A 57,543-nucleotide genomic window follows, 5' to 3' on the forward strand; every position below is an offset into this window, starting at 1 on the left:
TTCACCCACATCCCCAAAGACCAAGCCACCGTCGGCGCCCTACGCCAAGCCGCCCAAGGACACGACGTCTCCATCCACGCGCTGTCGAAACGAGAGCACAACGCCGGTGCTTCGGATTGGCAGGCTCAGATGAGCAAAGCCACGATCAATGTCAGCGGAGGAAAGTAACTTCGGCCGGAGGTCGGCTCAACCCGCGTTGACCAAGCGGTTCGCCAACATCCTGGGTCGTCCGTGCGAGCGGGCGTCCAGGGTGTTGCGTTCCACCTTGCCGTTCGCGTTGAGCGGTAGCGGCTGATCCCACAGCACCAATTCCTCGGGCAGCTTGTATTTTGGCAGACCTGCGTTCGACAGGGCCTCGGTAACATCCTCAAGCGACAACGTCACCTCTGGCTCGAGAACCATCGCTACGGCCAGCCTCTCTCCCGTCACCGCGTCGGCGACCGAATAGGCAGCGCACTCTTTCACACCGCTTATTCGGGCGATGGCCTCATCGACTTCCGCCGTAGCGATCTTGAGCCCATTACGGATCACAATGTCCTTGATACGACCCACGATTCGTACCCGACCGCCGGCCAGTTCAGCTACGTCGCCGGTGCGAAACCAGTCACCGTCGAACGCTGCACTGTCACCTTCGCCGCCGGTGTAGCCCAGATAGGTGTGCGGTCCTCTGATGCAGCACTCCGCGGGCTCCTGGGCCGAACCCACCTTGATCTCCACGTCCTGCAACGGAACTCCGTCATCGGCGTGACGGAGTTCCTTAGGCTCGAATCGTAGTCCGGACGTGCTGACGGGAACTTCGGACGACCCATAGGCCCGCATCACGATGATCCCGAAATCGTTCTCGATGCGTTCGACAATGCGTCGATCCAGCATGGTGCCGCCCAGATACACCGCTCGCAAAGGAAGCGCAACATCCCGCTGGGTTGATTCGTCGAGAAGTCTGTCCAACAACCGATCTGGGCCGCCGTACCACGTCGCACCAGAGGCGACGAGCAAGTCGCAGGTGGCCGCCGGATCCCACCGGTCCTCCAGCGTCACAGGTACCGCAAGCATCGGACTGATGAACGCCGCCTGCAGCACTCCGGTCACCGAAGCGAGCGGGCTGATCAGAAAGATACCGTCGTCTTCGGTGAGGCCGGCCGCCGCCACATAGTTCGACGAGGCCTTGAGCAATGTACTCAGTGAATGCACGACCCCTTTGGGCGCCGACGTCGTACCGGAGGTGAAGAGGACCAATGCAGGCTCGTCGGCGGCGCGTGCCGGCCGATGGCGGCCGGGCGAGCCGCCCCGACTCGGCGCCCCGATCTTGACCCACTGCAATGATCCGGACAGCTCGGATCCTCCTGCCTCCGGCCAATTCGGCGCCACTGCGAACTCGGCACCCGTACGGTGGACGATGTCGGCAACTTGTCGAGCACCGCTGCTTCGGGGCACTACGAGGGCGAGGGCATCGACTCGCAGTGCGGCGTGGATCGCGACGAGTGAATCCACATCGTTGCCGACCACTATCACGACCCGAGCGGACGGGCCGACGCCTGCGTCGCTCATCGCCTCGGCCGCCGCGTCGATCCTTCGGTCGAGCTCGACGAAGGTCAGATCGCCTTGGCGATCGCTCACCGCCCGCCGAGCGGGACTTCGTGCGGCAGCTGACCGAACCACATCTACCGGCTCCGACGACCAGAATCCCGCGGCTCGATAGCGACCTCGCAGGGCTTCGGCCCGAAGGCTCGCCTGCCCCAGCAGCTCCGACGAGCTGGTCATGATCGTCCTCCGATGCAAATGGTTGTTCTCGTTTGCAGTAAATGTAACCTCTCACCCATGTCTTCTTCGCACAGCACTTCATTCCATCAACCGTCGATGACCTTTGACGGCCAGGTGGCCATCGTCACCGGCGCGGGGGGCGGACTCGGGCGCTGTCATGCGCTCGAGCTGGCTCGACGAGGCGCGCGGGTCGTCGTCAACGATCTCGGCAGCGCAGTTGACGGCAGCGGTGCCTCGACATCGGCAGCACAGGCAGTTGTCGACGAGATCACCGCCGCGGGCGGGTCGGCGATCGCAAACGGTGACTCCGTAGCCACCGAGGCGGGCGGGGCTGCGATCGTGGAAGCGGCCAAAGACGCCTTCGGCCGGGTGGACATCCTCGTCAACAATGCGGGAATCCTGCGTGACGCTGCCTTCAAGAACATGACCGCCGACCAGGTCGACGCCGTGGTCGCTGTCCACCTGACTGGAGCGTTCAATGTGACCAGGGCCGTTTGGCCGACCATGCGCGAGCAAAATTACGGACGCATCATTCAAACTACCTCCGGTACAGGTCTTTTCGGGAACTTCGGGCAGGCCAACTACGGCGCCGCCAAGATGGGTCTCGTCGGCATGATGCATGTACTCGCGATCGAGGGCGCCCGCAACGGCATCACCATCAATGCGATCGCACCCATCGCCCGAACCCGGATGACCGAAGACATCATGGGCGAGGCCGGCAAGGCTATGGATCCCGAACTCGTCACCCCCGTGGTGGTCTACCTCGCCCACCGCGACTGCGACCGCACCGCACACATCTACTCCGTTGGCGCGGGCAAGGTGTCCCGGGTATTCATCGGCGTCACCAAGGGCGTGGAGAACACCGAGCTGACGGCGGAGGCCGTTGCCGCGGCGATCGACGAGATCGACGATCCCCGCACGTTCACCATCCGCGGCGGACCCGTGGCCGGCTGACGTCAGCGCCCCTGGAAATCAGGTGTACGCCGTTCTGTGAAGGCACGCAATCCTTCCCTCAGGTCGGAGGTGTGCGAGATCAGCTCGGCGGCCCACGCTTCCTGTTCGAACGCCCGCGCCCGGCTGGATTCCGAGGACACCGCCAGGAGCCGCTTGGTGTGGGAAAGCATCACTGTCGGCCCCGCGGCCAGTCGGCCTGCCAGCTCCTCCGCGGTCGCCATCACCGCCTCTGGCGCCGCCACCCTGTTGACGAGCCCGAGGCGCTCGCACGTCGAGGCATCCACCGCCTCACCGAGCATCAGCAACTCGGCGGCCTTGCGTAGACCGACAATTCGGGTGAGCAGAAAGATCGCGCCGGAATCCGGAAGGATCCCGCGGTGGACAAAGGCCTCGATCAGCTTGGCCTCCGATGACATCACCACCAGATCGCAAGCCAATACCAGACTCGCGCCCGCACCCACGGCGACACCGTTGACCGCTGCAACGACGGGCTTGCCGCAATCCAGCACTGCCGCCACCAACCGTTGCCAGCCGTGTGCCAGCATCCGGGCGATGTCACCGGGGCGTTTCTCTGCAATCGCCTGCGTCACCGAGTCGTCGGTCTTGGACGGCAGCCCAGCCCCGGCGCAGAAGTGACGCGACCCCGCCGCACCCAGCAGCACCGCCCGCACCGACGGGTTGGAATGAGCATCCTCCAGTGCCACGCTGAGAGCATCACGAGCATTGGGCGACAACGAGTTTCCAACATCTGCGCGATTGATGGTGATGTGCAGGACGCCGTTGTCACCCTGTTCTACGTCAATACCGGTCGGCTCGCTCATCTTCTGCTCCACCCTCCGTTAACGGCGTTTCCGTTTTTCGGGTATCTTAATTTCCGCAACGGTGCCGGCGATAGTGCGGGCCATGACGAGGAGGCGCTAGATGACTCAAACCTCCTCTCGCGCCGACTCTCCTCAGGCCGGACAGATCACTGACGAAGGACTGGCTCGGCTGCGTGCCACGATCGGCATCGCAGTACCCCATACTCAGCCACCGCACTACTTCCGTCCCAACGAGGACAGCTTCCGCCACGTCGCCGAAAGCTACGGAGACGCCAACCCTCTGTGGTCGGATCCCGAGTACGCGGCGAAGACCGTTTGGGGCGAGCCGGTGGCGCCGCCCGCCCTCGTCGGTGGCGACACCCTCATCGGCGAAGACGAAGTCACCGTGCTGTCCGACGAGGATCGCGCTCTCACCAAAGGGGACCCCCTGCGCGGGGTCCACGCGTTCTACGCATCGTCGTCACGCGAGTGGTGGGCACCGTTGCGCGCCAACCACCGCGTCTTTCGCCGCAACGCGCTGGTGGCAGCGCTCGACAAGAGCAGCGAGTTCGCCGGCCGCGCCATCCACGAGTGGTCGGCGCAGGTCTTTCGGGACGACGAGGGCCTGATCCTGGGCGGCCAGTACCGCAACATGATCCGTACCGAACGGGGCAAGGCACGAGGTCAGAAGAAATACCAGGCCGTCGAACTGAAGACCTGGACCGAGGATGAAATTGCCGACATCGACGCGCGGTATGCGAGCGAGGTCCCGCGCGGTGCGGAGCCCCGGTGGTGGGAGGACGTCAACGAGGGCGACGCGCTCGGTCCGCTGACCAAAGGTCCGCTCACGGTTACCGACATGGTGTGCTGGCACGTCGGCATGGGCACCGGAATGTATGGCGTGCGTCCGCTGGGTCTCGCCTGGCGTAATCGCCAGCGAATCCCGCGCTTCTATACACCGAACGAACAGGGTGTGCCCGACGTGCAACAGCGGGTGCACTGGGAGCCCGACGCCGCACGCAATGCGGGCAACCCCACGACATTCGACTACGGCCGTATGCGCGAAACATGGTTGATACACCTCTGCACGGACTGGATGGGCGATGACGCCTGGCTGTGGAAGCTCGACTGCGAGTTCCGCCTCTTCAACTACGTCGGCGACCTACACACCATCACCGGAACGGTGGAGCGCAAGTACCTGGCCGACGGTGACCGTCCAGCGGTCGACATCGAACTGGCCGCAACCAACCACCGGGACCAGGTGACCGCCCCGGGACGCGCGACGATCCTGCTTCCCAGTCGCAAGCATGGCCCGGTACGGCTCCCCGACCCGCCGGGCGGGGCCACCGACCTGGCGGAGCTGCTGACCGCGGTGTCCGAACAGTTCGCCGAGCGCTGACGCCGATGGCTTACCCGAGTGTTCCAGGACTTCGCGCACAGCACGAAGGCCCTGTGTTGACCCTGACATTCGATCGCGCGGATCGACGCAATGCCGTCAACGACGAGATGCTCGACGCGATGATCGACCACATTGCCGCGGCCGGTATCGACGAGTCCGTCCGGGTGATCCGCCTCGACGCCGAAGGGCCGGATTTCTGCGCAGGATCCGACTTGGTCGCCAACAATGCCCACTCGGAGCGCAAGCCTCGCGTCGGCAGTACACAGCGCCGGCTGCCCAACAAGGCCAACCGACTGATACCGCTGCTACTCGAAACACAGGTTCCGATCGTCGCGGTGGTTCGCGGCTGGGCCGCAGGACTTGGTTTTCATATCGCGATGGCTTCCGACTTCTGTGTTGCCGCTGACGACGCCCGATTCTGGGAGCCGTTCATGGCCCGCGGCTTCAGTCCGGACAGCGGCGCGGCATGGCTACTCCCCCGCCTCATCGGGATGGTCCGCACCCGCCAGCTCTTGATGCTCGGAGAAGAACTCTCCGGCACCATGGCCGCCGAGTGGGGCGTCATCCACGGCGCCCATCCAGGCGCCGCACTGGAGTCGGCAGCCGACGCACTCGTCGCACGGCTGGCGGCCGCGCCCACTGTGGCGCTCGGTCTGACCAAATGGCTACTGCAGTCTGGAAACGGTCTCGATCTGGACCGGCACCTGCACAACGAAGCACTCGCGCTCGAACTATCCAGCCGCAGCGAGGATTTCAAGGAAGGTTTACGCGCCTTTCGCGATAAGCGCGACGCAGAGTTCACCGGGCGTTAGTGGGGACCATGAAACGACTGCCGATCACCGACACCACCACCGCAGCTGACGCCGTCACCATTGTCGAACAATGGGTCGCTGACAACGTACCTGCCGCATGGTGCGGGGCTGCGGTGCAGGGACCCAAGGCGCTACGTGCTGTACGCAGCCGAGACGAGTACAGCCAGTGGTACCCGGTGTTCGCCGAATCGGGCCTGGTCGTGCCGACGTGGCGTCCAGAGCACGGCGGGCTTGGTGTCGGCAACGACATCGCTCGCGCCATCGAGGGGGTGCTGGCTCCGCTGCGGCTGAATCGGCTGAACCCTCTCGGACTCAACAATGCGGCGGCTGCGCTGTTCAGTCACGGGACAGACGAGCAGCAGCTGCGCTTCCTGCCGCCGATCGTTCGCAACGAAGAGAAATGGTGCCAGCTGTTCAGTGAGCCCGGGGCGGGATCCGACCTGGCCTCGCTGGCCACCAAGGCTGTGCGAGACGGCGACGAGTGGGTGGTATCCGGCCAGAAGGTCTGGACGACCTGGGCGGACGAGGCGGACTTCGGAATCCTGCTGGCACGAACCGATCCCGATCAGCCAAAACACAAAGGCATCACCTACTTCCTGCTGAACATGCACCAGCCTGGCGTCGAGGTCCGTCCGCTGCGGCAGATCACCGGCGAACGGGAATTCAACGAGGTGTTCCTCGACGGTGCCCGCGTGCCAGATGCACATCGAGTCGGCGAGCTCAATGACGGGTGGCGGGTGAGCGCGTCGACCCTGTCCAGCGAGCGCCAGATGGTCTCGGGATCGGGATCGGGGGGAATGGGTCGGCTCGGCGGCTCAAGCGCGCAGCGCCTCATCACAGTGGCTCAAGAGACCGGAAAGTGGTCCGATCCAGTCGTCCGCGGAAAGGTGATGCGGTTGTGGGCTCAGGAACAGATTCGTGGATGGACCAATGCCCGTGTGCGCGCGGCGCTCTCCGCCGGCCAGTCACCCGGTGCGGCCTCCTCGATCGGCAAAGTGCACCAAGCCACCCTCAACCAGCAGATCCAGGACCTGATGGTCGATCTGCTCGGCACCGAGGCCCTCGCCTGGCCCACCGGCGACGACCAGGACGCGTTGCCGCGGGAGGTTCAGGGTTGGATGCGCAGCCTCGCCAACAGCACCGAGGGCGGTACCACTGATATCAACAAGAACATTCTGGGCGAACGGGTTCTCGGCCTTCCTCGGGAACCTGATCCGTGGAAAGGCAAGCCCTGGAGGGATATTCCCCGCTCGTGAGTGCCTACGCGCGGCTCAACGTCGCGAAGTCCGACGGTATCGGTTGGCTGATTCTGAATCGGCCCGACGCCGGGAACGCGTTCGACTCCGTGATGCTCGACGAACTCGAGACAGCTTGGACCGATCTGGACGCTGATCCGCAGGTCCGCGTCATCGTCAACACCGCCGTTGGCAAGTCCTTCTGCACCGGTATGGATGTCGTTCAGGTGGCCCGCGATAAAGACGCCATGCGTAAGCACTCCCGACGGACCCGCGATGCGGCGCTGAAGATCTCGTCGTGGCACTGCGATGTCTGGAAGCCCGTCATCGCTGCCGTCAACGGGGTGTGCGCCGGGGGCGGATTGCACCTGGTCGCCGACGCCGACATCGTCATCGCCGCCGACACGGCGTCCTTCGTCGACCCGCACGTCTCAGTCGGCCAGGCCGTGGCCTACGAGGCCATCACCCTGATTCGCAAGTCGCCGATGGAAGCCATCACCCGTATGGCGTTGAGCGGCAGAAGTGAACGTATCTCAGCGCGACGGGCCTACGAACTCGGCATCGTGTCGCAGGTCGTTCCCGGCGACACCTTGCGCACCGCTGCTACCGAACTCGCAACCGCGATTGCCGCGAACTCCCCGACCGCGCTGCGCGCCAGTAAGAAGGCGTTGTGGCGGTCTCTGGAGGTGGGACTGAGCATCGCCCGCGAGGAGGCCGCTGCAGAGATCGACCGCCTCGCCGGCCACCCCGATCAGTACGAGGGTGCACGGGCGTGGCTGGAGAAGCGGCAGCCCAACTGGCAACCGATCGCAACAGCGGAGGCACGGTGACATCCGAACAACAGACGACCTACCGACGGCTGATCGTCGAGCGGCGCGGCCCCGTGGGCTGGATCATCAACAACCGCCCCGAACGTCTCAACGCCTACGACGCCGTGATGCGCGAGGAGTTCCCCAGGGCGTGGGCCGAACTCGACAGTGACCCCGAGGTCCGCGTCATCGCTCATACCGGCAACGGGCGTGCCTTCCAGGTCGGTGCCGATGTGGAAGAGCTCGATGGCGATGCGGTACAGCAGTTTCAGGAGACCATGCGCACCCTGGACCTGAAGCTGACCGGGTGGCACTGCAACGTCAGCAAGCCCGTCATCACCGCGGTCAACGGGGTCTGCGCGGGCGGGGGCCTGCACTGGGTGGCCGATGCGGACATCGTGATCGCCGCCTCCGATGCGACGTTCGTCGACCCGCACGTCTCTATCGGTCAGGTCAGCGCACTCGAAACCATTGCGCTGATGAGAAAGATGCCCGCCGAGGCGGTACTGCGAATGGCACTTGTGGGCAGCCACGAAAGGCTAACCGCCCAAAGGGCGTATGAACTCGGGATGATCAGCCAGATTGTCGATCCGCCGGAATCGCTGCGAGAGGTCACTCAGGAGCTCGGAGAGAAGATCGCGAAGAACTCCCCCGTGGCGATGCGCGCCACCAAGCGCGCTCTGTGGGCGGCCTTAGAGCACGGGCTCAGCGACGCCTGCCGAGAAGGGGCACGACACCTGACGTCGGTGTGGGGTCACCCTGACCAGGATGAGGGACCGCGAGCCTTCGCCGACAAACGAGCCCCCAATTGGCTTCCCCTGGATGGTGACCGGTGAGCCTGGCCCAACTCCTCGACGGTCTTCCCGCCGTCGCCGTGCACACCCTGGACACCGACGTCTCCACCGAACAGCTGGTGGCCGATGCCGACCGCGTCAGCGAATTTCTCGCGCGGACCGGCCTGCAGACGGGCCAGGTGGTGGCCGCGATGTTGCCGAACGACTCGATCACGCTCGCGGCGCTGTTCGGCACGTGGCGTGCTGGCGGTGTCTACACGCCACTGAACCCCCGCGCTGCCGATGCCGAGGTGGCCAGTCAGCTCGCAACGCTGCGTCCGGTCGCGGTGATCACGACACCCGAACTCGCACATCGGTTTTCGGAGTACGACCTGTCCGTCATCACCGGCACGGGCGGACTGTGGGAGCTCGCAGCGACGGGCTGCGCACCGGTCGATGCCCTTCCGTACGACGAAGACGTGGCGCTGTTGCAATTCACCTCGGGCACCACCGGCGCTCCCAAACCCGTTCCGCTGCGCCACGTTACAGTGCTCGACCTGATCGACCGCCTTCTCCTCAAACTGCGTGGCGCCAAGCGCGACAAGGGCGCGCCCGCGCGCGCACCCATGCCGAACCTGGTGCCGCTGTCGCTGTCGCTGTGGGCCGGGATCTATCAGGTGCTCTTCGCCTTCCGCGCCGGTTCCGGTGTGGTCCTGATGGAGCGGTTCTCCCCCACTGATTTCGCCATTCTGGTCAAACGACACCAGTTGCGCTCGACGGTGCTGCCACCGGCGGCACTGACGATGGTCCTGCACGACGAAGAGGTCACCGACCTCTTGCCGCTGAAGATCGTCCGCTCCATCACCGCGCCACTGTCGCCGGTGCAGGCGGCCCGCTTCCGGGACAAGTTCGGTGTGCTGGTACTCAACTCGTACGGTCAGACAGAATTGGGCGGTGAAGTCGTCGGGTGGTCGGCCGCCGATGCCCGCGAGTGGGGTGAAACCAAGCTCGGATCCGTGGGGCGGCCGTTGCCCGGTATCGACGTCACCATCGCTGACGACGAAGTGATGGTGCGCACGCCCACCACCGCGGCACGCAAGATCGATCCGGCTTTTTTGAACCGCCTGACCGACGACGGTTGGTTCCACACCGGTGACCTCGGCTGGTTCGACGACGACGGCTTCCTGTGGCTCGACGGCCGGGTGTCGGACATGATCAACCGCGGCGGGCTGAAGGTCTTCCCAGGAGCAGTGGAAGACGTTCTGATGTCCGCCGACGGCGTTCGCGAAGCCGCTGTGGTGGGCGTTCCTGATGAGCGCGTCGGCGAAGTGCCGTGGGCCTTCGTGGTCCGCGCCGACCATTCGGTGTCCGAAGAGGCATTGGTGGCATGGTGCCGGGAAAGGCTGACCCCATACCGAGTTCCGGCCCGCATCGTGTTCGTGGATCGGCTGCCGCGCAACGATGTCGGCAAGGTCGTCAAGCGCGACCTGGCGGCGATGGCGCGCGCGTGACCTCCGCGTCGCTCGGAAACGTCGCAGTCGTCGGCGCCGGCGACGTCGTCTCGTCCACCCTCGCCCGTCGCCTCGACACCTCGGTGCTGGATGCCGCAGCGACCCTCCCGGCGGTCCTTGACGGGATTGTTGTCGTCACGGGTGCCGACGCAGCTCCGACATCCCTTCAATCCAGCGGTTCCGGCGAGTGGCAGCGGCTCGCACGGGAGCCGTTGTGGCAAACCATCTGCATCTTTCAACACGCATGGATGTCGATGCAGAACCACGGCGGCCGCATCGTGCTTGTGGTCCCGACCATCGGCATGGCCGGTTCACCCCAACTCGTGCCGCTCACCACAATGGTTGAAGGTGCGCGTGCGCTGGCGAAATCCGCTGCGCGCCAATGGGCTGGCAGCGGCGTCATCGTGAACATCGTGGGCGTGCCCCTCACGTTGCTGGCCCCACAGCTGGCAGACAAAGCCCAACACCTCACCGCGCCCGCAATCGCCGACCACTCGACGCTCCTCGATGACATCGCCACGACCATCGCACACCTTCTGCGCCGCGACATCGGACACCTGATCGGCCAGACGATTGTCGTCGACGGAGGATCGGTGATGGTGCCGTGATGCTCGATGACCACACAGTTCTGGTCACCGGCGCGGGAGGGGGCGTGGGTCTCGGCGTCGCGCGCGAACTCGCCGCCGACGGGGCGCACGTCGTGCTGGCGACGCGGAACGAGAACGGCGCCAGGGCGGCCGAGGCGATCCGCGCTTTGGGCCACGCAGCGACCTGGGTGCGCTGCGATGTCACCGACGAGGCATCGGTCCGGGCCGCAGTGGCCGCGACCGTCGACACGACTGGAAGGCTCGACGCCGTCGTGCACAACGCGACGAGCAATGTTTCCAGTCAGCCACACCGGCTCGCCGATGTCGACGAAGCCTTGTTCGAACAGCACTTTTCGGTGTCGCTGCTCGGCGCCTATCATTGTGCCACTGCAGCCTTCGACGCGTTGCGCACACGCGGCGGAACCCTCGTCGTGATGACGTCACCCGCTGGCATCGAAGGCAGTGCGACCCTGCCGCTCTACGCGACGATGAAAGGTGCGCTGCGCGGATTTGCGAAAAGCCTGGCACGCGAGTGGGCAGGACACGGAATCACGGTGAACATCGTTTCACCGCTTGCCTACTCACCCGCGATGACCGCGGCCATTGCGGCCGAACCCGCGATGGAAGCACGTCTGGCACGTCGTATCCCGCTCGGTCGCATCGGCGATCCCGAAGCTGACATAGGTTCGGCCATCAGCTTTCTCGTCGGTCCCCGCGCGCGCTACATCACCGGCCAGACACTCGGCGTCGACGGCGGCCACTTCACGAGCCTGTAAACACCATGGAACTCGGGCTCGTCCTCCCCCACTCCGGTCCCACAGCGGCACCAGAGTTCATCCGGGATTTCGCCCTCACCGCCGAAGAGGCCGGCATCCACGGACTCTGGGCCGTCGACCACCTCGTCCTACCACGGCACGTCGCATCGCCCTACGTGCTCGGTCGCAGACCGGTCCCGGTGGCCGCCGGTTGGCTCGCCGAGCACCTGTCGCCGAACTACGAGTTGATGACCACCCTTTCCTGGGTTGCGGGAATGACCAGGACCATCTCGCTGGGTACCTCGGTGTCGGTCTTGCCGATCCGCAACCCGGTGGCCAACGCCCGTCAGCTGGCCAGCCTCGACGCGCTGTCCGGAGGACGGTTGTGGTACGGCGCCGGGGTGGGTTGGATGCGTGAGGAAGCCGATGTCATGGGCCTCCCGTGGGACCGGCGGGGCGCACGCAGCGACGAACACATCGCGGTGTTGCGTGCCTTGTGGAGCGGGGACGATCGCTACGTCGAGTTCCATGGCTCTTTCTACGATTTCGACCAGGTGGACCGATGTCCGCAACCCGTTGGGGGCACCATCCCGATCCTGATCGGCGGTCACTCCGAGGCTGCCCTGAACCGGGCGGCCCGGCTCGGCGACGGATGGATCGCCGCGCCGATGCCGCCGCAGCGCCTCTCTGAACTGCTGTCGAGATTGCGCGTCCACCGGGAATGTGAAGGCACGCCCGCCACCGACTTCCGCGTCGTCGCGGCGACAAACTTCACCGACTTCGATACCTTCGGCCGCTCGATTGCGACGTACCGGGAGCTCGCCGTCGACCACCTTCAAGTGCTGCTGCCCACTGCCGACCCTCGCGCGACGCTCGAACTGATTCCCGAGATCGCGCAAGTCGGGGGATCGTGACGTCGGGACTCGATCTGAGAATTTAGCTTCTCCAAATACGATAATGTTGCTATCGATCATTGCGTCAGGCTTGGAAGGAGACGTCTCGTGGAAAACGGACAGTTCGAGGTATGGGACGCCGACAACCACATGTATGAGACGATCGACGCGTACACGAGGTACCTGCCCGAGAAGTACTCCGAAGCACTCAAGTTCGTCGATGTCAACGGACGTAAGAAGCTTCAGATCCTCGGTGCCATCACCGAGACAATCCCCAACCCCACCTATGAAGTCATCCCCACCCCTGGTGCGTGGGCAGACTACTTCCGTGGCATCAACCCCGACGGCAAGACGCTGCGCGAACTGGCGGAACCGATTCGCTGCCCGGACGAGTTCCGGCGCCCGGATCTGCGTCTGGCGCTGATGGATCGGCAGGGTGTCGACGGAACCGTCATGTTCCCCACCACCGCCGGCATGCTCGAGGAGAGGACGAAGTCAGACACCGAACTCACGCACGCCGTCACACACGCTTTCAACCGGTGGCTGCTCGAGGACTGGACGTTCAACTACCAGAACCGCATCTTCGCTGTACCTGCCATATCGCTGAACGACCCGGCACAGGGCGTCAAGGAGTTGGAGTGGTGCCTCGACAATGGCGCCCAGACGGTTCTGATCCGGCCGGCCCCGGTGCCGCGTGAGGACGGCACGTCCCGGTCTGCGGCGCTGCCCGAGTTCGATGACTTCTGGCGTCTGGTGGAATCCGCCGGCATCTCCGTTCAGATGCACAATTCGGATTCGGGTTACGAGCGCTACGTCGACGACTGGGAGAGCGCGGCCGAGTTCAACGGATTCGCCTTGAGCAAGCTGAGAGGATTCATCTACGAGGAGAGCCGCAACATCTTCGACACCCTCGCCGCGTTCATCGCACACGGTGTCTTCGAGCGATTCCCCGGCGTACGAATCGGTGTGGTCGAGAACGGCGGATCGTGGGCCCACCGTCTGATCGACGTGTTCGATCGCGTGTACCGCAAGAGGCCGTATGACTTCGAGGAGCATCCGGTCGATGTGTTCCGTCGGCACGTGTGGATCAACCCTTTTCACGAAGAGGACATGTCAAAACTCGTCGAAATCCTGGGCGCCGATCGCGTGATGTTCGGCTCGGACTATCCGCATCCGGAGGGGCTCGCCGAGCCCAGGGAATTCCTCTCCGAACTGACGGACCTTCCACGGGACACCACCGAGCGGGTGATGGGCCGCAACCTCAAGGAGCTGCTCGGCGTGGGGTGAGCTAGAGCTTCAGGTGCGGATCGTTCGCGACTGCCGGCTCACGATCGACGCTCCGGACAAAGGATTTTCGAGCACACCGACTGGTGCGTCGACGACTGCGGGTATCGCATTGACCGCAGCCATCGCCGTCACAGCGACCCCGGGGTTGACGCGATCATCTGGCGACTGCTCGAAATACAGTTCCACGCACATGCTGGGCCGGCCCTCGACCCGGATCACCATCCCTCCCTGATCTTGCCGCGACGGCCGCGGCCAACGCTGCGGCCATGGTGTCGAACTGACCGTCGCGAAGTACTGCACCCCAACGGCGGGCCTCCCCTCCACCATCCCGGCAAGTTGCCACCGGTGCCCGCAGATCGTTCCGTGCGGGATCACCCCGATTGCGGTCGCCAGATCATCTGGCGCGAGAAGGGTTTCCCAATCAAGTTCGACGCTGTCGAGTTCGATACCCAATATGTCGGCGATGTAGCGGACGACAGTTTCCCAGTCGTTGTTGACCTTTCCCGAGGCGATGCGTGCGGGCACATGCCCGTCGGGCTTGCCGAACCCCATCGATTCATGCAGGACGTCCCAGATCGGATAGGACTTGTCCAAGTCGATGGCGTACTCGTCCATTCGGTAGGAGTCGACAGCGCCCGCCCCGGCCAGCACCGCAGTCGGGATGTTGAGACTGACGAACCCCGGTTCGGCACCCGTGGCGTAGAACGTCGAGTTTCCCCTCGCTGACGCAGCGTCGATGGCCTCGCGCCACTCAGATGGTGCGGCCGCCGGATACACCATCGGGATCGTCGAGATCGTGACGACATTGATTCCTGCCTCTAAGTACCCGACGATATCGGCGATAGCCTCTGGCTCGCGACGAACCGCGGTGGCGCAGTAAAGAACGCAGTCGGGTGCGAGTGCCCTTATCGCCTGCGCGTCGTCGGTGGCCAACACCCCGACATCAGGTCCGCCGGCCAGCCGGCCCGCGTCCACGCCGGCCTTTTCAGCCGTCGATACCTTCAGTCCCACCAGTTCAAGGGCAGGGTCGTCGATGACAGCTCGCAGGGCCTGCGTGCCCGTCAAGCCGGTGCCCACATGCGCCACACGGTGTACTCGGCCAGCTGAGGTGTCGACCACGGTTCTATTCCTTTCGCTTTGTTCGCGTCTATGAAGGACGCAGGTGCTCAGACGTGCTTCTGTATCGAGTGAACACTGCAGGTCACCGCGCCCCGGTCCGGACCGGCACGCTGGCCCACCCGAAGACGTTGGGCATCTTGACCCTTCGCAGCCCCGTGACGTCGACCTCGAACTCCGGGATCAGATCCAGGAGGACGTCGAGGGCAACCCGACCTTCCATCCGAGCCAACGCCGCCCCCAGGCAGCTGTGTATCCCGTATCCGAATCCGAGATTGTGGCCGGAATGCGCCCGGGTGATGTCGAAACGATCCGGATCGGCGAAGACCCGCTCATCCCTGGTCGCCGACCCGTTGATGAGCATGACCGGCTTGTGTCGGGGAATGACTTGGCCGTGAAGCTCGACTTCTACTTTGCTCCAACGGATGTCGTATTGAGACGGCCCTTCGTAACGCAGAAGCTCCTCGAACGCGGCCGAGATGCGGCTCCTGTCCTCACGGAGCAGCTGCCACTGGTCCTGGTGACGCGCGAACAAGACTCCTGCACTGGCGATCAGCTTGGTCACCGTTTCCGCGCCGGCCCCGCCGAGCAGCGAGGCGAAGGCGGCTATCTCGAAGTCATCGAGCTGGGTGACCGTGCCGTCGTCGCGTTCCACCTCGACCTCGGTCAACCGTGTGATCATGTCGTCGCGCGGGTTGGCTCGCTTGTCGACGACGAGGTCGTAGTAGTACCTCCACATGGTCACGGCTGCTTCCCGTCCGGCCGCGGTGACGCTCACGTTGCCCGGTTCGCGCTCCAACATCGTGTCGAGCCAATGGCGGATCTGCTGGCGTCCGTCCGCGGGAACACCGAGCATCGTTGTGATGATCTCAACCGGGAACACCGCGGAGAACTCTTCGACCAGATCGAACGAAGTGGTGTCGATCCGTTGTGCCGTCGTTTCGACCACGTTCCGAATCATGGGTTCGAGCTTCGCGATGGCACGGGGGGTGAAAACCTTGTTCACCAGCGCCCGCATGCGGGTGTGCTGGGGGGGATCCATCATGATGATCACTCCCTCGGGGAGCATCGCATTCGGATCGACGAAGTGATCGAGGGTGACACCCTTCGCCGACGAGTACGTCTCGTGGTCACGCATTGCGGGTGCGACGTCTTCGTACCGTGAAAGCGCCCAAAAGTCATACTGCGCGCTGTGGTAGACCGGCGCATGATCACGGAGCCGCCGGTACGTCTCGAACGGGTCGTTGAAGAACTCGTCGGAGAACGGGTCGAACTGAACGATCTCCGCTGAACTCTCGGGTTTCTCGGGCATCGTCTCATCGCCTTCCCCTGTGCAGTGCCGCAACTCGAATCTCATCGCCTGTTTCCCATGTACGGCGCTCGACGATCTGCCCGTCCTGGTTGGTCCACATGTAATCCCACTCGCCGGCAGCACACGCGAACTGGCTGACGAGCCGGTCAAGGCGCATGTGGGTACCTTTCCGCTAGGTCAGCTCGACGAATCTCTCGAGGTAGGGCCACGCGATATCCGGTGGAATGCCACCGCACAACGGCGAGAGGTTGAACATCTCGCCGCCCGCAATGCGCTGCCTCGCTTCGTCAACCGACAGGATCACGTGCGACGACGACGTGCGCCGTAGTTCGTCGACGGTGGTCGCGGTGCTCAAGTTGGCCGAAACCTCGTTGTCCGGGTTCCACGCCGAATATGCCATGGCGTCGTGCAGCAGATAGTCGCCGATCTCGTCCCACGCGGCGTCGACGTCTTCGGCGACGAAGAGGTTCGCCACGGCGTTGCGTTCAGGGATGAGAACGAAGCCGGGCTCGAAGCCGTTCTCGCGGCAGGCTTCTTCGTAGACCGCCTGCATTCCGGGGACCCCGCCGTTCGCCAGCAAGCCCAGGCCGTTGCGTCCGGCACGCCGCGCCGCTGCAAGGCTGGCTCCTCCCCAGTTCAGCATCGGACCATTGGCTTGACGTGGTCGGGGTGTGACCTTCATCCGTCTGCCACCGTGTTCGACTTCTTCTCCTGCCAACAGGCGACGAAGCAGCGGGAGCTTCTCGTCGGCGACACGACCACGATCGCGCAGAGCCATCCCGAAGTGGTCGAACTCCTCTGGCCGGTAGCCGATCCCGAAGACGTAGCTGGCGCGGCCCGCGCTGATGTGGTCGAGCACGCAGATGTCTTCTGCCAGTCGGGCCACGTCGTAGAACGGCAGCAGAATCGTCAGATTCAACATCAACCGTTCGGTGCAGGCTGCAATCGCAGCACCGAGCAGCAACGGCGATGGCAGATAGCCGTCGTCTGCGCAATGGTGTTCACACAGAACTACGGCGAGGCATCCACGGGTCTCAGCCCACGCGGACATATCCGTTGCCGCGGCGTACAGCTCTGTGGGCGGCGCACCGATCGAAGGTGCCCGCATGTCGAATCGGAGAGTGAACATCGGACGCTAATCACCCTCCCGTGCGTCGATACCCATGACGTCGCTGCTTGCTTTCACACGATCGAAAGAGGTCGGGCCCGATCCGCTTAGACGGATCGAAACACGTGCGTGGCAACCGTAACCAACCTTCCGTCGGCACCGTCGTCATACACGTGTGTTCGGGCCGCGGTGAGCTCACCAGCTCCTGGAACCGCTTCTGCCACAAATCTGAACGGACCAGACTTCGCTCTGGACAGGAACATGGTGTGCGACGACACGCCGACAACGGCCGTCGTCCCAAAGAACTCGACGGCGGCGCTGCGCGCTGCCGTCTCGGTCATCACAAATTGCGGACCGACGTGTAGAGCCGCATCCGGAGAAGCCACCTCTGCCGTCAACTCCGGCAGGGTCCACGTCCTCGTGCCCACCTGGCGCCCACCGAAGACCTGCCACAGGGGCGGTAGGTCAGGAGAATCAACGACCTCCAACGGCTCGACGTACATCTTCTGCAGACCGTCGGGGGGCACACCGATCGTGACGCCCTGCCCTTCGGTGAGGGCCAACACGCGATCGGGCTGGTCGGCATCGACGATCATCGATCTGCTGTACGACATCCGCTGTCCGCGTTTGAGATCCTCACTGCGTACCTCGAACCGTTTCACGCCGATGCCCGCATCCAGAACCTGGCACGAGTGGACCACAGGGTTCGGAACGGCCTCCAAATCCGACACCAAACCACCCTCGGGGGCCGCAATACCGAAGACGCTCAGCACGATTCCCCCGGTGACATCGCGCATGTCGTAGCGGACGGTTACCGTGTCATCCACGGGCCCGACAGTCATGGAGGCGTGGTGGCGCCCAATGTAGCGGTAGCTCAACAACCCGCCCCACCGACGTTGCAGCTCGGCGGCGTAGGCAACAGGATCCGAGGCCAGATCTCTGATGTCGCGAACCATTACTTTCCCGGGCCGTTCGGGAACTTGAGGTAGGAGCCGGCATCGACCCGGATCTGCTGGCCGGTGATGTACCGGCTGTCATCGCTGGCCAGGAACACCCCCAGGTTCGCGATGTCCTCGGGCTCGACATAGGGAATCGGCATGGCCTGGAAGTAGGTGAACGCTAGATCGGCATCCTCGCGGGTGGGCTTCTTGCCCTCCTCCACCAGGTCCGGACGGAACACGCCGTAGATCCCTTCGTTGTGCAGCAGGCGGGTGTTTACGTTGGTCGGATGTATCACGTTGACGCGAATGAATCTGGGAGCCAGATGAATTGCCATCTGCTCGGCATACTCCATGAGCGTCCGCTTACTCCACGCGTAACCAGCGCCACCTGGCCCCATTTCCGGGCTGTCGGCGTTTCCCGGCATCATCCCGGCCGTCGATCCCGTGATAACGATCGAAGATCCGTCTGACAGGTGCGGCAGCGACACCGCTACCGTGTTCAAGACACCGACCAGATCCACATCGGTCGCGTCGACGAAGTGCAGCGGGTCGGGCGAGCCCATCGCCATCGGAAGGATACCGGCGTTGGCGACCACGATGTCGAGCCTGCCGAAATCCGCGAGCGCCGAATCAAGTACCTCCCGCAGCGCGAACCGTTCCCGAACGTCGGCCACACGTGCGTACACGCGTCGACCGAGTTCCTTGACCGCTCGTTCTGTCTCACCCAGATCGTCCGGCGTTGCCAGTGGGTACGGGTTCGATGCGATGTCGGCACAGATGTCGATCGCGACGATGTCGGCACCCTCGCGCGCCATGGCGAGCGCATGTGCTCTCCCCTGCCCGCGTGCCGCGCCGGTGATGAATGCGACCTTGCCGTCGAGCCGTCCGGTCATCTGTTCTCCGTCTCGCTAGTTGCGAAGTGCATGCGAAGTTGATTTTTGAGGACCTTGCCCGTGAGGTTTCGCGGCAGAGCTTCCACCAGTTCGAGGCGCTCGGGCGCCTTGTGTTTGCTCAAGCCGAGACTCTGACAATGCCTGTACAACGACTCTAGGGTGATGTCGGCGCCCGGATCGGCGACTACGACGGCGCATACCCGTTCGCCCGTCCGAGAATCAGGCACTCCAATTACGGCCACGTCGGCGACCGCTGGGTGGGTCGCGAGAATCTGCTCGATCTCCAAAGCCGAGATGTTCTCGGCGTTACGGATGATCGAGTCCTTCAGACGTCCCGTGACGACGACGTTGCCGTTCGCGTCGAGCCGGCCTCGGTCGCCGGTGCGGAACCAGCCGTCGGCGTCGAACGCCGCCTCGTCGAGCGAGGCGTCCACGTAGCCGAGAAAGCACTGCGGCCCCTTGAGCCGCAGCTCTCCATCCTCACCAGGCTGGAGCTCGCGCTCCATTTCGTCGACAACCCGCACGCGGACACCGGCCACGGGTTGGCCCACGGTGTGATCCAACACGTCGGGATCGGCGTCCGGCGCGGCCGACGTCGCAACCGGAAATTCGGTGAGTCCCCACGCGTTCGCGATACCGGGTACCGAGAGCACCTCGCGCACCTGCCGCCCCAATTCGGCAGTGATGGGAGCACCACCTCCGACACAACCACGGAGGTCTCGGAACAGAGGCTGGTCACCGTACTTGCGTTGCGCTGCCATGAAGGCCACGAAGAATGGGGTTGCCGATCCGAGAAGGGTGGCGCCGTGCTCGGCGATCGCGAACGGGGTGCGCTCCGGGTCGAATGTGTCGAACAAGACCAGCCGCATACCGGTGAGCAGGCTCGCAGCCAGCATCGCGGCCCCGCCGATGTGCGATACGGGAAACGCGATCGGGTTGACATCGGCGCTGGACGCTCCGACCATCTCCACGACGCCCGCCGAGCCGGCGATGACCGAGAGATCGCAGTGCCGAACACCTTTGGGCGCCGCCGTGGTTCCCGAAGAGTAGTAGATCCACCGTGGTTCGATGCCCGATGTCGGTGGGGGCAGAAGGCTCGCCGGGTCGCCGGACGGCAGACGTAAGCCGTCGCTGACCTCGACGGCGTGGTCGACGACCAAGATCGTCATCTCGCGTTCCCTGGCCAGATTGTCGCCGAGTGCGACATGGTCGTACCCTCGCCAGATTCCCGGAACGATCAACACCTCGGTACCGAGCTGAGCGGTCGCGAAACGCACTTCGCGCTCCCGCCAGATCGGCAGGATGGGGTTCTGCACGGCACCGAGTCGCGTCAGTGCCACCATCACCACCATCGTCTCGAGAGTCGTCGGCAACTGCCACGACACGACCGTGCCGGCTTCGACCCCGCGCTCGGCGAACGCGGCCGCAGCAGAGAGCGCAGCTTCGTAGAGCTCACCGATGGTCATACTCCGCCCGAAGTCATCGACCAGCACGACTCGGTCCCGATGCTTGTCGGCAGCGGACTCAACGAGTTCCCAATAGGTTTCGGTCTTCACCGGCTCGGGAGCATCAGTCGGCGCTTGGCAAGGATGTTGCGCATCATCTCCGAACTGCCGCCGGATACCGTGTAGGCCCGCGACCAAAGCCAACACTCGCGGAGACGTTGCTTCGCCTCGGCGATGCTCGGGTCGGCAGCCTCAGTACACACCGTTGCACTGAGCTCGGTTCCGTAGGCCGAAACCCGGTGGTAAGTCTCGGCGAAACTCAGCTTCGCGATTGACCCGTCGCCCACTTCGTCGGCTCCGACGGTCATCCGCTCGACATGGTCGTCGATGAACGCCTTCGCCACTTCAACTTCAACAGCCAGCTCGCTGACTGTCTGACGAATGTCCTCGTGCTCGAGGACCGGCTTTCCCCCGAGTGTCGCGTGACGGGCCACGGTGACGAGGTCGTCGATCAACAACTCCAGCAGGATGACGTTGCCACCGATGCCGAAACGTTCGAAGTCCAGACCCGCCATGATGATCGACCAGCCCTGTCCCTCTTCGCCGATCAAGCCGTCCGCCGAGATCGGCACGGAGTCGAGGAAGACTTCGTTGACCTCGATCGCCTCGTTGATCGTGCGGATCGGACGCACCTCAACGCCATCAGCCGATAAGGGCACGACGAACGCCGACAAGCCATGGTGCCGCGTCGATGCCGGGTCGGTGCGCACCAGAGCAAGCCCCATATCTGCCCAGTGGCCGTCGGTGATCCATGTTTTCTGCCCGTCGAGCACCCAGCTGCCGTCGTTGTTCCGTACACCCCGGCACCGCACCCCCGCGATGTCGCTTCCGGCGTTCGGTTCGCTGAGCAACTGGCACCACACATGCTCACTGCGCCGGATCGGCGGAAGCAGGGCGGCCTTTTGTTCCTCCGAACCGAAATGCAGCAACACATGTGCAGCCAGGTTGACTTGGTCGACCGGACGCGGAGCCCGAGCCCGGAGCAGTTCTTCACTGACGATGCGATCGTGCAGTGGATGATGGTCGGCCCTGCCGCCGTACTCGACGGGCCAGTCCCCACCGACAAAACCCGCGTCGAACAATCCGGCGAACCAGGTTCGCAGGGCCGCTTCCTGATCAGCGTTCTCAGGCGCCCGTCGCCCTTCACGCGCGGCGAAGGGTGGCGCATGAGTGACGATGTGCGCGCGCACTCGTTGCCTGAATTCGTGCAGCTGCGCATCGGTGGGGCGCGGAACAGAATCGCTCACCAGCCGACCTGCCTCGCGTACGCAGTCCGGCTCGTGCGCGCGCTGCCGAGCAGATGGCTGTTCGTGAAGGCGCGCCGCAACTCGTGATGCAGGGGGTATTCCCAGGTGAAACCAATCCCGCCGGACAATTGCATGCACTCGTCAATGGCGGACGTCGCTTTGGCCGTCACGAAAGCGTGCGCCGCGGCTGATAATTGGATAGCCGAGCTCGAATCCTCCGTCGTGGCCAACGCACGGGCTGCCTTCATGATGACTGCCCGCGCCTTCGCCTCAAAGACCAGCAGCTCGACCAGGCGGTGCTGAACAGCCTGAAAGCTGGCGATCGGCGCACCAAACGCGATTCGGTCCTTCAAATAGGCGACCAACCGCTCGAAGGTCGCCGACAGGGCGCCGAGTGAATCGGCACTGAGAAGTACCCGTGCGACGGCCACCAGCTGATCCGAGCGCGGGGAGTCACCGATGAGTAGACCGTCCACGTCCGTCAGCTCGACTCGCCACGCCGGCCTGCTCACGTCGAGCAGCTCTTCGTCACGAGTCCTGGGTGTGGCATCGGACAACTCGAACAGGTGAATCCCGCTGCTGCCCAACGTAACCAGAAGGCGGAGTGCATCAGCGTTCGTCACCCGCACGGTGCCCCCCGACAGTGCCAATCCGGCGGGGATACTCCCGTCGAGCACCGAGGGCAGCCATCGATCGCGCACATCGGCGGGTGCCGACGATAGAGCCGCGGCGGCCAGTGTCGTGCCGAACCAACCCGACCGGTCACCGGCGCGCCCGATCTCCTCGGCGATCACCGCGGTTTCCACGGGCAACCAACCGGCGCCGCCGAGACACTCCTCCACCAGCAAGCCTGTCCAGTCCATCCGCGCAAGACCCTCGACAGAATCTTTCTCACCACGTTCGGAGAGGAATTCGCGTGCCGAAGACCTCAACAGGTCAAGGTCGATCGCCTCATCGACCGCACTGTCAGGTGCCACTGAGCACTAGCCTCGGCGCAGCAGCTGATCGGCGTTGTCAACCATGATGCGCTTTTTCGCCGCATCGTCGAGCGGGTCGAGCAGCTTGACAAAATCAGCCGGTTCAGCCAGGCCCTCGGCGTGGGGGTAGTCGGATCCCATCAGCAGACATTCGTCGTAACCGAGTCGACCCACGATCTCGGGGATGTCGTCCTCCGGATAGGGCACGACGCCGACATGCCTACGGAAAATCTGGGACGGCTTCTCGGTGAGTTTGCCGCCGATCCACGGGCCGTTGCGTCCCATCCCGCGGCTCTTGTCCATGTGAATGACGAACTGGGGCACCCACTCTGCACCGTGCTCGGCCACCAGCACTTTGAGATCGGGGAACCGACCGAAGAGGTTGTCGAAGATGAGCGCCGACAAGGTGTCCTCGATTGGACGTTGCCCATAGATGTTCATCCACTGCCACGCCGACATGTGCCAGGCAGCGGGGTCGGGGTTGTGGCCCCACGCAGGAGAAATGGCATTGAAATACCAGAACGGCTGGATGTGGAAGACCAAGGTGCAGCCTGCTTCTTGCAACCGGGCGTAGATCGGATCGAAGTATGGGTCACCGGGAGAGCGGCCGTGGGCCGGTCCGGTGGGCAACAGCACCATCTTCGCTCCCTGCTCGATGATGGCTTCGGTCTCGGCGATCGAGGACGGCAGGTCGCGCAGCGACAGAAGGGCTGTCGCGTACAGTTTGTCCTGGTAGTTGAAGCCCCAGGTTTCGTCGAACCAGCGATTGAACGAGCGCAAATTCGCATACAGGGCCTCGGTGTCATCCACATAGTGCTCTGCGGCCAGCGCCATACCCGCCGGGAAGATGATCGCCCGCTCGACGTTCTGTTCGGCCATGACCTTCAACCGAGGCTCGCGCTCCAACCACTCCGGTTGCATGGGCTGTGGCTCATAGGTCTCGTCCGGGTTCCCCGAGCCCATTTGCTTGAGCATCTCTTTGAGCGAACCTGGGCGGTAGGCAAGGTCGAAGCCGAGGCCGGCCTCACTGTTGAATGTGGCGACTCGATGTCCGGCGAGGATCACCTCTTTGCCGTCGGCCGCCCGCACCGGCGCGATCGCCCTGTCGTGGAAAGCTTTGGGCAGGTTACGGGTGAACGCGTCCCGAGTTTCGTAGCAGTGGGTGTCGCAGTCAAAGATCCCGTAGTCGAGTTTGGTCGTCACCGCGCTGATCCTTCCGGTGAGAATGATTATTCTCTGATTTCAGAAAACATACTATCGTGTTTCGCAAATGCCTATCCCGGGTCGGGCCGGCATTCGCTTTGAGCGGCGCGCAACGCGCTGATGCACCCGCATTCGAGGGAGATATGACGCCAGCAACGGCACAGGCGGCAAGTGAACTGGACTCGGTCAGGACGGCTGTGCGTGAGTTCCTTGCCCGGGCGTCCCCCAGCTCAACAGTGCGCGCCCTGATGGACACCGAGCGCGGATACGACGATACGGTGTGGCGGCAGATGGCCAATGAACTCGGGCTGCACGGAATCGCCGTCCCTGAGCGGTGGGGCGGCGCCGGCGCAGGAATGCCCGAATTGGCGGTCGTCTTCGAGGAGATGGGCGCGGCGCTGTTGTGCTCACCGTTCTTCGCCACCGTGGCACTGGCACTTCAGGCCCTACTCAGTAGCAATGACGAGTCCGCCGTCGAAGAGTTCGCACCTGCGCTGCTCGACGGCAGCCGCGTCGCAACTCTCGTGCTGAACGGTACCCTCGACGCGTGGGATCCGGGCGCCGTAACGATCGCTGGGTCTCAGAGCGACACTGGCTACCGGCTGTCCGGCAGCGCTCCTCTCGTGCTTGACGGTTACACCGCCGACCTCATTCTTGTCGCCGCCAACACGGTCAAGGGCACCTCGCTGTTCGCCGTCGATGCGATGGCCCCCGGGCTCGAGCGCGAGCCCCTTCGCACACTGGACCGAACACGAAAGGTCGCGCGGCTGCGCTTCGACAACGTCTCAGCCCGGCTGATAGGTGCCGACGGCGAAGCTGCCGCGGGACTTGCTCGCACCGCTGATCTCGCGCTGGTAGCGCTTGCCGCCGAACAGCTCGGCGCGGCCCAACGCTGCCTCGACACAGCCGTGGCCTACGCCAAGGAGCGCATTCAGTTCGGCCGTGCCATCGGCAGCTTTCAGGCAATCAAGCACCGGTGCGCAGACATGCTGCTGCTGGTGGAAGGCGCGCGATCAGCGGTATTCCACGCGTCCAACGCAGCTGACGATCGTGACCGTGCGCTCGCCGCGTCGGTGGCCAAGGTGGCGTGCTCGGAAGCACTGCTCCACGTTGCCCTCGACAGCATGCGGATCCACGGGGGTATCGGCTTCACCTGGGAACACGACGCGCACCTCTACGTGCGGCGCGCCAAGTCCGCGGAGCTGATGTTCGGAGATCCCAACTTTCACCTCGAGCGCTTGGCCGAGCTTGTCCCATCTTCACGTCATCAGCCGGAAGGATCCTCGTGACCCTGTCATTTTCCCTCGAACTCCCCACTCACCGAGTGGAGGACCCCGCGGAGTTCGTGACCGCAGGTGCTATTGCGGACATCGCGCAAGCCGCGGAATCCGCGGGTTACGCCGCGGTGCACGTCACCGATCACCCGGCTCCGGACACCAAGTGGCTGGACCACGGTGGGCACCACGCCCTGGACCCGTTCGTGGCACTGTCGTTTGCAGCCGCGGCGACCACGACGGTCAAACTGCTCACCAATGTCTACATCGCGGCCTACCGCAACCCCTTACTAGGTGCGAAGTCGATCCAAAGTCTGCAGGTGCTTTCGGACGGTCGATTGATCATCGGCACAGCCGCGGGCTATTTGAAACCCGAGTTCCGCTCGCTGGGTGTCGATTTCGACAACCGAGGGGCACTGCTGGACGAGGCGCTCGACGTACTGGCCCAGGCTCTCTCCGGCGAGGATGTCGCCTACACAGGTTCCACCTTCCAGGCCCGTGGGGTACGTCTTCGACCGATCCCGGAGGTGCTTCCACCGATCTGGATCGGTGGCAACAGTAAGCGCGCTGTGCGGCGTGCGGTGTCACGTGGCCAGGGTTGGGCCCCTTTCAACACCTTCGGCTACGCGACAGCGTCGCGAACCGCCGAGATCTCCACGCTCGACGAATTGGAAGCGGCGATAGCGTGGGCCCGGTCGTACGCCTCCGAGATCGGCCGCATCGAACCGCTCGACATCTGCTTCTCGGCCGGAAACATGTTGCACGACAGCAAATCCACAGACGAACGGCATGCCGTTATCGAGCGCCTGATCTCCGCCGGGGTGACCTGGTTGCCCATCGCGCCGGAGGGCCGCGATCGCAGCGAGGTGATTGAGCGCGCCCAGGCCTTCGCCAAGGAATTCATCGCCTCCCCCTAGCCCGCTCTCACTGCGCCATGAGACTGGCCTTGGAGAAGGCGTCGACGCTAATCCGGCGGGATGCGAACAGCCACCGGTCCCCTATCGGCGTCAACACGTCTCGGTAGCGGCCCCAATGATCCAGCCCGATGTCGGTATACACCGCGAAGTAGCTGCTCGCCTCGACCCGATCGGCGGCCACAGAGATGAACCGGACGCTCGAGACATGGTGCCGAACAAAGGTGGGCGCCAACCGCATGGATTCTCGCGGTCCGCTCATCGCCGCCGCGAGGCCGTCCGCGATCGCTTCTGGACCGGCAAGCGGTTGCTGCCCACCGGTGAACTGCAGGATGCCCTCTGCGCCGAAGCACGCTGCCAGCGCCTTGAGATCAAACCCATCTGTGGCGGCGGTGTAATCGGCCAGCGTCTGGCGCACCGACTCGCGCACCTCCAGCTCCCACATCTGCATCTGCACTCCTCTGGAAATCCTGCTTGAGCACACGATAACGTCTATTCTCATGCCAGCACCGCGCCTCACCGACCTTCTTGTCCCTGCCACCACCGCGCTGGTGACGCAGGAGTGCCAGGGTGGCGTGATCGGGTCGCAGGCCGGCCTGCCGATGCTTGCGGACGAGGCACGCCGCGAAGCAGTTCCCAACATCGCCACATTGCTCACAGCGGCCCGGGCGGCAGGAGTAACCGTGGTGCACTGCTTGATTCAGCGTCGTCCGGACGGACGCGGCTCCAACACGAACGCGAGGCTGTTCGCGGCCGGGACGTCGTTCACCGCGGATCTGACCCCCGGTGGTCCCGGCGCCACTCTCCTACCCGAATTCACACAACAAGCAGGCGATCTGGTGTCGACCCGCACGCACGGCCTGGGACCAATGACCGGAACAGATCTTGATTTCATTCTGCGCAATCTGAATATCAAAACCATTGTTGGTGTCGGTGTTTCGGTGAATGTCGCCATCACGAACTTCGTCATGGACGCAGTGAACCGCGGGTACCAGTTCGTCCTACCCCGCGATGCCGTCGCCGGAGTCCCCCGCGAGTACGCCGACGCGGTCATCGACAACACCCTGTCGCTGCTGGCCACCGTGACCACCACCAGCGCAGTCGCCGACGCGTGGACCCGATCAACGTCACCGTAACCCCGATATGGAGCTTGCACCCGCCAAGTGATAACGTCGTTTCCACAAAACGTAAATGCTGATATTCGCTGCTCCGAGGAGGAATCAGCCCCATGACTCGCCGTCTTCCGTACCCGGTGTTCGACATCGACAACCACATGTACGAAACGAAAGACGCCCTGCTGAAGTACCTGCCGAAGCAGCACAAGGGCAAGGTCGGCTACGTCGAGGTGAACGGCCGGCCCAAACTGGTCGTCAAAGACCACATCAGCCACATGATTCCGAATCCCACCTTCGAACGGGTGGCACGGCCAGGCAGCGCGGAAGACTACTTTCTGGGTAACAACCCGGAAGGACTGAACTTTCGTGAGTTTATCGGCGACGCAATGGACATCATCCCGGCCTACCAAGCGCCGGCTCCCCGGCTTGAGCTCATGGACGAATTGGGCATCGACCAGTGCGTCATGTATCCGACCCTGGCAAGCCTCATCGAGGAGCGCACCACCGACGATGTCGTGCTGACACACGCCATCATCCACGCCCTCAACGAATGGATGCACGAACACTGGACGTTCAACTACGAGGACCGCATCTTCGCAACGCCCGTCATCTGCCTTCCCCTAGTTGACGAGGCAATCAAGGAGTTCCATTGGGCCCTGGAGCGGGGGATGAAGACGTTCCTCGTTCGGCCGGCGCCGGTACCGAGTCGGTTCGGTGGCTCCAGGTCCATGGGACTCCCCGAGTTCGACCCGTTTTGGGCCGAAGTGGTCAAGGCAGACATCCCGGTCACGTTCCACGCCTCCGACAGCGGTTATCAGAAGCACCTGATGGAGTGGGAGGGCGGCGACGAGTACCTGTCCTTCAAACCGAGCGCGCTGCGTGAAGTCGTCATGGGCTTCCGGGCCATGGAGGACACGCTGGCTGCGCTGATCTGCCATGGTGCGCTGTCGCGCTTCCCCGAATTACGGGTTCTCGTGGTGGAAAATGGCAGCGGATGGGTCAAGAACCTGCTTCGCCAGCTCGAGAAGGCCTACCGCGTGATGCCCAAGGAATTCGACGAGCATCCCGTAGAGGTCTTCAAGCGCAACGTCTACATCCACCCGTTCCTGGAAGACGATGTGAAATCCATCGTCGACATCATGGGCGAGGACCACGTCATGTTCGGGTCGGACTTCCCCCACCCCGAGGGCATCGGAGACCCTTTGAGTTTCGTCGACCGTCTCGACGGCATCTCTGAGGAGGGTAAGGCGAAAATTATGGGCGGCAACGCGATCGAACAATTGAGGCTGAAGGTCAAGGTATGACGCAGACAGCTGCGGCACCGACTCATTACGACGGTATCGCCGGCTTCGAGTCCCGCGTCGGCGAACACCTCGGCTACAGCGGGTGGCGACAGGTCACGCAGAAGGAGGTTGACCTTTTCGCCGAGGCGACCGGGGATCACCAGTGGATCCATGTCGATCCGGAGCGAGCAGCCAACGGACCCTACGGCACGACCATTGCCCACGGCTACCTCACCTTGTCGTTGGTGCCGATCCTGGTGCAACAGATCTATAAGGTCGACGGCCTATCGATGCAAGTGAACTACGGCGTGGACAAGTTGAGGTTTCCCGCGCCCGTGCCGGTCGGCTCTCGGATCCGTGCGGGTGCCGAGCTCATCAAGGTCGACCGCAATGACAAAGGCGGTCGTGCCACGGTTCGGGTCACGGTGGAGGTAGAGGGTTCCGACCGTCCAGCGTGCGTGGTCGACACAATCGCCGCCATGGTGGACGCCTGATCAGTGTGTGTCGGTGATCAGGTGACTCAACGCCACCGAGGCCCGATGCCAGCTGTCGCCGAAATCAGCCCGGGGTCAACAGGAGTGGCAACTTTATCGAAAGCCAGCGGTTGATTCCGCATGCCCCACTAACGCCAACCGTTTTGTCCCAGCCGATCAAAGTGGCAGGATTTTCGGGGTCCCGCCAAAAGGTGTAGGTCTGGTGGCCCGGCCACGAAGAACCGTCGGGACACTGCTGCCAACCTTCTAGCGTTCTGCGGACGTACCACACGTTGCTCACATACTTTGTGTCCGAAGTCCAGCCTTGATTGCTGATCACCGTTCCAGTGCAGGACTGATAGTCACTACAGGTCGATTCGAAGACCCACCTCGCTGAGACTGTCGGCCGCGGGTCGAGTCGCTCGTTGGTCTTGGCCCACTCCCCATCGGAGACCACGTCGAACGAACCGTTGAGGGCGACTCCCTCGCCGGGGTCAGCCTCGGCGTGAAGCGTTCCAACAGACGCCATCAACACCAGTGACAGTGACGTGACAGCAATGGCTCTCCAAGCCGATCGGCTCGTCGGCTCGGTCATCCAGCGGTACCCATCGGAAGCACTACATCTCTCCAGGTCCGAGAAGAACCGGGTGTCACGAGATCGGTCTGAGTCCGGGCAAGTCCGTCGGCACCGATATACCGCCCGGTCCGGGGGTCGTACGGAACCAGCGTGACGGGCGGCCGCGCGGCGCTCCCGTCGAATGCCGACGGCGCAGCGCCGGGTACCGTGCCTGGGTCTAGCGGGCTGGGCGGTACGGGCGGATTACCAACCGCGGGCGCCGGAGGCGTCACAAGCGTTCCCTCAACCGGGGCGGTGATCTGCTCGCCACCCATGATGCGGTCGTCCGGCGGAATGCCCTGAGCGACCAGATTGGGATCGATGGGGTTGGGCCCCAGAGCATGCTGGCGCATCGCCAAGGGCTGGTATTCGTTCGGACTGTCGCAAATCTCTACAGTCGGTGCGCGTTTCCCGGGGTGGCCCATACATGGCAGGTTTCGCGCGCCACGCACAGCGATCGGAGAGTCCTGAGGAAGCTTGCAGTAGAGGCCATCTGGAGTATCGAGAGTGGTGGTGTCGGCGGGCGACCTCCATTGGGACGGCGGTAGGAACCCGACCGTGCACGCGGGAGGATCGCTTGCCTGAAGCCGGAAATTACCCAGCGGCAGACCCGTGGCGTTCTTGGAGGGTGAAATCTGATCGAATCCACCCAGAAAGGACGGCAAGAGAACCAGAACTTGTTCCAGGCTCGGGTTGTACGTAACCGCGACCTGGCCGAGGCTTGTCATGTTGGCGAGCAGGATGGGAAGCGTCGGCTTGACGGCATCGAGCAGCGCCGTGACTTCATCAAGGGCAGCGGGTCCCCTTTCCAGTATCGTCCGGATGTCAGAATCGTTGTCGCGCAATTGCTGCGTGACCGACGCCAGGTCCCGTGCCCAGTCACGGGTGTCCTGTGCGGAAGCCGACAAGCTGTCGAGGAGCGGTTCGCTGTCGTCGATGAGCTGCCCGATCGGCTCCCGCGTGGCATTCGCCTCCGCGGATAGGCGCGCCGATGAATCCACCAGCGACCCGAGGTCGTACCCTGCGCCGGCGAATGCCGCGGCGGACTCATCCAGTAGGGCGGCGAGCGTGTCCTTGGGTACCGACTCCAGGAGTTCAGCGGTCCGGTCGAGCATCGGGCCCACCGGTTGCGGGATGGTGACGCTGGATTGGGGAATGATCGAACCGTCTTGAAGGTACGGGGGCGAAGGATGCCGTGGAAGCAGGTCGACGTATTGCTCGCCGACTGCGGACATGCTTCGGACCTCGGCGTGCAGATCGGCCGGGATCGCGGGCGATGAAGTCAGAGACAGCGTCGCCCTGGCACCGATCGGAGTGAGGCCGATGTCGGTGACTTCGCCGACCTTCACACCCCGGTAGGTGACATTCGAGAACTGATATAGACCCCCGCCTGCCGGTAGTTCGAGCACCACGGTGATACGGCCGATCCCGACGAACACCGGCACGTTGAGATAGCGTAAAGCCATCACGCTCATGCCGACGAGTGATGCGATGGTAAAGATAATCAGCTGCGCTTTCACGAAACGGGTGAGCACTCAACCCCCCGGAGTTGTCGGGTCGGACGGCGTGACTGCTGCGGGTGGCGCGCTGGGGCCGGCGGGCGCGGGTGGCGGCTGCAACGGCGCAGTCAGGGGGTCAGGTGTCGCCGGCGCGTAAAATTCGTCATACCCCGGATCACCCGGTACCGGCACCAGGGGAACGCGGCCGTCACCGAACCTCGTTCCCGACAACAGTGTTCGCTTTAGTCTGTTGACGGTCAGATCAAGGACGATGTAGAGGTTCATGTAGTCGCCCTTAACACCGCGGTCCACAACATTCTGGCCATAGGGAATGGTGGTGACGTAGGCCAACGCCGTGGAAATCTCTGGTCCCACATCCGCGAAGGCCTTCAGCGCAGGCGCCAGATGCGTAAGATTTTCCACCAGATCCACACTTGTCTGCTGGACTAGTTGTGTTGTGAGATCGGAAAATTCGCGCGCTTTGTCCAGTGCAGTCATCAACTGCGGACGGTCATCGAGGAGAACGTCCAACGCAGGCGGTAGTTCCCGCAACGTTCGGCTGATGATGTCTCGCTGCTCGGCAAGCTGCGCGCTTAGTCGGTTCATCGACTCTATAACCGCGATGACATCCGTTCGCTGGCGATCGAACGTCGACACAAATGAGTCGAGGCGCCTGAGAACTTCGCGGACTTGTTGCTCGCGACCACCCAGGGCCGTATTCATCGTGTGGATGATATCGCCGATCTGGCCCAGTCCACCCGCATTCACGACTGCCGAGAGCGATGACAGGGTGCGCTCGGTTGAGGGGTACGTCGATGAGCGGTTGAGCGGGATGGTGCTTCCAGGACTCAGCCGCCCCCGCGGGGGCTTTCCCAGCGGCGGGTCCAAGGCAAGGTGCATCGAGCCAAGCAGGCTGGTTTGTCCCACGGCGGCAACCGCATTCGCTGGAACGACAACATCACCCCGGACGAAGATCTCGACATCGGCGATCCAATTGACGACCTCTGTGCGACCGACACTTCCGACCACGACGTCGTTGATCATCACGGGTGAGTTCGGTTCGAGTGAACCGATATTCGCGATTTGAACGTGGTAGGGGTTACCGTCGCGTCCCACAGTGCCCGGCAGCGGCAAGGAGTTCAGCCCGTCGTAGGCGCACCCCGCGGCCGCGACCACCGTCAGGATCAGCGCCCCGACACAGCGCACCTGCCTGATGAGGGTCATCATGGCGGCGTCCCATCGACGGGCGCGGGGGGCGGCGCCGGTGTGGCTTCTGCAGGTAACAGAGGCCCAGGAACGGGTGGCGGCGGAAGGGTCGTGGCAGGCAACAACAGTTCGGGCAGCGAACTCGGCGGAGCGGGCGGCGGACCGTACCCCGGTGGTGGTGCGACATCACCCGCCCCTGTGTATGCCGAGACAGCCGGCGGCGTTTCGGGAGGCCCGGGCTTGCCGCCGCTGCCGCCAGGGGCCAGGCCTGGTTCCGTGTAGATCATTTGGGATGGTGATGGGACGCCGGCCAGATAGGGATTGACCGGGAATGGAAGGTAATTGAAGTTGATGGTGTTCAGCGCAGGTCCCAGATACTGGGCACACAGCTTCGATGTCTCGGGAGCCGTGACATTCTCGACGGCACCGATGGCCGAACAGATGAAGGAGACGGGGTTGGAGAAGTTGTTCAAACCGAACACACCGTTGATGCCTCCATCACGCGGATCAAAGAAGTTGACGGTGTTGGCCAGCGCAGTCGGCGCTACGTGAAGGATCTGCTCCAGGTCCTTCTTGTGGTCGACAAGGTTCTGCGTGACGTTGGTAAGGCGCTGAACTTGCTCAACTGTCTGATCCCGCGTTCCAGCGATAAACCGCTGTACCTCGACGACCACCTCAGCGACGTCGCGTAACGCGGCGTCGAGGTCAGACCTGCTGCCATCAAGGACGCTGGACAACGTCGCGAGCCTCCCCTGGAACTGCACGATTTGTTCATTGCTGTCTCGTAGCGCCGTGATGAAGGTCTGCAGCCCTTTGATCACCGCAACGATGTCGGAACTGTTGTCGGACAGAAGTCGGCCGGCGCCGGCCAGTTGGGTCAGCGCCTCTCTGAGTTTGGCACCGTTGCCGCCCATAGCGTTCGCAGTGCCGTCGATGAACCGCGAGATCGAGGTGTCGCCTTCTGGTGTCGCTGGACCCAACTCCGTTGCCAGGCGGGTTAATTGGCGCTTGACTTCGTCCCATTCGACTGGGACAGCTGTCCGCTCCAGTGGAATGACGCCGTGATCGGGCAGCAATGGACCCTCGTCGACGTAGGCCGGCGTGAGTTGCACGAAGCGGGCCGAGACGAGGTTCGGCGCGACGATCACCGCGTTGACATCCGCAGGGATCGGTATGTTGTGCCCCACCGCGAGCTCGATGTCGACCTGGTCGCCATTGGGAGTCACGGCCTCTACGGACCCGATCTTGACACCGGCGACGCGCACCTCGTCGCCGGGATAGAGTCCGGTGACGTTGGGGAAGTGGGCAGTCACTGTTCGTGGTCCAAGAGCACGCTGGTAGACCATAGTTGCGATGCCCCCGGTCAGTGATACCGCCAGCATCATGGCTATGACCCACACGGCTCTTCGATGTGTCATCATCGCGGCCGCTCAGGTATTCCGTTGTAGGGGAACGGAAGTTCCGCCCGCGGTCCGGCGTCGTCGGGCGGTTGACCGGCATTGACACCGCGTCTGAATCCGAAGGCGTAGTCGAGGAACGGCTGAAGGAACTGGCCTGGAATGAGGTTCGGCACGTACGCGTTGTAGAACGGTCCGCTGGCGACGATTTCGCTGAACGCGCTCTGAAACTTCGCAAGGCTGGGAAGTGCCTGGCTCAGCTTGTCGCGATTGTCCTCCAGCACCGCGAGGACGCCATTGAGCTTCTCGAGGGCCGGAGCCAGCTGCTGTTCATTCTCCGCGACAAGGCCGGACAGGTTGTTCGCCAGAGCCGATGTATCGGCCAGCAGGGCTGCGATTGCCCGTCGCCGATCAACCAGCACGCCCAGTAAATCGTTGCCGTTGAGGATGAGGGAGTTGACTTCCTGACTGCGCTGCGCAAGCACGCTGGTGATGTTGCCGGCTTGGTCGAGCAATTCGGTAATGGCCTCGTCGCGACTGTTGAGCGATTTCGACAGTCGGGAGAGTCCGTCGAAGGTCGGTCCAAGTTGTGGCGCAATCTGATCGAGGGTCGACGAAAGCGTATCCAGGGACTGGTTGAGCGCCTGAGTATCGGTTCCCTTCGTATTCGTCGTGAGATCACCAATCGCTTCGTTGAGCGCATAGGGTGATGAGGTCCGAGACGCAGGGATGATGTCCATCGGACGCAGGGACTCGGCGCCGTGTGATTCCAGCGTCAGCATTCGCTCCCCCAGCAGCGTGCCCGTGCGGATATGCGCGGTGGTTTGCGCGCCGAGTGACACACCGCTGTCCACGGTAAATGTGACCCGGGCGGCGCCGCGTTCGAGAACGATCCCTGAGACCGTACCGACCTCGACGCCGGAGACTTTGACGTCGTTGCCCACTCCGAGCCCACCCGCATCGGCGAACACTGCCTGGTATCGGATTTTTGTCGCTTGGCCTACCAGTTGTTCCGGATTGAGGCCGACGACGATCACCAGTAGAACGAGAACACCGCCGATGAAGCCTGCGCGGATCAGACCTGCGCTGCGATACTTGATCATTCGGGTTCAGTGCACCTCCCGCCGTCTTGTTCGATCCACGGGAACTGCGCGGTGCGGCCCTGCAGATCTGATACACGTACCGTGATCCCGCACAGGTAGTAGTTGAAGAAGTTGCCGTACGCACCCAGGCGCATCATCTTGCGGTAGTTTTCAGGCGCTTTCTGAATCGCGGTGCCCAAGCGATCCTTCTGGGCATCGACGTTGGAGGCCAGGCGACCGAGTTCGGACACTGTGGCTGCCAGAGGCGGGCGTGCTTGACCCAGCAGCTCCGACACCGCCGCCGTTCCCTTACTGAGCGACTCGATGGAAGCCCCGATGCGATCACGATCGGTGGCCAATTCCGAGACCAGTCGGTGCAAACGCTCCAGCGTCGCCGAAAAGCGTTGACCGTCGTCGGAGATCGTCGCCGTGGCAGTCGCCAGATTGTCGATGAGTTGCTCCAAGACCTCGCTGTTGTCGGCCAGCGTGTTCGTGAAAGAAGATGTACGAGACATCAACGATTCCAGGGTGCCGCCCTGCCCCTGGAAGATGTCGATGAGTGATGTGGTCAACGCGTTCACGTCCTGAGGATTGAGACCGCGGATGACGGGCTTGAGTCCCCCCAGAAGCTGATCGAGGTCTAATGCCGGCATCGTACGGTCCTCGGGGATGCGAGCCCCTTCGGACAGGAACTCGGTCGACCCTGGGTCGTTGACGAGTTCCAGATATCGATCCCCGACCAGGTTCAGGTAGCGGACCGCGGCCCGAGTTCCTTTCGTCAGCACAAGACTGCGGTCGGCGTTGAACTCCACACTTACCGACTTGTCCGGACGCAGTTTCACTGACTCCACGGTCCCGATCCGGATCCCGGCGACCCGAACTGTGTCTCCTTCTTTGAGCCCGGACGCGTCGACGAACGACGCAGAATATGGGACGGCCGAGCCCGACCGGTAGCCGCTGAAGGTCATGATCAAAAGTGCGGTGAGAATTGTCATCACCGTCGCGAAGATCGCGAATTTGGACATTGCTGCGAAACTGTTCATCCCGGCTGGCCGATCTGCGCGGTATTTCTGGGCGGCCCTGCGATGGGACCGAACAGGAACTGTTTCAGGCCATCGGCATTCAGAAGGATTCCAGGGTTGTTGTACTTGAAGGGGTTAGCGCCGGTGTCGGCGACGACGAACGGAACACGCGTCTCGAAGGGAAGTTTCGGAAGCCCGACGCACTGGGGGCCGCCGGTGGCCGCCACCTTCGGCAATTCGGTCGGGTAACGGTATCGTTCGGCGGCGAGATTGAACCCGGTCAGCACGATGGCCCCGGGCTTTTCCAACGGAGCATTTTCTTTCTGGAGATCGAGCATCGTCGCCAGGGAGCAATACACCGCGTCGCGATACTCATCGAGCAGCGTGGTCGTGGGGAGAAGCAGCCGAAGTACCTCGGTCAGTGGCCGACTGTTGGTCGCGACGACCTCACTACCGGTCCCGGTCAGGCCGATGGCGCTGAGCAGGAACTTGTCGAGTTCTTGCTGTTGGTCAACAAGGGTTCGACTGAGCTCACTCGTGTTGTCCGCGAGTGAAAGTAGATCGGGCATGGCGTCGGCATATGTGCCGATCACTGCCGGTGCCAGAGCGAGATCATGAGAGAGCGCAGGCAGATGTGGTTCTACTGACCCGAGCAGCGAGTTCAGTTCGTCGATGGTGGAACCGATGACACCTCCGCGGCCGCCGATTCCCTGATCGATCGCTGTCAGGATTCCGTTCAGCTTCTCTGGCTCGATGGCGTCCAGCAGCTGTGTGAGGCGTTCGAACACGGTGTTGATCTCGACGGTGACGTGTTCGGCGTCAAGAACCTGCCCCTGCCGTACGGATTCCGAGGCGGGTGTCGCAGGTGGGATCAGTTGAACGAACTTCGCGCCGAACACTGTGGTCGATGCGATGTCGACCCGCACATTGGCCGGGATCATGGGTACCGCAGCCGGGTCGAGCGAGAGCTGGAGGACGGCGTATCCATCGGCGCCGTCCCGAATCGCGCTCACGGTGCCGACCTGAATGTCTCGCATCTTCACCTTCGCGTCCGGGTTCATGACCAAACCCGCACGCTCCGAAAGGACGACGACATCCACCGATTCCGTGAAGCTGCCCCGGAAGAGACCGATGGAGAGCGTGATCACTGCTGCCGCCGTCAGGACGGAACAGAATCCCAGCACCGGGCGAGTGAACCTACCGATGACGGGCTCCCCGTCCGCTGGCGGGGAGCCGCCACCTGCTATCGACGCGATAGTCCGTCGATTGTGCGCTTGTCGGCAACAGCACGTCCCTCCGCCTTCTGCGTGGTCTGGTGGTCCCCGACGCGGACCGAAAATTACGCCTTTCAGAAACGTAAATACGTATTTCCGTCAGGTAAGCAGATCGTATAGGAGCTTCGATGCGGTTACTAGGAAATCTCAGATGTTGAGGATGCGTTCGCCGATGACATTGCGGGCTCGTAGCGCGGCGATGTCGCTGTCGGAAAGTCCTTGAGCGCGCAATACCTCGTTGTTGTGCTGACCCAGGGTTGGCGGTGCAGTCCTGTGCTGGTGTGTGGGCCCAGGGCTGATCCGGAACGGCCAACCTGGGTATCGGTGGCGACCGGTGACGGGGTGCTCCAGGTCCTCGTAGTAGCTCCGCGCCTCGAGTTGATCGATTTGATACATGCGATCAGAGGTGAGTACGCGTTCGGCGGGTACGCCGCGGGCCCCGAGCTGCTCTACCGCGTCGTCGGGATTGAGGCGGGCACTCCAGCCTCCCAAGATCGTGTCGAAGTCCTCGTGATGTGCGAGTCTGGCGCTCGCACAGAAGAATCGGGGATCCTCGGCCAGCTCGGGACGTCCGAGAACCTCGACTGTCGCTTTCCAATCGGCGTCATCGCGCACGCTGACTGCGATCCATTCACCCTCCACGGCAGTGGCGTATACCCCTTGGGTGAATACCCGGTGCCGATTACCCTCGCGAGCCTGCACCGTACCTGTGAGCGAAAACTCGATGACCGGTTCAGCGGTGACGGCGGCACCCACTTCTATCTGGGCGACCTCGATCAGCTGCCCCTCGCCCGTCCGATCCCGGTGTTCAAGGGCCGCCAAGAGGGCGACCCCGGCGTGCACTCCGGCGATTGGGTCGGCGGGACCCTGCAGATTGCACGGAGGCCCATCGTTGTAACCGGTGACCGAAGACATACCGGACAACTGCTCGATGTTGAGTGCCCATCCGACGTAGTCGCGCCACGGGCCAACAAGGCCGAACCCGGGCATCCGCACCATGATGAGACCTGGGTTGATCTTGACCAACGAGTCGTAATCCAGCCCGAAGTTCTCAACAACCCGGGGTGAGAAGTTCTCCACCACGACATCAGCCTCGGACGCCAATTTCTTTGCGATGTCCAGACCTTCGCGTGACGACAAATCCAGTGTGACGTCACGCTTGTTCAAATTTGTGCCCTGCCACAGCGGTCCGCGCTCGTACCAGTCGTCGCCCTCGCGCAGCAATGCACCGGAATACCGATGGCTGTCAGGTCGTTGGATCGACTCGACCTTGATCACATCCGCACCGAACGCACCGAGGTAGCACGTCAGATATGCGCCGGCCCAGAACGTGCTGAGATCGAAGACCCTCAGACCGGCTAAGGGCAGGGCCGAATCCAAACCGGCGTTGGGCACAACCGGCAACGGGTGTGCCGGCCACGTGTCCTTCGGAGCGGGTCCAAGACGTGGGGCTGGCGGTGACGATACCGCGCCGGATGCGCGGGACAGTCGGAAAGGGGGTCCCGGCCGCCGGAATCGCTGTGACTCAGCTCCATTCGCGGCAGATTCGATGAAGAACCCCCGCTCCGCGTATTGGGGACACTCCACGATGGAGGCACCGTCGGTAACAGGTGCGGCGGGGATACGCATCGCTTGACTGATATCGACGATCTCGGCCACCGTCATCGAGTCGAACCACGGCTGAGCCTTGGCAAAGAACTCGTCACGTTCCGGCCCACCGAGCATGATCGCGAGCTGATGTTCCTCGAACTCCGGCAGGCCCACCATCGCGCAGACGTCCAGCCAGTGCTGCCCGGTGAGGCAATTGACGCCGACCCATCCGTCGGATGCGCGAACGATGCCCAACATCGGCGCCGCTTTGGCATTGGTCGGAAGGCCCATGCTGCGCAGTCGCTCGGCGAGCAACATCGGATAAGGCAATGTCGACAGCAGTGATTCGAACATCGAGACATCCACCTCGACTGGGCGCTTACTCGCGTTACGCGCAATTCGCCACGCAGTCAACGCACCCAGCGCCGCATAGGCGCCTGGAATGTACTCCGGAATTCGCCCACCCGCCTGCACTGGCGGCCGCCCAAACTCCCTGTCATTTACCCATCCCGAAGCCGCCTGCAGCGTTAGGGCGGTCGTCTGGCGGTCGCGCAGCGGACCGTGCTGGCCGAAGTCAGAGATGCGCACCACGATCAGACCGGGATTCGCCGACTGCAGCTCATCGATGTCGAACACGGCATTCCACCGTGACAGTGCACCCGGGGCCAAGTTTTCGACCAACATATCGGCATCGGCGAGCAGTTCGTGCAGCACTGCGATGTCCTGGTCGTTACTCGGATCGACTGTGCCGCCGGTCTTTCCGGAGTTGAGGTACTCGAAGAGGCCGCCCTGGTCGGGTCCCACCTCACCTCGGGCGAAAGGGCCCCAGAAGCGTAAGGGATCGCCGGACGACGGTTCGACCTTGTGGACATGTGCGCCCAAATCTGCGAGCAACTTGGTGCAGTACGGTCCTGCGATGTGTTCACCGACTTCGACGACTCGCAGCCCCTGTAATGGCCCTGTCTGTGCTTGAGGATTCGCTCCGTTCACGCCGGCACCCCGATCGCCTTGGGCTCCATGTAGGAACGCAACCCCATCACGCCGCCCTCGCGCCCGATGCCGCTCTGTTTGAACCCACCAAAGGGGGCGTCACCGGGAATCGTTCCATTGATCGAGACCTGCCCGGTCCGAATTCGCCGGGCGATGGCCAATGCACGCTCGACGTCGCTCCCCCAGACCGCCCCACCCAACCCGTACTGCGAATTATTAGCTATCGCAACCGCTTCGTCGTCATCGCGATAGCGCAGCACAGTCAGCACCGGGCCGAATACCTCCTCCTGGGCGATGTATGAATCGGCGGTAGCACCGGTGATAATGGTCGGCTCGAAGTAGAAGCCCTTGTCCAAATGTTTGGGCCGGGCGCCGCCGGTCACCACGGTGGCGCCATCACGTTCCGCCTGTGCGACGAACTCCTCGACCCGGTCCAGGTGCTCACGGCTGATCAAGGGGCCCATCGTCACGTCGGGGTCGCTGGGATCGCCGGTGACGGTCCTGCTGGCGGCGTCCACCAGCCCTCCGACGATCTCGTCGTGGAGTGCGTCCGGGACGAGCAGACGGCTGTTGAGGATGCAGGCCTGCCCGGCATGAAGCGTGCACCCCTCGAACAGCAGACGCTGCAGAAGTTCATCGTCGATATCGGCGTCTTCGGTCACAATGGACGCGGATTTCCCGCCACACTCCAATAGAATTCGCTTCATCGTCTCGGCGGCCCCCGCCATCACGCTGCGGCCCACCGCGGAGCTTCCGGTGAAGCTGACGAGATTCACTCGCGGGTCGACCGTGAGGACTCGACTTGCCTCGACGCCGGTGGGAGTGACCACATTGACCACGCCGGCAGGAATGTCGGTCTCTTCGTCGATGATCCGTGCGAGCGCCAGGCCCGCAAGCGGAGTCAGCGGAGACGGCTTGAGCACCACAGTGTTTCCGGCGGCCAGCGCCGCCCCTACCTTCATCGCATTCAGGGTGTGCGGGAAGTTCCACGGGGTCAGGATGCTGACCACACCCAGCGGCTCATACCGAAGCAGGGTGTTTCCGGCGGCACCCCAGGCATCCATCGGAGCCTCAGCCGGCTCCATCGCAAGCTCTGCGGCGTGGCCGACCATGAAGGCGGGGCCCTCGACGTGGATGATGCGCTCGTTTGCCGAACAGCCCCACTCGGCTTGTGCCAAAGAGTTGATCTCTTCGGCGCGGGACAACATCGCGTCGCTGAGCTGCTGAATGCAGCGTGAGCGTTCCGCAGGGTCGAGCGCACTCCAGCGACCGGAGTCGAATGCCGATCGAGCCGCGACGATCGCGTCTTCAACCTGCCCAACGCTGGCATCGGGCGCGGTCGCTATCGGCTCCTCGGTCGCGGGATTGAGGACGTTGTAGCGGCCGGCATCGGGGTCGACCCACCGGCCGTCGATGAAGTGTCCATACGTGTCGACGAGGGGACGCGAGTCTGCCATCAGCGGTGTCGTGCCTTTCCGGCCTGCGAATGCGTGCCACCGAGCAACCGGCGACCACATTGCCCTACATATCGACTCCGTGTGTACACCTCACGACGGTGACGAGTCAATGAATTGCCATTTGAACAGCAATAACGCCGATTGACATGCCGTCACCGCTTGAGGTAGACACTGTATCCGTCGGACATATCAATCTTCTATGTACGACGAACTCAGGCCGACCGGAAGGCGCACCGTGCCGACATCCACAGTCCCGCTGCATTCACCGGACTTCTACGCCGGCGACCCGTACCCGGCGTACAAGGAGTTGCGCGGCTCGACGCCGGTGGTATGGAACGACGTCACCAATTTCTGGGCGCTGCTCAAGTACGAAGACGTCCGCTACGTTTCCGGACATCCGCTGCTGTTCTCGTCGACGCAGGGGATCACCATCCCCGATCCGACGCTGCCTGAACCTGTTCAGGAGGGCAACTTGATCTTCACAGACCCGCCCCGGCACCGGCAGCTCCGCAAATTGATCAACTCCGGGTTCACCCGTCGTCAGGTGACATTGCTGGAGCCCAAGGTGCGCGAGATCGTCAAGGGCATCCTCGATGACGTCGACCCGTCCCGTCCGTACGAGTTCGCCGAGGAGATCGCCGCACCGCTGCCCACTCGGATGATTGCCGAAATGCTGGGCGCCCCGCCCGAGGATTGGGAACAGTTCCGCACCTGGTCCGACGCTGCCGTGGGCGGCGACGACCCCGATATCGAGATGGACCCGCTCGTCGCGATGGCCGAGTTGTACGAGTACTTCCTGAAATTGATCGCCATCCGACGCTCCGGGACCCTCACCGACAGCGAGGATCTCCTGTCGATCCTGGCCGCAGCCGAGGTCGATGGCGAACGCCTGTCGGACGAAGATCTGCTCAATTTCTCCTTTCTGCTACTCGTCGCCGGAAACGAGACCACGCGCAACCTCATCGCTCTCGGGACATTGGCACTGATTGAAAACCCGGACCAGTTCGCCTTGTTGCGTGCCAACCCCGATCTGATGCCGAGCGCCGTCGAGGAGATGCTCCGGTACACCAGTCCGGTGACCCACATGGCCCGCCGCGCCACAGAAGACGTGGAGATCCGAGGTCAGCGAATCTCGGCCGGCGACACCGTGGTGATGCTCTACGGCTCAGCCAATCGCGACGAAGAGATCTTCGGGCCGAGCAGTGAAGTGTTCGACATAACCCGAAACCCCAATCCGCACATCGCCTTCGGAGCCGGCGAGCACGCATGTCTAGGAGCCCAGTTGGCGCGGATGGAAGCACGAATCATGTTCGAGGTTCTGCTCGGCACCTATCCGACCATCGAACTCACCGGAGACGTCACCCGCCTGCGCGCCACCATGGTGCCGGGCGTCAAGAGCATGCCGGTACGACTGGAAGCGAGCGTCTGATGGACTTCGACTACACGCCGGAACAGATCCAGCTTCGCAAGGACTACCGCGAACGCCTCGAGGCGGTGATGACGCCCGAGCGGCGGGCAGCCGTGGCCGGACTGATGGAAGGCGGCGCTGCCATCGCCGAAGTTCGCCGAGCACTCGGCGCGGCGGGGCTGCTCGGTGTCGCGTGGCCCACCGAATACGGCGGCCACGGCCTAAGCGCGCTGGAGCAGTACATCTTTGGCGAAGAGGCGCGCCGGGTCAATGCACCGTTGCCGATGATCACGCTCAACACCGTGGGTCCCACGCTGATCCAGTTCGGTACCGAAGAACAGAAATCCACGTTCCTGCCGGCCATTCTGAAGGGAACCGTGGAATTCGCGATCGGGTACTCCGAGCCCGGCGCAGGCAGTGATCTCGCGTCTCTGCGGACCACCGCGGTACGTCAAGGAGACGAGTTCGTGATCAACGGCGCAAAGATGTGGACAAGTGGGGCCGAATTCGCCGACTACATCTGGCTGGCAGCGCGCACCGACCCGGAGGCCAAGAAGCACAAGGGCATTACGGTTTTCATCGTGCCGACTAGTTCACCGGGGTTCTCGTGGAAGCCCCTCCGCACCATGCCCGGGGTGTCGACGTATTACACCTTCTACGACGACGTCCGCGTTCCCGCCAGCGCGATCGTGCTCGGCGAGAACCAGGGCTGGAAGCTGGTCACCAATCAGCTCAACCTCGAACGCGCAGCGCTCGGCAACCTCGGAGCTCTCGAACCGCTTCTCCAGAAGACACTGAAGTGGGCGCGTGAAACCCCGCTGGACGATGGCGCGGTGATCGACCAACCCTGGGTTCAGCAGGCCCTGGCCCGCGCCGAAGCACAGGTCGCGGCGTACCGCCTGCTCAACCTGCGCGTGAACGCAAACATGGGCTCGAGTGCGCTGGGTATGGCCGAAGCCTCAGCCGCAAAAGTCTTCGGTACAGAGCTCACCCAACAGGTGGCACGCGAACTGCTCGACGTCGTCGGCCACGCCGCAGTGCGTAAAGACGACGCCGCCCCGTTGAAAGGCGAACTGGAGAGCGCCTACCGCCTCGCCGTCATCAACACCTTCGGCGGAGGCGCCAACGAACTTCAACGCGACATCATCGCGATGGCCGGTCTCGGGATGCCTCGGGCGCCCCGCGATATGCGGGCCTCGTGAGAGAAGGGACGGCTCACCCGATGGAAGGACAGATACGTGTCTGAGTTCGACAAGGACGAACTGCGCAAGCGTCTCGATGCGCTGATCGGTCAGCCGATCAGCTCGGGGCAACCGGTGAAATCACCGGACCCCGTGAACGCAGCCATGATTCGGCACTGGGCATACGCGCTATGCGACTTCAACCCCGCATACCTCGACGAGGATTTCGCGAAGAACTCCCGTTATGGCGGCATCGTCTCACCGCCTGTCATGCTTCAGTCCTGGACGATGGCTCCCCCCAAGATCGAGGGCATTCACGACCGCGGCGGTGTCCCCGTTGAACTCGGAGAGAATCCTTTGCAGTTTCTCGCCGACGCCGGATACACGGGAATCGTCGCGACCAACTCCGAGTTCGAGATCGAGCGATACCCCCGAGTGGGTGACGATCTCACGGCCGAGACAGTGTTCGAGACAATTTCGGATGAGAAGAAGACCGCGATGGGCACCGGCTTCTTCGTCACCTGGGTCACGACATACCGCAACCAAGATGGCGAGGTCGTCGGTCGACAGCGCTTCCGCACACTGCGATTCAAGAAGGGGGGCTGACATGGCGCAACGACTCGCGCCGTCGATCAGCCCGGACACCGAATTCTTCTGGTCGGGGCTCAAAGAGGGCGAGTTGCGCATCCAGCGTTGTGTCAGCTGCAAGACCTTGCGCGTACCGCCGCGGCCGATGTGCGGCAACTGCCAGTCTCTGGAATGGGATTATGTCGTCTCGACTGGTCGCGGGACCGTGTACAGCTTCGTCATGCCGCAGTACCCGCCGCTGCCGTTCCTGCAGTACCCCTATGTCGTGGCACTGATCGACCTCGACGAAGGTGTTCGCATCGTCTCAAACCTGTGCGACATCAACCCCGATGACATTGAAACCGGGATGCCCGTCGAGGTGTTCTACGAGACCTTCGAAGCACTCCCCAGCGGAAACGAGCTGGTATTGCACCAGTTCCGCCCCGCCAGCTGAACCGAGGCGGAACAGAACATGGACTTCACCTTTTCCGAAGAACAAGAAACCATTGGCAAAGTTGCCCGCCAGCTCTTCGAAGCGCGTGCCACTCCCGAGCGTCTCACCGAGCTCGAAGCCGGCGAGGTGCGCTTCGACGACGCATTGTGGCGCGAGCTCGCAGCATCTGACCTGCTGGGTATCGCGCTGCCAGAGTCCGTGGGCGGCAGCGGGGGCAGCTTCCTCGATCTGGGAGTCCTGCTTGCAGAGGTCGGCTGGAGCGTGGCACCGGTACCGGTGTACGCGACACTTGCACTTGGAGCCGATACCATTGCACGACACGGTGATTCGGAGCTGCAGCAACGCTATCTGTCCGGGGTCGTCGACGGCAGCGTCATCCTCACAGCTGCGCTAGCTGAACCCGGCAACTCCAACCCAGCACTACCGCGGAGCACCACCGCACGCAAGGACGGCGATGCCTGGCTAGTCGATGGCGCCAAAGAGTTGGTGCCTGCGGCTCAACTGGCACACGCGATCGTCGTGTCCGCCCTCGCCGACGGTGAGCCGGGCCTTTTCGTCGTCGACACGGACGCAGCGGGGGTCGACGTCACACAGGTGGAAACCACCAATGGCGAACCGTACGCCCAGGTGAGCTTCGCCAACGCTTCCGCCCGTCGTCTCGAGGGCGAGGGTGACATTGTGGGGGCGTTGTACACACGAGCTCTGGTGGGCCTGTGTGCAATTCAAGTCGGCGTCACCGAGCGGGCGTTGCGGATCGCCGCGTCCTACACAGCCGAGCGTGAACAATTCGGTCGGCCGATCGGGTCTTTTCAGGCGGTGCAGCAACGTATGGCCGACGCCTTTATCGACACTGAGGCAATTCGGTGGACGACATGGCACGCCGCATGGCTGATCGCCGAGGCCAGACTGGCTGATCGGGAAGCCTCGATTGCGAAGTTCTGGGCAGCTGAGGCCGGCGCCCGTGTCGTCGCCACTGCCCAGCAGGTGCACGGCGGTATGGGAATCGACATCACCTATCCGGTGTCCCGCTACTACCTGTGGGCCAAAGACATCGAGCTCGCGCTCGGATCTGCCTCGCAGCAACTCGCCCGCCTCGGCGCCGCATACTCGGAAGGACCGAAATGACCTCCACCGCCACGCGCACGACGACCTTGGCGTTCGACGCCGTCAACGTAGGTGACGAGATCACGCCGATGGACGTTCCCGTCACCACCACGTTGATCGTCGCCGGTGCCATCGCCTCGCGGGATTACATGCCTGTGCACCACGATCGCGATTTCGCGACCGGACAGGGTTCCCCGGATATCTTCCTCAACATCCTCACCACAAATGGTCTTTGCGTAAAGTTCCTTCACGACTGGGCCGGTCCTGAAGCGATGGTGAAGAAGCTGTCGATCCGTCTGGGGGTACCGGCGTTTCCCAATGACCCGCTGCACTTCACCGGTAGCGTCACCGGCAAGTCGGTGTCGGGTGATGAGGGCCTCGTCGAGGTCACTCTCAAGGGCACCAACAAGCTCGGCGACCATGTCAGCGGTACCGCGGTCCTCAGTCTGCTAGACGGAGTTCAGGCATGAGGGACGGGATCGGCGGTCGGGCAGCGCTGGTCGGCATCGGTCAGACCGAGTTCTCCAAGGAATCCGGCCGAACCGAGATGCAGTTGGCGTGCGAAGCCGTGAAGGCAGCCATCGATGACGCAGGCCTCCGTCCCAGTGACATCGACGGCATGGTGACCTTCACCGTCGATGAGAACGAAGAGATCGAAGTCGCCCGCAACGTCGGCATACAGAACCTCTCGTTCTTCACGCGCGTCCCGCACGGTGGTGGCGCCGCTGCGGGAACAGTCATGCAGGCGGCGATGGCCATTGCCACCGGGGCGGCCGAAGCGGTGGTCTGCTACCGGGCTTTCAACGAACGGTCCGGGTTCCGGTTCGGTGGAGCTGGTCGTCAGCCAGGCGTCACGCCCCTGTGGATGGCGCCCTACGCACCATTCGGGTTCATGACGCCGGCCGCCTGGGTGTCCCTGCACGCGCAGCGCTACATGTCCACCTACGGTGTGACCAACGCCGATTTCGGCAAGATCTCGGTGATCGACCGCAAGCATGCCGCCAATAACCCTGATGCGTGGTTCTACGGGAAGCCGATCACGATCGAGGACCATCAGCAGTCGCGCTGGATCGTCGAGCCGGTAGTACGGCTCCTCGATTGTTGCCAGGAAAGCGACGGCGGGGTCGCAATGGTGATCACCAGTGTCGAAAGGGCTCGCGACCTGCCCAATCCGCCGGCAGTCATCACAGCGGCAGCCCAGGGGGCGGCCTACGACGGCGAGGTGATGACGAGTTATTACCGTGACGACATCACCGGATTGCCGGAGATGGGTGTAGTGGGCAACAAGCTCTGGCGTGATTCAGGGCTCACACCCGATGACATCTCCACCGCATTCCTCTACGACCACTTCACCCCTTTTGTGTTCACGCAACTCGAAGAGTTGGGTTTTTGCGGTCGTGGCGAAGCCAAGGACTTTGTGTCCATCGACGACCTGTCCCTTGGCGGGCGGATGCCGATCAACACCAACGGCGGGCTTCTCGGCGAGGCATACATCCACGGCATGAATGGCATCACCGAAGGCGTACGACAAGTGCGCGGTACGTCCTACAACCAGGTGGACAACGTCGAGCATGTGCTGGTCACGTCCGGTACCGGCGTACCTACCAGTGGGCTCATCCTGGCCCCTCTCGGCTAACCTCTCCCGCATGACACAAGCGACCGCCGCCGACACCCGAGAGGCCATCATCTCGGCGGCGTTCGCCTGCATGCGCACACGTGGGCTGGCCAAGACCACCATCGTCGACATTGCACGGACTGCTGATGTCTCTCGCAGTACGTTCTACGAGTACTTCCGGGACAAGGAGACGGTCGTCAAAGCATGCGCCGAGGCTGCCTCACAGCGCTTCTATCGCAACATGGCGACCGCCATCGATCGATACGGCGGCAGCACGCTGGAGGACAGGCTGGTCCGGGCCGCGGTATTCGTCGCGCAGGCTCGTCGAGTGGTCGAGCCCGAGGTGTACTTCGATCCCGTAGAAGTGAACCTCATGCTCACCAAGAATGCGGCCACACTGCTACAGGAATGCGCCGAGTTTCTTGCGCCTTACGTGGCGGCCGCGCGAATCACTGGCGAGGTGCGTAGGGACCTCCACGTCCCCACCGCGACGGAGTGGTTCGCCCGAATGTTGTTCTCCCTCTTCACCACACCGTCACCCTACTTCGATTCCCAGGACGATGACGCGGTCGCAGAGTTCGTGAAGCAGTACGTAGTCGCGGGTTTCGGCGACCGCAGTCCAAAGCGCCGTTGATCGCTCGCGACGCTGGCTGAACCCTGCGCGCAGACTGATCGGTCTGGCGCTGGTGTGCGGATATGACTATTCTCGATAGTGAATTCCGATGTTCTCACCCATTGGCTAATCCCCGACAGACAAGCGACGGACAGCAAATGCCTGCAAGTTCCTCACCGTTCATCCCCCAGGACGACCAAGCCGCGTCCGGACGTATGGTTCGCGGTCGCGGAACCAAGCACCGGCTCATGGTGCTCGCGGGTGACACATCAGACGCAATAGCCTCGGCCGGGGGACTCATCTTCGACCGCGCAGCCGCGGGATGGGACGTCGACGTCCACGTACCGGACGACGCTTACGACCGCGCGTTCCGCATTCTTGGTGTCAAGCCCTCCAAACTCGGGCATGGCTTCGACGTGACGAGTCAGCCCGACTGCATCCTGATCGCGGGCTCGCTGTACGAGCAGGATCGGTCCGTTCGCCGACTCTTTCAACGGGCAGCCAGGACGGACCGCACCGAGGTTTCTCTGTGGGGCGGCGGTTGGCCGCGCGAACTGGCGCCGGGCATCGGCATCGTCGAACACCGCCTGAGCATTGCTGCGCTGGCCTTCAAAGCAGAGGCCATGAAGGCGGTCGGCCTAGGCTCACGGTGCGCACGAGCTGAGGCTTTTTTCAGCGGCAGCTACCGAGTCGATATCGCTGCGCCGCTCCTCGCACCGGCTTGAAAGCGTGTACATCAGACACGCTTGCGGACGGGGACATTGGACCAGCCGGCGACATTCGACATCGCCACCCGCTTCAATCCGGCACGGTCGACGTCATAGTCGGGCAGGAGGTCCAGTAGGGCATCCAGCGCGATGCGACTCTCCATTCGCGCTAGTGCGGCGCCCAGACAACTGTGCACACCGTATCCGAACGCCAGGTTGAAACCCATCTTGCGTTCGCGGTCGATATCCAGCCGGTCCGGATCCGGAAACATGCGCTCGTCACGTGTCGCCGACGCTGTCAGCAGTAGAACGGCACTGTCCGCGGGAATCGTGATGCCGTGCAACGTCACATCACGAGTGGTGGTGCGGACCTGGTACTGCGACGGGGCCTCGTAGCGCAGGAGTTCCTCGATGGCGGCGGGGATCTTGCTGCGATCTTCACGCAACTTCTGCCACTGGTCGGGAAAGTCTGCGAAGGCCACGATCGCGTTCCCGATCAACTTCGTGACCGTCTCGGCACCGGCCCCGCCGAGCAGCGTCGCAAACCCAGCGATGTCGACGTCGGTCAGTTTGTCGACCTGCCCGTCACGCTCGATCTCCGTCTCGATCAGTCTGCTGATCATGTCGTCGGCCGGCTTCTCGCGACGCTGCTGAATGAGCTTGTAGTAGTAGACACCCGTATTCATCGAAGCCTCGAACCCCTCACGGGGAACGGCGATTTCACCGGGACGGCGTTCGAGCAGCAGATCCAGCCAGAGACGGATCTGATGGCGGTCCTCTTTAGGGACCCCCAACATCGTGGTGATCACCTCGTTCGGGAAGAGCGCAGAAAAGTCCGCTACGACATCGAACGACGTCGGGTTGATCGCCTCAATGCGCTCGTAGATCTTCTCGCGCACCATGTCTTCGAGCGACGCGATCGCGCGGGGCGTGAAGACGCTGCTGACCAGTTTGCGCATCTTCTGATGCTCGGGCGGATCCATTGAGATGATCACCTTGGGAGGAGGAATGGCGTCGTCGTGCGCCTTCACCACGTCCAGGGTGGCACCCTTTGCCGAGGAGTATGTGTCGTGGTCCTTGGTGGCGGGCGCGACATCGTCGTACCGGGACAGTGCCCAGAAATCCCATTTGGCGTTGTAGTAGACCGGCTTTTCGTCCCGCAGCCGTCGGAAGGCGGCATAGGCGCCGGTGAAGAATTCCTCCGAGAAGGGGTCGAACTCAACCGGCGCCTGCGCGATCTCCTGCTCGGTACTCACAGAATCGCTCCCGCTTCCTTGTACTTCTCGATCGCCTCCCAGCTGAGTCCGGCATCCATCAGCACCTCCTCTGTGTGCTGGCCGTGCTCCGGCGCACCGGGCGCTACCACCTGTCGTTCGTCGAACTGGACGGGGTTGGTGGGCAACGCGTACGGCGTACCGTTCATCGTCGCCGTCTGTGCCACATAACCGTTCGCGGCAACTGCCGGATCCTCGCAGAGCTCACCGGGCGTCTGGACTGCCGACCACGCCCCGGTCAGGTCGGCCAAGGCCTGTCGCCACTCGGAGAGCGTCCGCTGCGCGAACACGTCGTCGAGAATGGCGATCAGTTCAACACGGTTCTCGTAGCGCGAGACCGGGTCCGCGAACCGCGGATCATCGATCAGTTCCGGAATATCCAAAGCGCGCATCGCTTCCGGATAGAAGCGGTCCAACTGGAGCATCATCAGCTGCACGTAGCGGCCGTCTTTCGTGCGGTACGTACCGACCAGCGGATTCGGCGCATCGGCGTGTCCGTATTTCGGAATTGCGCTTCCGCCGTGAATTTGGCTGACAGCAACATCGGGGCTGAGATTCCATGCGGCTAGGCCGAGCAACGACACGTCGACCACCGACCCTTGGCCGGTTGTGGCTTTCTTGTACAACGCCGCGGCGATGCCACCGGCGATCGTCATGCCGCCGAGAAGGTCGCCGAAAGCCGGGCGTGATCGGACCAGCTCATCGCGCTCCTCGGTGAGAACCGTCGCAATTCCCCCCCGCGCCCAGTAGGAGACACCGTCGTAGCCAGCCTTGTCCGCGTCAGGCCCTTTCGGGCCGTGACCCGATCCGCGGACGTAGACGACACTTGGGTTCACGGCCCGGATGTCGTCGACATCGATGCCCATCTTCTTTCGCCGATGCGGCAGATAACTCGTGAGAAACACGTCGCAGCTTTTCGCGAGCTCTCGAACCACCTCCTGACCGCCCGGTGTGCTCAGGTCGACGCCGATCGATTTCTTGCCGCGATTGGGGATTTCGATCATGTAGTTGACCGAATCGCCGCCGGCATCCACGATGCCCATGGTGACCAGCCCACGCTGCGGATCGCCGCCGTCGCGTGGTTCGACCTTGATGACTTCTGCTCCCCATTCCGCGAGCACAGCCCCGGCCGAGGGCACGAATGTCCAGGCGGCGACTTCAAGCACGCGCACTCCGCTAAGCACGTTATCTGTGGAAATGAGGTCCTCCAATAGATCGATGATGATCGTGCGTGCTCTTCGAGAGCACGCCACTTACGGTCTCGTCGACAGCCGGCCAGGCAGCGCCGGATCCCCTTCCTCCCAGAAGCGACGCCATGACTCCATGCGCTGCGGCATGGCCGCGCGCAATTCCACATCCGCGGGCCAGCGGATGAAATCGGGACCTGGTCGTTCGGTCACGTCGACCGAGTACCACGGATACTCACGGCGTCGCACGAAATACCATCTGCCGTTGCGGCGCTCATAGACATCGTCGTATCTCATGGTGATGACAAACCAACCCGTGCCGTCCTCGTGTTCGGCGCGACAGTACACGGAACCGGTGGCATGGCCGGCGTCGATCACATCGAATTGGTGTCCGCCGATGAGGTGAATGCTTCGATAGAACCGCCTGAGCACCTTGTCGTACCAGCGCCTGAGTGCGTCCCTACCGCGGCCTTCCGACCCCGCCTCGACATCGTCGACGAAGAGACCAACCAGCCCGTCGACGTCTCTGGCGTCCAGCGCCATCGCATACCGGCTGGGCAACTGACTCAGCTCCAGCGCTGCTTCCACGCGGCCCATCCGATCGGTCAGAGCCCGACTTGCGGCAGCGTCCACGCGAACAGTGTAAACGGCACTGGCACGATTCGAGAACCATGGTTCTCGCATTCGGTAGAGTCGGTACCCATGCCGTTTCCCACAATCACACCCACCGTCCCTGCGCTGGTGAGGTCGTGCGCCGCCCGGTTCGGCGATAAGCCATTCCTGGTCGCCTGCGGCGATGAACTGACCTACGCCGACCTGGACCGGCGCTCCACCGATTTGGCGGTGACTCTGCTGTCGGCGGGCGTGGGTAAGGGTGACCACGTCGGGATTCTGATGCCGAACAGCATCGAGTGGGCGGTGGCCTGGTTCGCGGTGACGCGCATCGGAGCGGTCGCGGTGCCGCTGAACACCTTCTACAAGGCTTCGGAGTTGGCGTGGACGACTCGGCATGCCGACCTTCGTGTGATCCTCGCTTGGTCGAAGTTCCGCAATCAGGATTTCGTCGGCCTCCTCGAGGAGGCGCTGCCCGGTCTGGCCGAGCAGAACAACACGGAGCAGATCTTTCTGAGGTCGGCGCCTTACCTGCGGACCATCACGATATGGGGAGACTGCGATCGCCCGTGGTGCGCGTCGATGAGCGACGGGCGGTCGACGGCGATCGACACAGACTTTCTCGTGGGTGTCGAATCCTGTGTAACCCCGGCCGACGATGCGCTGATCATCTACACCTCGGGCAGCACCGGCAATCCCAAGGCGCCGGTGCACAGTCAGGGTGCCGTGATCCGGCACACCTACAATCTCACCACGCACTACGGCGTCACGGGCGACACGGTGATGTTCACGGCCATGCCGTTCTTCTGGGTCGGTGGTCTCATCACCGGCCTGCTCGCGGTCGTCCACCATGGCGCCACACTGATCACCCAGCCTGCATTCGGTGCTGCCGAAGCGCTCGAGCTCATCGAGAGGCATCGCGCCACGATCACGCTCGGTTGGCCGCAGCAGGGCAAGACTCTGGCTGAACATCCCGACTTCGGCCGACGAGACTTGAGCTCCGTGCAGCGCACCAGCATGCCCGCGATGGTCGCCGAGGACCGTCGGCCCCGAGGCCCGAACGCGTTGGGCATGACAGAACTCTGCGGTAATCACATCGGAGTCGATCCCTACCCCGAGCAACCTGCGGAGCGTTCCCAGACCGGCGGCTTCTCGATCGAGGGCCTCGAACACGTGCTTGTCGATCCAGACACCGGAAAGCAGGTTCCTGATGGCAGCCCCGGCGAAATCTGGGCACGCGGATACTCGCTGATGCAACGCCTGTACAAGCGTGAGCGCGAGGACGTCTTCACTTCCGAGGGCTACTACCGCACCGGCGACTGCGGCGTGCGCAGCGACGACGGCTGGATCACGTTCACGGGGCGGCTCGGCGATCTCATCAAGACCAGTGGTGGCACCAACGTCACGCCCTCTGAAGTCGAACTCGCGCTGACCAATTGCGACGGCGTCTTGGAGGCTTACGTCGTCGGCGTCGATGACGGAGACAACGGCACGGTGGTCGCGGCCGCGGTGGTCCCGCGCGGCGACGCCGCTGTCGACGGCGAGGAATTGCGCGCGCGGGTTCGATCCCAACTCTCGGCATACAAGGTACCCAAGTTCATTTGGGTCACCCCAAAGCACGAACTCCCCTTCACCGCGACGGGTAAAGTCAAAATGTCCGACCTGGCGGTTCAGCTGAGCGAGGTGCTTGCGAGGCGCTAACCCCGCGCTGAGTGGTCGTCTGGCAGGTTGGTGGTCATCAAGGTCAGAGGGATGCCGAACATTGGTTCCAGCTTGATCTCGGTCAGCTGGAACCCATCCCCCTCATGGTCCTGGCGGAAGTCCGGCTTGGCACCGTACCGCGCAGCGATGTGTTCGGCGGCGTTGCAGTCGGCGAACCGCACGATGACGGAGAACAACCCGTCTCCACAACGCGCCAGGAAGTCGGCGGCGGTCCCGGGCTCCGTTGGCGCCGCGGGAGTCGGTGCTATGAGCTCGAACCCGCGATCCCAGTCGAGCCGTACCTGCAGCCCGAGATGTTCGAGTTCGAATGCCTGAAACTCAAAGCCCAGCGCTGCCAGGTATTCCGTCGCGGAATCCAGACGTTGCAGGCCGACAGCGAAGACGACGTGATGCAGCAGCGGCAGTGGATGGGTCATTGCCATGACGCTACGGATCACGATGTCGGTAATTCTCATTTTGCGGAAACAGCTGTTTTCATTGGGTTAGATTGACGAAGCAAATCGCTTGGCATCGCTGCGGAGAGGCACGCCATGGCACTGGAGCAGTTCCGTCTCGAAAATCAGGTCGCCATCGTGACAGGCGCCGGCCGCGGCGTCGGTGAGGGGATCGCCAAGGTCCTCGCCGAAGCAGGCGCGACCGTGATCGGAACAGCGCGTACGACATCCGAGGTGGATCAGACCATCGCTGACATCAAGGCGGCCGGTGGTAGCGGTCTAGCACTCACCGCGGATGCGCTCGTGCGGGAAGACAGCGAACGCGTGATCCGCACCGCCGTCGACCAGTTCGGCCGGATCGACATACTGATCAACAACGTCGGATTCGCCACCTATGGAGCGTTTTTGAGCCTCTCCGAGGACAATTTACGCAGCACGTTCGACTACTGCGTGACGTCGGCTTTCACCATGAGTCAACTCGCGGTGCCGCATATGTTGGACGTGGGACGCGGCTCCATCGTGAACATCTCCTCGGGTGCGGGCCGCTTCGGCATTCGGGGACTACTGCCCTATTGCGTGGCCAAAGGCGGCCTCGAAGCACTCACCCGCGCCATGGCGCAAGAGCTCGCCCCAAAGATTCGGGTCAATGCAATCGCCCTCGGTGCGTTCATGACCATGGGATTGCAATCCAGCTTCGACTTGATGCCCGGCTCCGAGGATCAATTGAAAGCCCGCACACCGCTGCACCGCATCGGCGATGTCGCCGACCTCGGTCGCCTCGCCCTGTATCTGTCCACGGCGGACTGCTATGCGACCAGCTCTGTTTTCGTGGTGGATGGTGGTCTGCAAGGCCCGAACTCCGAACTTCCCCTCCCCGACCTGTGACCGACTATGGAGCCGTGCCGATGAGCGACAAACCGTTACGTATCGCTGTCATTTCCACTGGGTGGATCAGCAGCGTGTCGATCCGCGCGATCGTGCGCCGACCGCATCTCGAACTCGTCGGCGTGTGGGTGCACAGCGCCGAGAAGGTCGGGCGGGATGCGGGTGAGATCGTCGGCATAGGCCCGATCGGTGTCACGACGACCGGCGACCTCGACGACATCGTTGCATTGAAGCCCGACTGCGTCCTTTACGGCGCCGCCAGTGCGGAGATGGACTCTGCCGCGGTACGCGATTATGTGCGGCTGCTCAATGGTGGCCTCAATGTCGTGACGACGAACACTCCCGGAATGATGTTTCCCGACAGGTGGATCCCCGATCTCGCCGCTCAGGTACGCGCTGCCGCCGAGGCGGGAGGCGTCACCATCTACACCTCCGGTATCGAGCCCGGCTTCGCCGGCGACCAGTTCGCCGTGCTGCTGACAACGTTGTCGAATACGATCCGAACCATCCGCGCGCAGGAGATCTTCGATTATTCGGCATATCCGAACCGTGACCTCATGGTCACCGCGATGGGCTTCGGCCAACCGCTCGACTTCACTCCGCTACTCGAGCTCGAAGGTGCCCAACAGTTCGCTTGGGGCCCGCCCATCGGGCTGGTCGCCAAAGCCATTGGTGTCGAACTTGACGGATTCAGCGAGAAGTACGAGCGGGTACTTACCCCCCGTGACCTGAATGTGGCATGCGGCCTCATACCGGAGGGGACGGTCGGCGCCGTGCGCGCCGAAACCACCGGACTGGTCGACGGTCATCCGGTCATCACCGTCGAGCACATCAACCGCATGGCTGCCGATCTGGCGCCCGAGTGGGCGACCGCACCCAATGGCACCTACCGCCTGATCATCGAGGGCCAGCCTCACATGCAGTGCGATCTGAGGTTGGGCACCGAAGACACCGCGGAGTCAGCCAACGCCAACGCGATGGAAGCGACGGCAATGCGGGTCGTGAACGCCATTCCCTACGTGGTGGCCGCCGCTCCGGGGATCGCGACCTCCTTGGACCTACCCATCACCGCGCCTCGCGGTGCGCTCGAACTGAGCTGACCGGGCCGCCCAGTTCGCACGGCTAGACGGTGAACATCGGGCCCCGCGGTGCGCCCCGAACCTCGTTGCCGCCGTCGACGGCGAAACTCTGCCCGGTCATCCAACTCGATTCAGGACCCGCCAGATAGCGGATGGCCGGGGCGATGTCATCCGAGACCCCGAGTCGTCCCAAAGGAACTCGCTCAAGGAAGCTGCTCGTGAGCTCCTCGAGGTGGATGTAGCCCTGGGTTGTGGCCGCCTCGGTCAAACCGGGCCGCACGGCGTTCACGCGAATGCCCTTCCCGCCGAGCTCTGAGGCCGCCACCTTGATCAGCATCTCCAGTGCCGCCTTTCCCGCCGAGTAATGGCCCAGTCCCTCCATCGGGATTTTCGCAGATGTCGACGAGACGAACACGATCGAGCCGCCGTCCGTCATCAACGGGGCGCTGTAACGCAAGGCCAGGAAGTTGGACCGCAGATTGCCCATGACGTGGTCTGTGAACGTCACCAGGTCCTGTTGGACCAGCGGGCCGGTTCCCCCGGTGGCCACCGTGCCGACGACGATGTCGAGCCTGCCGGCGACGTCGAAGGCCATCTGGGCGGTGTCCTTGACTGTCTGCTCATCTTCGGGATTCCCCTTGTGCAAGTGGATTTCGGCATAAGGCGCGTACTCCAGGATGCGGTCCCGCGTGGCGTCGAGCCTTTTCGACGAGCGACCCAACAAGAACAGCCTGGCGCCGTCGGCAGCGAGCAGGCGTGCGCTCGCCTGTGCGATTCCCGCCGACGCTCCGAGGATGAAGGCGGTTTTGCCGTCCAATATGCCCATGATTCCTCGTCTCTCCACTGCAGCGCGGTATAACTCGGGCCGACGCTACCAGCGCCCGGAAATAGACGTTCTCTATTCGCGCAATAGTTGCTCTCGACCAAAAACGAGTGCGGTAACGTACCGGTGTGACCGACGTGACCGGCCGAGTCGCGCTCATCACCGGTGCCGCACGCGGTCAAGGCCGCGCCCACGCGGACCGACTGAGTGCCGATGGCTACGATCTGATCCTGGCCGATATCGCGACGCCGTTACCCCTTTGCGTCCCTTACGATTCAGCGACGTCCGAGGAACTGGACGAGACCGCTGAACTGGTGCGAGCCAACGGTCGACACGCCGTCTGCGCCATCGTCGACACCCGTGACCACGCAAGTCTGTGCGCCGCAGTCGACGACGCCGTGACCGAGCTCGGTCGACTGGACGTGATCGTCGCCAATGCGGGCATCTGTGTCCCCGCACCATGGGACCAAGTCACCCCGAGCGATTTCCAGGACGTCGTCGACATCAATCTGGTCGGCACGTGGAACACCGTGATGTCGGGGGCCAAGCACATCATCGCCGGCGGCCGCGGCGGTTCGATAATTATCATCGGATCGGCCGCCGGAATCACGATGGAGCCGTTCATGATCGCGTATACGGCCAGCAAGCACGCCATCGTTGGCCTTGCTCGCGCGTTCGCCGCGGAGCTCGGAAGGCACCGGATCAGGGTGAACAGCCTTCACCCCGGATCCGTCGCCACGCCGATGGGAACCGGGAGAATGCTTGAGGCGATGGCAGAGGCAGCAGCCTCGAACTCAATGCTGCGCAA

General features: G+C 63.2%; 55 protein-coding genes and 1 pseudogene (1 of these 56 only partly in view). 30 read left to right on the plus strand and 26 right to left on the minus strand.

From position 1 onward, the window contains the following. A pseudogene (locus AWC12_RS31650) lies at positions 1-168 on the plus strand (amidohydrolase family protein); the annotation flags it as partial. An 18-nt stretch (positions 169-186) separates the two neighbouring features. Here AWC12_RS31650 and AWC12_RS17975 read toward each other — a convergent pair. After that, the gene (locus AWC12_RS17975; protein WP_085175948.1) at positions 187-1,761 is read right to left on the minus strand and encodes a class I adenylate-forming enzyme family protein; all 1,575 of its coding nucleotides are present in this window, start codon (positions 1,759-1,761) and stop codon (positions 187-189) included. Positions 1,762-1,857: 96 nt separating this feature from the next. Between AWC12_RS17975 and AWC12_RS17980 the strand changes: the two genes are divergently transcribed. Further along, a complete protein-coding gene (locus AWC12_RS17980; RefSeq protein ID WP_085175950.1) occupies positions 1,858-2,715 on the plus strand; it encodes an SDR family oxidoreductase in 858 nt (285 codons plus the stop codon). Between the two features lie 2 nt (positions 2,716-2,717). Here AWC12_RS17980 and AWC12_RS17985 read toward each other — a convergent pair whose 3' ends face one another. Further along, complete coding sequence (locus tag AWC12_RS17985) at positions 2,718-3,536, minus strand: enoyl-CoA hydratase/isomerase family protein (protein WP_085176034.1); 819 nt, start codon at positions 3,534-3,536, stop codon at positions 2,718-2,720. 100 nt (positions 3,537-3,636) lie between these two features. Here AWC12_RS17985 and AWC12_RS17990 point away from each other — a divergent pair, with 100 nt between their 5' ends. The 10 genes from AWC12_RS17990 to AWC12_RS18035 all read left to right on the plus strand — a co-directional run bounded on the left by AWC12_RS17990 (position 3,637) and on the right by AWC12_RS18035 (position 13,576). Continuing rightward, positions 3,637-4,914, plus strand: coding sequence for a hotdog family protein (locus AWC12_RS17990; RefSeq protein WP_085175952.1), 1,278 nt, complete (start codon positions 3,637-3,639; stop codon positions 4,912-4,914). A 5-nt stretch (positions 4,915-4,919) separates the two neighbouring features. Beyond that, the gene (locus AWC12_RS17995; protein ID WP_085175954.1) at positions 4,920-5,726 is read left to right on the plus strand and encodes an enoyl-CoA hydratase/isomerase family protein; all 807 of its coding nucleotides are present in this window, start codon (positions 4,920-4,922) and stop codon (positions 5,724-5,726) included. 8 nt (positions 5,727-5,734) lie between these two features. Then, positions 5,735-6,982 (plus strand): acyl-CoA dehydrogenase family protein, encoded by a 1,248-nt coding sequence (locus tag AWC12_RS18000; protein WP_085176036.1) that lies wholly within the window; start codon positions 5,735-5,737, stop codon positions 6,980-6,982. Continuing rightward, the gene (locus tag AWC12_RS18005; protein ID WP_085175956.1) at positions 6,979-7,791 is read left to right on the plus strand and encodes an enoyl-CoA hydratase/isomerase family protein; all 813 of its coding nucleotides are present in this window, start codon (positions 6,979-6,981) and stop codon (positions 7,789-7,791) included. The genes AWC12_RS18000 and AWC12_RS18005 overlap by 4 nt, the downstream gene beginning before the upstream one ends. Then, positions 7,788-8,606, plus strand: coding sequence for an enoyl-CoA hydratase/isomerase family protein (locus AWC12_RS18010; RefSeq protein ID WP_085175958.1), 819 nt, complete (start codon positions 7,788-7,790; stop codon positions 8,604-8,606). The genes AWC12_RS18005 and AWC12_RS18010 overlap by 4 nt, the downstream gene beginning before the upstream one ends. Beyond that, positions 8,603-10,054, plus strand: coding sequence for a class I adenylate-forming enzyme family protein (locus tag AWC12_RS18015; protein ID WP_085175960.1), 1,452 nt, complete (start codon positions 8,603-8,605; stop codon positions 10,052-10,054). Before AWC12_RS18010 ends, AWC12_RS18015 begins: the two co-directional genes overlap by 4 nt. Continuing rightward, complete coding sequence (locus AWC12_RS18020) at positions 10,051-10,662, plus strand: SDR family oxidoreductase (protein WP_165762823.1); 612 nt, start codon at positions 10,051-10,053, stop codon at positions 10,660-10,662. Before AWC12_RS18015 ends, AWC12_RS18020 begins: the two co-directional genes overlap by 4 nt. Continuing rightward, a complete protein-coding gene (locus AWC12_RS18025; protein ID WP_085175962.1) occupies positions 10,662-11,417 on the plus strand; it encodes an SDR family NAD(P)-dependent oxidoreductase in 756 nt (251 codons plus the stop codon). The genes AWC12_RS18020 and AWC12_RS18025 overlap by 1 nt, the downstream gene beginning before the upstream one ends. Positions 11,418-11,422: 5 nt before the next feature. Beyond that, positions 11,423-12,310 (plus strand): TIGR03619 family F420-dependent LLM class oxidoreductase, encoded by an 888-nt coding sequence (locus AWC12_RS18030; protein WP_085175964.1) that lies wholly within the window; start codon positions 11,423-11,425, stop codon positions 12,308-12,310. A gap of 129 nt (positions 12,311-12,439) precedes the next feature. Next, positions 12,440-13,576, plus strand: a complete 1,137-nt coding sequence (locus AWC12_RS18035; RefSeq protein ID WP_085176040.1) for an amidohydrolase family protein — start codon at positions 12,440-12,442, stop codon at positions 13,574-13,576. A gap of 9 nt (positions 13,577-13,585) precedes the next feature. Here AWC12_RS18035 and AWC12_RS18040 read toward each other — a convergent pair whose 3' ends face one another. The 9 genes from AWC12_RS18040 to AWC12_RS18080 form a co-directional block, all read right to left on the minus strand. After that, the gene (locus AWC12_RS18040; protein ID WP_234814070.1) at positions 13,586-14,695 is read right to left on the minus strand and encodes a dihydrodipicolinate reductase; all 1,110 of its coding nucleotides are present in this window, start codon (positions 14,693-14,695) and stop codon (positions 13,586-13,588) included. An 82-nt stretch (positions 14,696-14,777) separates the two neighbouring features. Further along, positions 14,778-16,004 carry a cytochrome P450 gene (locus AWC12_RS18045; protein WP_085176044.1) on the minus strand — a complete coding sequence of 409 codons (1,227 nt, stop codon included), beginning with the start codon at positions 16,002-16,004 and terminating at the stop codon, positions 14,778-14,780. Positions 16,005-16,176: 172 nt separating this feature from the next. After that, positions 16,177-17,133 (minus strand): LLM class flavin-dependent oxidoreductase, encoded by a 957-nt coding sequence (locus AWC12_RS18050; protein ID WP_085175966.1) that lies wholly within the window; start codon positions 17,131-17,133, stop codon positions 16,177-16,179. An 86-nt stretch (positions 17,134-17,219) separates the two neighbouring features. Then, entirely contained in the window at positions 17,220-18,068 is an 849-nt protein-coding gene (locus AWC12_RS18055) for a hotdog family protein (protein WP_085175968.1), read from the minus strand. Next, on the minus strand, positions 18,068-18,946 hold the full coding sequence (locus tag AWC12_RS18060; protein WP_085175970.1) for a mycofactocin-coupled SDR family oxidoreductase: 879 nt from the start codon (positions 18,944-18,946) through the stop codon (positions 18,068-18,070). Before AWC12_RS18060 ends, AWC12_RS18055 begins: the two co-directional genes overlap by 1 nt. Next, a complete protein-coding gene (locus AWC12_RS18065) occupies positions 18,943-20,502 on the minus strand; it encodes a class I adenylate-forming enzyme family protein (RefSeq protein ID WP_234814071.1) in 1,560 nt (519 codons plus the stop codon). The genes AWC12_RS18060 and AWC12_RS18065 overlap by 4 nt, the downstream gene beginning before the upstream one ends. Next, positions 20,499-21,698 carry an acyl-CoA dehydrogenase family protein gene (locus tag AWC12_RS18070; protein ID WP_085175971.1) on the minus strand — a complete coding sequence of 400 codons (1,200 nt, stop codon included), beginning with the start codon at positions 21,696-21,698 and terminating at the stop codon, positions 20,499-20,501. Before AWC12_RS18070 ends, AWC12_RS18065 begins: the two co-directional genes overlap by 4 nt. Further along, positions 21,695-22,675 carry an acyl-CoA dehydrogenase family protein gene (locus tag AWC12_RS18075; protein ID WP_085175973.1) on the minus strand — a complete coding sequence of 327 codons (981 nt, stop codon included), beginning with the start codon at positions 22,673-22,675 and terminating at the stop codon, positions 21,695-21,697. The genes AWC12_RS18070 and AWC12_RS18075 overlap by 4 nt, the downstream gene beginning before the upstream one ends. Positions 22,676-22,681: 6 nt before the next feature. Further along, the gene (locus tag AWC12_RS18080) at positions 22,682-23,878 is read right to left on the minus strand and encodes an amidohydrolase family protein (protein ID WP_085175975.1); all 1,197 of its coding nucleotides are present in this window, start codon (positions 23,876-23,878) and stop codon (positions 22,682-22,684) included. A 143-nt stretch (positions 23,879-24,021) separates the two neighbouring features. On the opposite strand from AWC12_RS18080, the gene AWC12_RS18085 reads away from it, so the two are divergent. Continuing rightward, complete coding sequence (locus AWC12_RS18085; RefSeq protein ID WP_085175977.1) at positions 24,022-25,167, plus strand: acyl-CoA dehydrogenase family protein; 1,146 nt, start codon at positions 24,022-24,024, stop codon at positions 25,165-25,167. Then, positions 25,164-26,069 carry a TIGR03619 family F420-dependent LLM class oxidoreductase gene (locus AWC12_RS18090; protein WP_085175979.1) on the plus strand — a complete coding sequence of 302 codons (906 nt, stop codon included), beginning with the start codon at positions 25,164-25,166 and terminating at the stop codon, positions 26,067-26,069. The genes AWC12_RS18085 and AWC12_RS18090 overlap by 4 nt, the downstream gene beginning before the upstream one ends. Positions 26,070-26,076: 7 nt before the next feature. Here AWC12_RS18090 and AWC12_RS18095 read toward each other — a convergent pair whose 3' ends face one another. Next, positions 26,077-26,517 (minus strand): nuclear transport factor 2 family protein, encoded by a 441-nt coding sequence (locus AWC12_RS18095; RefSeq protein WP_085176048.1) that lies wholly within the window; start codon positions 26,515-26,517, stop codon positions 26,077-26,079. Positions 26,518-26,566: 49 nt separating this feature from the next. On the opposite strand from AWC12_RS18095, the gene AWC12_RS18100 reads away from it, so the two are divergent. From AWC12_RS18100 to AWC12_RS18110, 3 genes are all read left to right on the plus strand, one after another. Beyond that, on the plus strand, positions 26,567-27,202 hold the full coding sequence (locus AWC12_RS18100) for a cysteine hydrolase family protein (protein ID WP_085175981.1): 636 nt from the start codon (positions 26,567-26,569) through the stop codon (positions 27,200-27,202). A gap of 83 nt (positions 27,203-27,285) precedes the next feature. Beyond that, positions 27,286-28,485, plus strand: a complete 1,200-nt coding sequence (locus tag AWC12_RS18105) for an amidohydrolase family protein (RefSeq protein ID WP_085175983.1) — start codon at positions 27,286-27,288, stop codon at positions 28,483-28,485. Continuing rightward, positions 28,482-28,958, plus strand: a complete 477-nt coding sequence (locus tag AWC12_RS18110; protein WP_085175985.1) for a MaoC family dehydratase — start codon at positions 28,482-28,484, stop codon at positions 28,956-28,958. Before AWC12_RS18105 ends, AWC12_RS18110 begins: the two co-directional genes overlap by 4 nt. 64 nt (positions 28,959-29,022) lie before the next feature. Here the strand turns inward: AWC12_RS18110 and AWC12_RS32085 are convergent, their stop codons facing one another. The 9 genes from AWC12_RS32085 to AWC12_RS18155 all read right to left on the minus strand — a co-directional run bounded on the left by AWC12_RS32085 (position 29,023) and on the right by AWC12_RS18155 (position 41,070). After that, positions 29,023-29,532 carry an Rv2253/PknI dimerization domain-containing protein gene (locus AWC12_RS32085; RefSeq protein WP_085175987.1) on the minus strand — a complete coding sequence of 170 codons (510 nt, stop codon included), beginning with the start codon at positions 29,530-29,532 and terminating at the stop codon, positions 29,023-29,025. After that, positions 29,529-31,088 carry an MCE family protein gene (locus AWC12_RS18120; RefSeq protein WP_085175989.1) on the minus strand — a complete coding sequence of 520 codons (1,560 nt, stop codon included), beginning with the start codon at positions 31,086-31,088 and terminating at the stop codon, positions 29,529-29,531. The genes AWC12_RS32085 and AWC12_RS18120 overlap by 4 nt, the downstream gene beginning before the upstream one ends. Then, complete coding sequence (locus AWC12_RS18125) at positions 31,089-32,279, minus strand: MCE family protein (protein ID WP_110808678.1); 1,191 nt, start codon at positions 32,277-32,279, stop codon at positions 31,089-31,091. Further along, positions 32,276-33,679 (minus strand): MCE family protein, encoded by a 1,404-nt coding sequence (locus AWC12_RS18130; RefSeq protein WP_085175991.1) that lies wholly within the window; start codon positions 33,677-33,679, stop codon positions 32,276-32,278. The genes AWC12_RS18125 and AWC12_RS18130 overlap by 4 nt, the downstream gene beginning before the upstream one ends. Beyond that, a complete protein-coding gene (locus AWC12_RS18135) occupies positions 33,676-34,758 on the minus strand; it encodes an MCE family protein (RefSeq protein WP_085175993.1) in 1,083 nt (360 codons plus the stop codon). Before AWC12_RS18135 ends, AWC12_RS18130 begins: the two co-directional genes overlap by 4 nt. Then, positions 34,755-35,762 carry an MCE family protein gene (locus tag AWC12_RS18140; protein ID WP_234814072.1) on the minus strand — a complete coding sequence of 336 codons (1,008 nt, stop codon included), beginning with the start codon at positions 35,760-35,762 and terminating at the stop codon, positions 34,755-34,757. The genes AWC12_RS18135 and AWC12_RS18140 overlap by 4 nt, the downstream gene beginning before the upstream one ends. A 14-nt stretch (positions 35,763-35,776) precedes the next feature. After that, on the minus strand, positions 35,777-37,006 hold the full coding sequence (locus AWC12_RS18145; protein ID WP_420087725.1) for an MCE family protein: 1,230 nt from the start codon (positions 37,004-37,006) through the stop codon (positions 35,777-35,779). A 174-nt stretch (positions 37,007-37,180) separates the two neighbouring features. Then, positions 37,181-39,568 (minus strand): CaiB/BaiF CoA transferase family protein, encoded by a 2,388-nt coding sequence (locus AWC12_RS18150; protein ID WP_085176052.1) that lies wholly within the window; start codon positions 39,566-39,568, stop codon positions 37,181-37,183. A 41-nt stretch (positions 39,569-39,609) separates the two neighbouring features. Beyond that, positions 39,610-41,070: an aldehyde dehydrogenase family protein gene (locus AWC12_RS18155; RefSeq protein ID WP_085176054.1), complete on the minus strand. Its 1,461-nt coding sequence runs from the start codon at positions 41,068-41,070 to the stop codon at positions 39,610-39,612. A gap of 199 nt (positions 41,071-41,269) precedes the next feature. On the opposite strand from AWC12_RS18155, the gene AWC12_RS18160 reads away from it, so the two are divergent. From AWC12_RS18160 to AWC12_RS18200, 9 genes are all read left to right on the plus strand, one after another. Next, a complete protein-coding gene (locus tag AWC12_RS18160; RefSeq protein ID WP_165762824.1) occupies positions 41,270-42,499 on the plus strand; it encodes a cytochrome P450 in 1,230 nt (409 codons plus the stop codon). Then, positions 42,499-43,680 carry an acyl-CoA dehydrogenase family protein gene (locus AWC12_RS18165; RefSeq protein WP_085175998.1) on the plus strand — a complete coding sequence of 394 codons (1,182 nt, stop codon included), beginning with the start codon at positions 42,499-42,501 and terminating at the stop codon, positions 43,678-43,680. The genes AWC12_RS18160 and AWC12_RS18165 overlap by 1 nt, the downstream gene beginning before the upstream one ends. 36 nt (positions 43,681-43,716) lie before the next feature. After that, positions 43,717-44,265, plus strand: coding sequence for a MaoC family dehydratase (locus tag AWC12_RS18170; protein ID WP_085175999.1), 549 nt, complete (start codon positions 43,717-43,719; stop codon positions 44,263-44,265). A gap of 1 nt (position 44,266) precedes the next feature. Then, positions 44,267-44,680, plus strand: a complete 414-nt coding sequence (locus AWC12_RS18175) for a Zn-ribbon domain-containing OB-fold protein (protein ID WP_085176000.1) — start codon at positions 44,267-44,269, stop codon at positions 44,678-44,680. An 18-nt stretch (positions 44,681-44,698) separates the two neighbouring features. Continuing rightward, the gene (locus tag AWC12_RS18180; protein WP_085176002.1) at positions 44,699-45,805 is read left to right on the plus strand and encodes an acyl-CoA dehydrogenase family protein; all 1,107 of its coding nucleotides are present in this window, start codon (positions 44,699-44,701) and stop codon (positions 45,803-45,805) included. Further along, a complete protein-coding gene (locus AWC12_RS18185) occupies positions 45,802-46,254 on the plus strand; it encodes a MaoC family dehydratase (RefSeq protein ID WP_085176004.1) in 453 nt (150 codons plus the stop codon). The genes AWC12_RS18180 and AWC12_RS18185 overlap by 4 nt, the downstream gene beginning before the upstream one ends. Continuing rightward, a complete protein-coding gene (locus tag AWC12_RS18190) occupies positions 46,251-47,420 on the plus strand; it encodes a lipid-transfer protein (protein ID WP_085176006.1) in 1,170 nt (389 codons plus the stop codon). Before AWC12_RS18185 ends, AWC12_RS18190 begins: the two co-directional genes overlap by 4 nt. A gap of 10 nt (positions 47,421-47,430) precedes the next feature. Continuing rightward, the gene (locus AWC12_RS18195; protein WP_085176008.1) at positions 47,431-48,033 is read left to right on the plus strand and encodes a TetR/AcrR family transcriptional regulator; all 603 of its coding nucleotides are present in this window, start codon (positions 47,431-47,433) and stop codon (positions 48,031-48,033) included. Positions 48,034-48,170: 137 nt separating this feature from the next. After that, entirely contained in the window at positions 48,171-48,737 is a 567-nt protein-coding gene (locus AWC12_RS18200) for a hypothetical protein (protein WP_133057350.1), read from the plus strand. An 11-nt stretch (positions 48,738-48,748) separates the two neighbouring features. Here AWC12_RS18200 and AWC12_RS18205 read toward each other — a convergent pair whose 3' ends face one another. Genes AWC12_RS18205 through AWC12_RS18215 form a run of 3 tightly spaced genes read right to left on the minus strand, consistent with a single transcriptional unit; the run spans position 48,749 to position 51,777 of the window. Continuing rightward, the gene (locus tag AWC12_RS18205; protein WP_085176012.1) at positions 48,749-49,975 is read right to left on the minus strand and encodes a cytochrome P450; all 1,227 of its coding nucleotides are present in this window, start codon (positions 49,973-49,975) and stop codon (positions 48,749-48,751) included. Further along, positions 49,972-51,204, minus strand: a complete 1,233-nt coding sequence (locus tag AWC12_RS18210; RefSeq protein ID WP_085176058.1) for a CaiB/BaiF CoA transferase family protein — start codon at positions 51,202-51,204, stop codon at positions 49,972-49,974. Before AWC12_RS18210 ends, AWC12_RS18205 begins: the two co-directional genes overlap by 4 nt. Before the next feature lie 42 nt (positions 51,205-51,246). Then, positions 51,247-51,777, minus strand: a complete 531-nt coding sequence (locus AWC12_RS18215) for a nuclear transport factor 2 family protein (protein WP_085176014.1) — start codon at positions 51,775-51,777, stop codon at positions 51,247-51,249. Between the two features lie 105 nt (positions 51,778-51,882). Here AWC12_RS18215 and AWC12_RS18220 point away from each other — a divergent pair, with 105 nt between their 5' ends. Continuing rightward, positions 51,883-53,493: a class I adenylate-forming enzyme family protein gene (locus AWC12_RS18220; RefSeq protein ID WP_085176016.1), complete on the plus strand. Its 1,611-nt coding sequence runs from the start codon at positions 51,883-51,885 to the stop codon at positions 53,491-53,493. On the opposite strand, the gene AWC12_RS18225 is transcribed toward AWC12_RS18220, so the two are convergent. Continuing rightward, positions 53,490-53,930 (minus strand): hypothetical protein, encoded by a 441-nt coding sequence (locus tag AWC12_RS18225; RefSeq protein WP_085176060.1) that lies wholly within the window; start codon positions 53,928-53,930, stop codon positions 53,490-53,492. The genes AWC12_RS18220 and AWC12_RS18225 overlap by 4 nt on opposite strands. A 114-nt stretch (positions 53,931-54,044) precedes the next feature. Between AWC12_RS18225 and AWC12_RS18230 the strand changes: the two genes are divergently transcribed. Together AWC12_RS18230 and AWC12_RS18235 are read left to right on the plus strand one after the other, a co-directional pair. After that, positions 54,045-54,833, plus strand: a complete 789-nt coding sequence (locus AWC12_RS18230; RefSeq protein WP_085176018.1) for an SDR family NAD(P)-dependent oxidoreductase — start codon at positions 54,045-54,047, stop codon at positions 54,831-54,833. A gap of 20 nt (positions 54,834-54,853) precedes the next feature. Then, complete coding sequence (locus AWC12_RS18235; protein ID WP_412098573.1) at positions 54,854-55,933, plus strand: NAD(P)H-dependent amine dehydrogenase family protein; 1,080 nt, start codon at positions 54,854-54,856, stop codon at positions 55,931-55,933. A 22-nt stretch (positions 55,934-55,955) separates the two neighbouring features. Here the strand turns inward: AWC12_RS18235 and AWC12_RS18240 are convergent, their stop codons facing one another. Continuing rightward, positions 55,956-56,738 (minus strand): SDR family NAD(P)-dependent oxidoreductase, encoded by a 783-nt coding sequence (locus tag AWC12_RS18240; protein WP_085176019.1) that lies wholly within the window; start codon positions 56,736-56,738, stop codon positions 55,956-55,958. Positions 56,739-56,863: 125 nt separating this feature from the next. Here AWC12_RS18240 and AWC12_RS18245 point away from each other — a divergent pair, with 125 nt between their 5' ends. Continuing rightward, positions 56,864-57,543, plus strand: partial view of a mycofactocin-coupled SDR family oxidoreductase gene (locus tag AWC12_RS18245; protein ID WP_085176021.1) — the 5' portion only. It continues 142 nt past the right edge of the window; 680 of the gene's 822 nt are visible here — the first part of the coding sequence; it begins with the start codon at positions 56,864-56,866; the stop codon falls past the right edge of the window.

This window comes from Mycolicibacterium iranicum (assembly GCF_002101705.1).
Taxonomy (GTDB): Bacteria; Actinomycetota; Actinomycetes; order Mycobacteriales; family Mycobacteriaceae; genus Mycobacterium; species Mycobacterium iranicum.

Bases quoted from the DNA above. Each gene is read 5' to 3' on its own strand.
- AWC12_RS18030 (WP_085175964.1), top strand. From the start codon at position 11,423: ATGGAACTCGGGCTCGTCCTCCCCCACTCCGGTCCCACAGCGGCACCA.
- AWC12_RS18230 (WP_085176018.1), top strand. From the start codon at position 54,045: ATGGCACTGGAGCAGTTCCGTCTCGAAAATCAGGTCGCCATCGTGACA.
- AWC12_RS18195 (WP_085176008.1), top strand. From the start codon at position 47,431: ATGACACAAGCGACCGCCGCCGACACCCGAGAGGCCATCATCTCGGCG.
- AWC12_RS18235 (WP_412098573.1), top strand. From the start codon at position 54,854: ATGAGCGACAAACCGTTACGTATCGCTGTCATTTCCACTGGGTGGATC.
- AWC12_RS18045 (WP_085176044.1), bottom strand. From the start codon at position 16,004: ATGCCCGAGAAACCCGAGAGTTCAGCGGAGATCGTTCAGTTCGACCCG.
- AWC12_RS18035 (WP_085176040.1), top strand. From the start codon at position 12,440: ATGTATGAGACGATCGACGCGTACACGAGGTACCTGCCCGAGAAGTAC.
- AWC12_RS18095 (WP_085176048.1), bottom strand. From the start codon at position 26,517: ATGCAGATGTGGGAGCTGGAGGTGCGCGAGTCGGTGCGCCAGACGCTG.
- AWC12_RS18055 (WP_085175968.1), bottom strand. From the start codon at position 18,068: ATGGTTCGCGACATCAGAGATCTGGCCTCGGATCCTGTTGCCTACGCC.
- AWC12_RS17980 (WP_085175950.1), top strand. From the start codon at position 1,858: ATGACCTTTGACGGCCAGGTGGCCATCGTCACCGGCGCGGGGGGCGGA.
- AWC12_RS18180 (WP_085176002.1), top strand. From the start codon at position 44,699: ATGGACTTCACCTTTTCCGAAGAACAAGAAACCATTGGCAAAGTTGCC.
- AWC12_RS32085 (WP_085175987.1), bottom strand. From the start codon at position 29,532: ATGACCGAGCCGACGAGCCGATCGGCTTGGAGAGCCATTGCTGTCACG.
- AWC12_RS18025 (WP_085175962.1), top strand. From the start codon at position 10,662: ATGCTCGATGACCACACAGTTCTGGTCACCGGCGCGGGAGGGGGCGTG.
- AWC12_RS18135 (WP_085175993.1), bottom strand. From the start codon at position 34,758: ATGATCAAGTATCGCAGCGCAGGTCTGATCCGCGCAGGCTTCATCGGC.
- AWC12_RS18050 (WP_085175966.1), bottom strand. From the start codon at position 17,133: ATGTTCACTCTCCGATTCGACATGCGGGCACCTTCGATCGGTGCGCCG.
- AWC12_RS18215 (WP_085176014.1), bottom strand. From the start codon at position 51,777: ATGGGCCGCGTGGAAGCAGCGCTGGAGCTGAGTCAGTTGCCCAGCCGG.
- AWC12_RS18060 (WP_085175970.1), bottom strand. From the start codon at position 18,946: ATGACCGGACGGCTCGACGGCAAGGTCGCATTCATCACCGGCGCGGCA.
- AWC12_RS17975 (WP_085175948.1), bottom strand. From the start codon at position 1,761: ATGACCAGCTCGTCGGAGCTGCTGGGGCAGGCGAGCCTTCGGGCCGAA.
- AWC12_RS18165 (WP_085175998.1), top strand. From the start codon at position 42,499: ATGGACTTCGACTACACGCCGGAACAGATCCAGCTTCGCAAGGACTAC.
- AWC12_RS18225 (WP_085176060.1), bottom strand. From the start codon at position 53,930: ATGACCCATCCACTGCCGCTGCTGCATCACGTCGTCTTCGCTGTCGGC.
- AWC12_RS18130 (WP_085175991.1), bottom strand. From the start codon at position 33,679: ATGATGACACATCGAAGAGCCGTGTGGGTCATAGCCATGATGCTGGCG.
- AWC12_RS18240 (WP_085176019.1), bottom strand. From the start codon at position 56,738: ATGGGCATATTGGACGGCAAAACCGCCTTCATCCTCGGAGCGTCGGCG.
- AWC12_RS18185 (WP_085176004.1), top strand. From the start codon at position 45,802: ATGACCTCCACCGCCACGCGCACGACGACCTTGGCGTTCGACGCCGTC.
- AWC12_RS18160 (WP_165762824.1), top strand. From the start codon at position 41,270: ATGTACGACGAACTCAGGCCGACCGGAAGGCGCACCGTGCCGACATCC.
- AWC12_RS18200 (WP_133057350.1), top strand. From the start codon at position 48,171: ATGCCTGCAAGTTCCTCACCGTTCATCCCCCAGGACGACCAAGCCGCG.
- AWC12_RS18155 (WP_085176054.1), bottom strand. From the start codon at position 41,070: ATGGCAGACTCGCGTCCCCTCGTCGACACGTATGGACACTTCATCGAC.
- AWC12_RS17995 (WP_085175954.1), top strand. From the start codon at position 4,920: ATGGCTTACCCGAGTGTTCCAGGACTTCGCGCACAGCACGAAGGCCCT.
- AWC12_RS18190 (WP_085176006.1), top strand. From the start codon at position 46,251: ATGAGGGACGGGATCGGCGGTCGGGCAGCGCTGGTCGGCATCGGTCAG.
- AWC12_RS18175 (WP_085176000.1), top strand. From the start codon at position 44,267: ATGGCGCAACGACTCGCGCCGTCGATCAGCCCGGACACCGAATTCTTC.
- AWC12_RS18110 (WP_085175985.1), top strand. From the start codon at position 28,482: ATGACGCAGACAGCTGCGGCACCGACTCATTACGACGGTATCGCCGGC.
- AWC12_RS17985 (WP_085176034.1), bottom strand. From the start codon at position 3,536: ATGAGCGAGCCGACCGGTATTGACGTAGAACAGGGTGACAACGGCGTC.
- AWC12_RS18220 (WP_085176016.1), top strand. From the start codon at position 51,883: ATGCCGTTTCCCACAATCACACCCACCGTCCCTGCGCTGGTGAGGTCG.
- AWC12_RS18125 (WP_110808678.1), bottom strand. From the start codon at position 32,279: ATGATGACCCTCATCAGGCAGGTGCGCTGTGTCGGGGCGCTGATCCTG.
- AWC12_RS18100 (WP_085175981.1), top strand. From the start codon at position 26,567: ATGCCAGCACCGCGCCTCACCGACCTTCTTGTCCCTGCCACCACCGCG.
- AWC12_RS18000 (WP_085176036.1), top strand. From the start codon at position 5,735: ATGAAACGACTGCCGATCACCGACACCACCACCGCAGCTGACGCCGTC.
- AWC12_RS17990 (WP_085175952.1), top strand. From the start codon at position 3,637: ATGACTCAAACCTCCTCTCGCGCCGACTCTCCTCAGGCCGGACAGATC.
- AWC12_RS18140 (WP_234814072.1), bottom strand. From the start codon at position 35,762: ATGTCCAAATTCGCGATCTTCGCGACGGTGATGACAATTCTCACCGCA.
- AWC12_RS18085 (WP_085175977.1), top strand. From the start codon at position 24,022: ATGACGCCAGCAACGGCACAGGCGGCAAGTGAACTGGACTCGGTCAGG.